This is a genomic window from Bacillus nakamurai, from assembly GCF_001584325.1.
Lineage (GTDB): Bacteria > Bacillota > Bacilli > Bacillales > Bacillaceae > Bacillus > Bacillus nakamurai.
Genome location: NZ_LSAZ01000002.1, coordinates 57466 through 114833, shown reverse-complemented (window position 1 = coordinate 114833; position 57368 = coordinate 57466). Strand labels below are relative to the sequence as shown.

Genomic DNA, 57368 nt, shown 5'->3' with positions numbered 1-57368 from the left:
GATCGAAAATTTATTCATAGACGGCCCCCACCTTTTCTATAAAAATATCATGAAGTGACGGCTCTTCCAGTTCAAACTTCCGAATAAATCCCTTCCCTTGCAAAGCTGAGAAAATATCCTGAGAAACCGGTTCGTTTTCAATCTGCAGCCTGATCCCGTCATTTGTTTCCTTCCATTTGACTACACCTTCATGCGTTTTTAAAAAGCTGAGATCGTCATCTGAGTGAATCGTGATATTTTTTTTGCCGAAGGATCGCTTAATTTCTTTGAGGTTCCCTTGAACGACCGGTTTCCCCTTCTGCAAAATGCACAGATTTTCACAAAGCTCCTCCACATGCTCCATCCGGTGGCTTGAGAAAACGATAGAAACGCCGCTGTTTTTCAAAGAAATAACCGCTTCTTTCAAAAGCTCCACATTTATCGGATCAAGTCCGCTGAAAGGTTCATCGAGAATTAACAGTTCAGGTTTATGAAGCACGGCAGAAATGAATTGTATTTTTTGCTGATTGCCTTTTGACAGCTCTTCGACTTTCTTATTCTCGTATTCTGTGATGCCGAACCGCTCAAGCCATGTGACAAGTTCCTTTTCGGCTTCTTTTTTCCCCATTCCTTTTAATCTCGCAAGATAGACAAGCTGGTCCTTCACCTTTATTTTCGGATACAGCCCGCGTTCTTCAGGCAGGTAGCCGATTTTTTCGCTGATCGAGTAGTCAACGGGACGGCCTTTCCAGCTGATCGAGCCGTCAGTGATGCTTAACAGACCTAAAATCATCCGAAAAGTCGTCGTTTTCCCTGCACCGTTCGCGCCGAGCAGACCGAACATTTCCCTTTCAGGTATATCTAAATGCAAATCGTCAACAGCAGTAAAGCTGCCGAATTTTTTCGTAACATGATCAATTGTAAGCACTGATCCAACTCCTTTCCTGATCCATTATATCCTATTACTGGATAAAAATTAATGAAGGACTTTGAATTCTTTTTCAGAATATTATCATACAAAGGAGGTGACGAGATGGGACAATATGTATTGACCGCATTCCATCCGTCCGGGGAAACGCTGCTCAATGAACGGATTGAGGCTGAAAATGAGCAAAGGGCGAAGGCCGCCGGAGAAGCATTATTGAAGGAAAAAAAGCTGGAGAACAACACGCACCGATTAGTAAACGAAGCCGGAAAGCTGATTTTATTCCACAGATGACAGAAGCTTTCCGGCTTCTGTTTTTATCGGTTAAATTGCGGAGTGCGTTTTTCTAAAAACGCGCGGATGCCTTCTTTATGGTCATCCGTTTTTCTCATATTTTCCTGGGCCATTCGTTCAAGAGATAGAACGTCTTTTAATCGGTTCATATGAAGACTATTGTAAATAGCTTTCGTTTCAATCATCGCAGATAAAGGCGCGTTTAATAAACGGTCGATATAAGGCTTCGCACCCGTTTTCGGATCACCGCTGAAAAGCCCGTCCGCCAGCTTCTTCCGCACCGCCTCCTCAGCCGGCAATTTTTCACCGCTCCAAATCAGCTTTTTCGCTTCCATCTCTCCGACGCGCCTCATTAATAAATAATGGCCGCCTCCATCAGGAACAAGTCCGATCCCGATAAAATTCATGGCAAGGCGGGCATTTTCTTCAGCGAGCACAACATCAGCACACAGGGCAAAACTCAGCCCAAGCCCCGCTGCGGCGCCGTGGATGGCGGCTATCACTATTTTCTTCATATCATAAAGCGTCAGCGTAATCGATTCGATCATTTTCATCAGCCGTTCATATTGCCCGGCATCATGAGCTGACGTCATCATTTGGATATCGCCGCCGGCAGAAAAGCCTCTGCCTTCCCCTCTCAATAAAACGATAAGCGCGTCACTGTCAGCGGCCATGACACATGCGTTTTCCAATTCCCTCAGCATTTGTTCATTCAGCGCGTTGTAGCTGTCAGGCCGGTTCAGTATAATTTCTGCAATCTTTCCCTTTTCTTCATATTGAACATACTCCATTACAAATCCCCCTTGTATCCGTTTACAATTTTGTTCAATTAATATATTCCTCCTGCAAGAGCCAATCCCCTTTATTTTTCAAGGTCAATAGATACTGAAAAATGCATATCATTTGAAACTGGTCATACATTTTTATATAGTGAAATTGACCATACATGAAAAAGGGGGGAACGCAACTAATGAAATACATGATTCTCAGCTTCGTCCTGGGCATATTTATGGTGCTGTTCCCCTCTTCAGATGTGGTCTTACCTTCCCAAACTGTGACAGAGGCGGACAGCCACGTCCAAATCTCGGTGTACCCGCAGGAAACGGAGTCGGCAAAAACGCCTGCTTATGCGAAAACTTCACAGCAAGACCTGTCAAAGGGGTACAGCATGTTATCCCGCATGATCCGCCTGTTATCTGTCAAACCTCTTGATCAATTCATTGAATCCGCATTGGAAAGGACATGCGCCATTCCGATACAATACCAGTCCAATTACCTCCGGCATCAATTCGATGATCAGTGCCAGTCTGAATTTACAGTCTAAAAAACAGTACATTTCGGAGGGATTTTTTATGAATATTAAAGAAAACGATTTGCCCGGCATCGGTAAAAAATTTGAAATCGAAACGAGAAATCAGGAAAAAATGACGATTATCATACATGATGACGGCAGACGGGAAATTTACCGATTTGATGACCAGGACCCTGATGAACTTCTTGCAAGCATTTCCCTTGATGATGCCGAGGCGAGGCAGATTGCCGCGATTATCGGCGGGATGGTGTACAAACCGCAGACGCTCGAATCGATCGAAATGGCGTTCAGCGATCTGATTATCGAATGGTTTAAAGTTGAAAAAGGAGCTAAATCTGTCGGGCGGACGCTCGGTGAACTGGATGTGCGCCAGAACTATGATGTGACGGTAATCGCCATCATTAAACATAACCAGAAAAAGTTTTTGAACCCCGGCGCAGATTCCGTCCTTGAAGCGAACGACACACTCGTCCTCTCAGGCGAAAGAAAGCACCTGAAGAAACTGATTCAAGACTTCCTTTCAAGAGACGGAGTGTGATCGGTATATGGACCATCTTGTATTTGAAGTCGGAACGGCGCTTGTACTTGTCGCCATTGCAAGTGTCATTGCGAATAAAATCAAATTTTCGATCATTCCCTTTCTGATCATTTTAGGAATGCTTGTCGGGCCGCACGCGCCCCAGGCGGGAATCATTGACTTGACGTTTATAGAAAGCGGAGAGGTGATTGAGTTTTTCGGACGGATGGGCGTCCTGTTTCTCCTCTTTTACCTCGGGCTTGAATTCTCAGTCGGAAAATTAGTTAAATCCGGACGGTCGATAGCGGTCGGCGGAACGATTTATATTTTAATTAATTTCAGTTTAGGACTGATTTACGGCTTTATTACCGGTTTTTCCTTTTTGGAAGTGCTTGTGCTGGCCGGCGTCATCACGATTTCATCGAGCGCCATTGTCGCAAAGGTGCTGGTTGATTTAAAACGCACGGCGAATCCGGAAACAGAATTGATTCTCGGCATTATTATGTTTGAGGATATCTTTCTGGCGGTGTATTTGTCCGTCGTTTCCGGCCTTGTGCTGGGAGACGCAACTTCCTTCGGAAGCGCGCTCTTGTCGATTGTGATCGCCCTCGGCTATATGCTGCTGTTCTTTATCGCCGCGAGAAAGCTGCCGCCTATTCTGAATAAGCTGCTTGATATCCGTTCAAATGAAGTGTTTGTCATCGTGATTTTTGCCGCTCTCTTTTTCATTGCCGGTTTTTCCGAGACGATTCATGTCGCTGAAGCGATCGGCGCGCTCTTGCTTGGGCTTGTGTTTTCGGAAACGGTCCATTCTGACAGGATTGAACATCTCGTTGTTCCGTTCCGGGACTTTTTCGGAGCCATGTTCTTCTTCAGTTTCGGGCTCAGCATTGACCCGTTTTCACTCGGGGATGCGGTATGGCTTGCTTTAGGCGCTGTCCTTCTCACCATTGCCGGGAACTTTATCGCCGGCATGATTGCCGGCCGCCGGGCGGGGCTTTCCCATAAGGCATCATCCAATATCGGGCTGACCATCGTGTCACGCGGTGAATTCTCAATCATTGTCGCAAATCTCGGGATCGCCGGCGGACTGTCCGCCTCGCTAAAGCCGTTTGCTGCTTTGTACGTCTTGATTCTTGCGATTCTCGGCCCTTTGCTCACGAAGGAATCGAAGCGGATATATCTTCAATTGAACAAAGTTTTCAAGTGGAAAACAATTTTAAAAAACAGCCGGGATCATAAATAAAAAAACTGACCTCTTGTCACAAGGGGTCAGTTTTTTTGAGCGGGAAGAAATTGCTGAAAAGCCGTCTTTTTCTTAACGGAGAAATGCTCTTTTCCCATAATGGTATTGATCATTCTTTGGTTTCTATAAACAGAAAGCTTTAAATTCGTAGCGCCCGTGCCGTGAGAATGATCAAGATTCGTTAATGTGAAAAAATGATGTGTCCGGCCGTCCTTAAAGACAAGGCGGGAGTCATCCGTCACTTTAAACCGCTTCTCATCCTCCCATTCAATTTTAGAAGAGAAAGCTGAAAACCATTCCGGGATATGCGGTTTAAAGCCGGTGGCCAAAATGACTTTTTCTGAATCAACGTTGAAGGATTCATTCATCTGCCATTGGTGAAAGCTCAGTACACATCGCCCGTCACGTTTTTCAATCTCTTTGAGCTCCGCCATCGGCTGGATGTACACGTCAGGCGAGCCGCCGCTGATCGACCTGTGGTACAAGGCGTCATAAATGGAGGCAAGCGTGTCAGAATCAATGCCGTGGCGCAGCCCGTTCAGCTCAGGGAGTGTGTTCAGCCGTTCTTTGAAAGGAAGCCGATTGAAATATTCCACATAATCCGGCGTAAACATTTCCTGTCCGAGCTTGGCGGTTTCTAACTCACGAAATCCGGCGGAGCGTGTCACCCACTGCAGCCGGCAGCCGCGGTAATTTTCATCATTCAATAAATCAGAAAAGATCTCCGCCGCACTTTGGCCCGAGCCGACGACTGTAATTGATTCAGCGCCGCTGAGCTCGTCTTTCCGAAACAAATATTCCGGGCTTACCAGCGTGTCCCGCCGCACATCGCCATCAAGCTCCACCGGAACAAGCGGCTCAGAGCCCGTGCCCATTACGATATGTTTCGCATTATATACCGTGACGGTTCCGTTTTCAGTATTTTTTACGCTGACTTGATAATGTCCGTCCGCGTCCTTTACGCCTACGACCTCTGAGCCGAAACGGCACGACTCGATTTCTGAAGCCGCCCAGCTTAAATAGTCATTAAATTCGCGTCTCGGAATATCGAATTCATTGAAAGTATAAAAACGGTACAGCCGATCATGTTCATGCAAATAATTCAGGAACGTATAACGGCTTCTCGGATCGGCCAGTGTAACGAGATCCGCTAAAAACGCCACCTGCAAATCCGTTCCTTCTATTAAAAGACCCGGATGCCACGCAAATTCCTTCTTTTTATCAAAGAAAAGGGCGTCTATTTCAGGAATGTCCTCCAGTAACGCTGCCAGTCCTAAATTAAACGGCCCGATTCCTACTCCTATGACATCATACATATTTTACACCTCTTACAATTAACACTCTGAACTGCTTTTCCCTTTCTCACGAGCTGCTAAACATAAAAAAGCGGCACGCTGATTGCGTGCCGTCTTCCTGTTTATAAAGCAGATTTCACAAACATTTCATCTAAATATTTTATTTTCTCTTCTGTGTAATGCTCGAATCGGTCATTGTATGATTTCGGATCTTTCGGGTTTGCGAAATGCGTGATTTTCCCCGTTTCAGGATGAATGAATTTGCTTGCCGCGCCGCAGCCGATACCGATAATCGTCTGTACTTCTTCCATAATCATAATGTTATAGATACTTTCCTGTCCCGGTATGGAATAACCGACATTTTCAAGGTTTCCGAGAATGTTTTTCTGACGGTACAAGTAATACGGAGCGTAGCCGTGCTCTTTTGTCCAGCGGACGGCGTCTTCCATCATGCGGGACACCTCTTCTCTGTCGGCGACCTTATATTTATGCTTGTTTCTCGTCATTTCTGAAGCCCGTTTGAAAGAAAGCGTATGAACGGTCAGGGATTCAGGCATGAGCTTTTCCGTTTCATCAAGGCTGTTTCTGAACTCGGCTGTGCCTTCTCCCGGCAAGCCGATAATTAAATCCATGTTAATGTTATTCATGCCGTGTTTGCGGGAAAGATGATATTTTTCGATTGTTTCTTCAACTGTGTGATGCCTGCCGATCGCCTTCAGCGTTTCATTTTCGTACGACTGCGGGTTGATGCTGATTCTGTCGATTTTATACTTATTTAAAACGGCCAGCTTTTCTTCCGTTATCGTATCAGGACGCCCTGCCTCGACCGTGATTTCCCTGATGTTTTCAACATTCGGGAAGGAACGGACCATTTCTTCGTATAAAAGATCCATTTCTTCGGCCGTAATGCTCGTCGGCGTTCCGCCTCCGAAATAAATTGTCGTTACCTTGATGTCGTGCCGTTTCAGCCATTCTCCGATCTTCTGCATTTCATAATGAAGCCCCCATAAGAAGGAGCCGACTCTTCCGGCCTGCCCTTGGATGGCATAGGCGGGGAAGGTGCAGTAAGCACATTTCGTCGGGCAAAACGGAATTCCGATATAAATGCTGACTTCATCTTTGACCTTGTACAAATCGGGAACAGCGGCGAGCTGGCGGTCGACGATTTCCTGCATTAAATTGATTTTTTCATCATGAATTAAGTAATCCTTTTTCAGGTCAGCGTGCGCTTGCTCCTTCGTCTGCCCGCTTTGGAGTTTTTTATGAAGGAGCTTCGTCGGTCTGATTCCGGTTAAGATTCCCCATTTTTGCGTGATGCCTGTATGGGCCTGGAGAAGATTTAAATACACGTACGATAACGTGTTTTTTAATTGTTTAAAAACCTCTTTTTCATTCCATCCGGCGAGAACCTGTTTCGTGTGGTGTTCCGTGACGGCCGTGCCTTTTATTTCTCCTGATACCGAAACGCTGTCCGCACCTTTGGAAATGCTGAGAGAGATGACGAGATCGCAAGGTTCATCAGTCTCGCCGTACACAAGAACACACTCTTCAAAAAATAAATTCGCGATGTTTTGCAGCGGACGATGCAGCCTGTCATCCGTAATGCCGTCTATTTTGATTTGCAATGTGATCACCTTATTTTTCAGATTCAAAACTTTCTTTAGTGTACAGAAAGAACAGGCTAAAATCAATCCGCGCGAAAAAGCCGCAGACCGGCGATTGCGTGTCTGCGGCTCTTCATTATAAGCGTTTCATGTGGAACTTATCGAGAAATCCTTTCCGCTGCTGCATACGGAAATATTCCTTGATCATATAGGCAACGCCTTGTTCGTCATTTGACCTTGTGACCCAGTCCGCTTTTCTTTTCACTTCATGGGAAGCATTCCCCATCGCAACCCCGAGTCCGGCAAGCTCAATCATCGGCAGATCATCATCCTGATGGCCGATGGCGACAACCTCTTCCATTGAGAATCCCAGCTCAGCGGCGACAATTGCGAGACCGCTTTCCTTTGATACACCTTTAGGCACGATGTTCAGCTTTTCCTCGTTGATGCGGATTACATCAACGGACGGGAAGGCTTTCACAATCGTCTCCGTTATATCAGTTTGCAGGCCGCTTTCGGCATAGACTTCAATGACGGGCGCCGAGACGGGTTCGTCAAGCAGCAAATCACTTAATGATTCGACAAACTGCACCGGATAAAAAATCGGATCAGACGGGTGAATCATCGTTTTCCCTAGTAAGTTTGAATTCACTTTTTTCTTATTTCCGATGGAATATTTCTCATGAAGGAGCCGGATGTTGCATTGGTAGCTTTCCAGCACCTGCACAATATTAAACGTGTGGTCTTCTGAGATTTTCTTCTCCAAAAACGGTTCATCTATTTTTTCGGCGATGTACGCCCCGCTGTGGGAAATCAGCATTGCGTCAAGCTTTAACGTTTTCGCTATTTTTTGAGCGGATCGAAAATGGCGGTTTGTGACCAGCGTGACGTAAATCCCTTTTTTCTTAACGTATTCGATGGCATCCTTTGTCGTCTGGTGCAGCTTTCCGTTGGACCGAAGAAGCGCCCCATCTATATTTAACGCCAGCATTTGTTTTGACACAGAGAAGTCCCCCTCCTTGATGACTGTACTTGTCATTAGGATATGACCCTGTCTCTCTGTTTAGAACAACCTTTTCTCCGCAGCAAAAAAGCCTGCCTCAGCAGACTTTGAATGTTCGTCTTTTTTGGGATACGATCGTTTGCTGCCTTTCTCCCCAATGTGTATTTCTATTTTCGAAATATATCAGGAACCCCTTTTTTGACCGTTGATGCGCTCGTTTCACTTACTCTCTGTTGCTACCCCTAAAAAAAACAGACAGTATCGGCGACCGTATCCTTTGTTATTCTGTAAGTGTAGGCGCTTTCAGGATTATTATCTCAATTTTATTGTTAAAAGACAAGGGTTTTTTTAACTAAAAAAATCAGAGGGTGTCTCTATGCTGAAGGTAATATAAAATTGAAACAGAACGTACATTCGTATATAATGAAGAAAAAAAGCGGTGACAGCCATGTCTCAATTAAAAGACATTTATAACGAAGATTTCGTTCAGAAACTGATAAACACAATCAAAACGGCGGCTCCGGCTTTTGACCGGGACAAATGCCGGGCGCTCATTTTTCAGGAGGACTGGCCGGAGCTTGCGTTAAAACAGCGGATGCGCCGGATTACGGACTCTTTATATGAAACGCTGCCGAAGGATTACACCCAGGCGCTGGATATTTTATATCAGGCCGCTCCCCATTTTACGGGGCTTTCCGGCATTGTTTTTCCCGATTATGTTGAACAGTACGGAACGGGACACTGGGAAAAATCAATGAAGGCGTTAGAAATGTTCACCCGGTACTCTACTTCCGAATTTGCCGTGAGACCCTTCATCAGATTAAATCAGGAGCGGATGTTCAGCCAGCTTCTTGTATGGGCACAGCATCCGGACGAACACGTCAGAAGGCTTGCCAGTGAAGGCTCCAGGCCCCGTCTACCATGGGGAATCTCAATTCCTTCCCTTCTGTCCGACCCCGCTCCGATTCTTCCTATTCTTGAACGTTTAATGCAGGATGAATCGTTATATGTGAGAAAGAGCGTCGCGAATAACCTTAATGATATATCGAAAACACATCCCGTCCTGCTGTCACGGATTGCGGCCGAGCGCTTCGGAAGCCATCCGGATACGGACTGGATTCTTAAACACGCTCATCGGACGCTGTTAAAAAAAGGAGACAAGCAGGCACTCGCAGTTTTTGGATTTGAGGACACGCCCGCCATCACACTGGAACGTTTTACATTGCACACCGAAACGGTTTCCATCGGCGGCAGCCTGCTATTCTCCTTTCATATCCGCTCATCCGGCAGGCATAAGGTCAGGATTGACTACGCGATTGATTATGTAAAATCGAGAGGAAACCGCAGCCGCAAGGTGTTTAAAATATCGGAGGCCGTCATGAATAACGGAGACGTAAAAGCCTTCAGCAAACACCACGCCTTTAAAGATTTAACCACCCGTAAGCATTATAAAGGGATTCATACGCTGTCGATTATCATCAACGGGACGGTAAAAGCGTCGCTTGATTTTTCCGCTCAATAAAAACCCCCTCCTTTTTAAAAGGAGGGGTTCGCACATTAATTTTCCGGATTGCCGTAAAGCTCTTCAAGAGGTTTCATGATAATTTTGTTTAACTCGCCGATCAGCATGCTCATGCGCTGTTCTGCTTCCATCAGCTGAGAAATTGTTTCATGCTGCTGCACGAGAGCAACCGTTTTTTGCGCTTGCTCTACCTCTTCCTGCGTAATTTCTTCACCTGACATTTGCTTTTGCTGAAGATTCAGCTGCACGTTGCGGAAGTTATCAAACATGCGCTTTGCAGAGTCATCAGTATTTACTTGATCGTAAAGCCCCTTCAGACGGCTGTATTCTTCGCTGTTCCGCAGTGCTTTTTCAAGATCATATGCTGCGTCATAAAAATTGACTGCCATATTAAACCGCTCCTTTCTTTCCTTTCAGACATACCACTCCACTATAACAGACTGCGAAGCGACTTTCATTATCGGCGTATGTTTTCGTTAAAAAAGGACGACAAACAAAGCCTGTATCGCTCCGATAATCCCTCCGAGCAGACCGCCTAAATACGTAATCATCTTAAATTCCTTTTTGGAAATGGACAGCACCATTTCCTCAAGGCGCTCAACCGGAAACTGGTCAACCTGCTCTTTTACGACTTCCTCAAGGCGCAGCCGTTTCAGTCCATCTTCCAAATGAGCCGCTATGCCGCCCAGCGCTGCCTCCAGCAGCTTCGGCGCATACGTTCCTGTGATATCCTGCTCATAACGGGTAATGAGAGTGCCGATCGGACGCTCAAAAAACGGTGCGGCTGAGAATGCGGTTAATGCCCGGTTTTTCAGGCTGAACAGCAGATCTTTCGCATTCCATTTTTCATCCGCCTCATAAAGTGTATAAGATTTGAGCTTGCTCCATTCTTGCGAAAGAAGATCTGACAGAAGCTTTTTCGTTTCATCATTCTGCAAAAACTTTAACAGCTCCGGCAGCACGCGGTCTGCAAGGCTTGAGTTGCCGAGAAACATCTGCACCATACTGCCGAACATTCCCCGGGCTTTCAAAAAGTCATCGATCATATTGCCGAGTCTTTCTTTCCCTTCTTCACTTTCAAAATAATCGCTGCTCCGCTTTAAAATATAATCGGCGACCATCGGCACTTTTTCTTCCAGTTTCTCTTGCACATCACCCGGAAGCCATTCTTTAATGGCGCGGTGCTCATATTTACGGTAAAGTTCAGAAAGCTTCTCGTCAGTAAACCGGTCGATCCACGCATCGGCCGCCTCTTGCGGATGGTTTATCCCGATCGCGGCCAATGCTTCGTGCACCGTCATGCCGGAAGCGGCCATTTTATGTGTGAATTGTTCAGCGAACTGCAGCGCTTGTTTTTTGACGGTGTCTGACATGAGCCGCTTTTTTATGCCCTCCGGGGTTAAAAGGTGGTTCGTCACCATCAGCCCCATCTGCTTCGCCAGTTCATCCCTTCTTTTCGGAATCAGCCCCGGGGTAAAGGGAACCCGTTTTCCGAACAGGTAATATGGCCGGTACGGACGAAATAACATTTGAATTGCAAAATGATTCGTCACCGCGCCGATCGCGGCTCCGATGACGATCATAAATATAAACGTTCCTGCTATACCCATTCCTCTTCATCTGCCTCCATCTTCATCTCAGGTTCTTTTTCTTGATGATATATCTATTCGTATTATAGAGGTTGGCGTGAACACGGGCAAATGAAGAATCTGAAATGATCTTGTTTGTCAGGAATAAGGCAAGGTGATGTATCGTACTCTTTACAGTAGAACATCTTTTAGGCGGCGCTTGGCATGTTTAATGTATGGAAGGGCCGTTTTCGTCAGCGGCTTTTTGAATAAAGGGGGAGTAACAACATGACAACACTTGGTTTTATGTCCGTATCCCGCCAGCACGAAGCAGATTATGCCTGCGAACTGGCAGAAAGAGCGCCTGATTATAATGTGCGCTTTGTCCGTTTTACACCGTTTGATATATCTCCTGACACTTTACGCGTAAAAGCGCTTGTTTATCATCCGAAAAGCGGGAAATGGAATGAATCGGAAATCGATATTCCTGAATATATTTATGACCGCTGCTTTTACGGCAAAGCCGCAGGCGCCCAAAAAGCGAAACCGATTGTCGAATGGCTTAAAAAATATCCGAAAACAGAATTTATCGGCCGGGGGCTGCCTGATAAATGGACGGTAACAGATGCATTGCAGCAGCACCATTTGATCAGCCCATATATTCCGGAAACGATTCAAGTAAGCCGCTATGAACAGATTCATTCATACTTAACGAAGGAAAAGGCGTGTATTCTCAAGCCCGCTTTCGGGTCGGGCGGCAGGGGCAGCATTCTGCTTGAATCAGGAAAAAAATCAATCTCAGCAACTTACCACATCGGAAAGAACAAACAAACAAAAACCTTTTCCAACCTAGTATCCTTTAAATCATGGTGCAAAAAAGTATTACAGCACCGCTATTTGCTTCAGGCGTATTTAAATATCCAAGATAAAGACCGCTATCCGTGTGATATCCGCATTTTCATGCGTAAAAGTGAGTCAGGCGCTTGGGAAACCGTGGGAAAAGCGGTCAGAAGAGGTTATCAGAACGGGCTTTTATCCAATTTGTCAGGAGGATCCGAGCCGCTTAAATTCGATGCATGGTTTGAGGATATTCCGAAGAAGCAGCAGGCAGTTTTATTAGATGATGTTTTTTCTATTACCCAATCCGTCCCCTATTTTCTCGATGAACGGTTCGGACCGCTGTTTGAGCTTGGGCTTGATATTTGTTATGCCAAAGACGGGCGCATTTGGCTGTTAGATGTCAATTCAAAACCGGGCCGGAAAGCGATTTTAAGCGTATCTCCCGAGCTGAAAGAGGAGCTTTATACCAGTCCGCTGAAACGCATACGCGATCTTCACTCACTGGAGAGCCGGAAAGGGGTACTTCCGCGTGAATCGTAAAGGGATCATGGTCGGCATAGATAAAAAAAGCAAAAATACGCTGTATCTCCCCTCCTCGATGAAACGGGAAGGGCTTTTGTCTGCCGCTTTCGGAACCAAGGTGGTCAAGTGCCGTGTTTCCTTTACACAATCCCTAGAAAAAAGCGCGCTTCTTTCTGAAGATTTGTTTGAAGAGCTGATGATCCCGCACAAAAGCAGGGCCGATCTGCTTATTCACGAACAGACGGTGCATATCGGCCCGCTGATCGGCATATATACAGCCGGATTCACCTCATCGCCTTTGCGGCCGTTAAAAGACCGCTCTCTCTTTTTTTCAAAGCTGCTTTCACTGCATGAGAAGGCGAGCGGTTATTGTTTCGTTTTCGGCGCCCATCAGGTGAACTGGGAGGAGGGCACCATTCAGGCGCTTCTTTATAAAGAAAACGGCTGGGTACGCGCAGCCGTTCCTCTTCCGAATGTGGTGTACGATCGATTGCCGAGCAGAAAAACTGAGGAAGTGCCGCTTTTACAGCAAACAAAACAGCGGCTGATGAATGACTATCAGATTCCGTGGTTTAATCCACAGTTTTTTAACAAGTGGGATATTCATAAGCTTCTGGAAAAAAACAGCCTTACCGCTTCACTCTTGCCGCAATCCATCCTGCACCCGAATGCTGAAACGATAAACACGTTATGCGGCCTGTATGAAACCGTCTACATTAAACCAGCCGACGGCGCACTCGGAGCGGGCATTTATCAGCTTACAAAGACAGATTCCGGCTTTACCGTAAAACATACGAATGACGAAAAGGCATTTTCCTCAACTCACTATTCTGATGCGGCATCTTTCATAAAAGCTTTTGAAGAAAACCACGATCCCGCCGCTTTTTTGATCCAGCAAGGCATCAATCTCATCAGGGTGAGGGGACGGCCCGTGGACTTCAGGGTTCATACGAATAAAAATGCCGACGGGAAATGGACAGTGACAGCCATCGCGGCAAAGATCTCAGGAAAAAACAGCATCACGACCCACCTTGCCAATGGAGGAGAAGTGAAAACGTTAGGCGAATTATACAGCGATCCAAAGGAAAGGGTCGGCATCATCCGAAAGCTGTCGAAAGCCGCCTTAACTGTCAGCCGTGTTTTAAATGAACATATTGAAGGATTTATCGGAGAAATCGGCTTTGACCTCGGGGTCGATCATAACGGAAAGATCTGGATGTTTGAAGCGAATTCCCGCCCGGGCCGCAGCATTTTTTCACATCCGAAGCTGAAATCCGTCGATTATCTGACAAAACGAAGAAATTTTGAATATGCCTCTTATTTATCAGAACGGTCCATTACCGCCCCGGATAAACTCTGGCGGTGATGGACGGCTTTTTTTACATTCCTATAGGACAGGCTTGAACGTATGAGCTACAATGAACAGGATAGGCATTTCCGATAAAGGAGCGTGAACCTCATGATTTCGCACTTCAGCTGGAAACCGTTATTCAAAAAAGAGAAACTGCCGGGATGGCGGATTTCGTTTTACTGGCAGGGCACGCATTACGAAGGCATTTATCATAAGTCCGGAGAAATTGAATGGGGAGATACACATCCGGGCAAAGAAGAACCGGCTCTCGTCAAAGAGCTGCACGAACTGATGCTTTATCACATATATGACTGATCCTTTATAGCTTAGCCGGCTCAACGGCTGAGCTTTTTTTCTTCCGCTATTTACCACCCTTTTTTCCGCATGAGATGCCGCGCGAATCAGCATAATACGTAGTACAAAGCAGCAACAGCATTGGGTGAAGCCGAGCAGGCAATGGTTTTTAATCAAAAACCATAAACTGGTGCAACTCCAGAAAACCCAACCATACTATTGATATAAAGGAGATCATACAAATGGCAAACCAAAACAACTCTTCAAACCAATTATTAGTACCTGGAGCTGCTCAAGCAATCGACCAAATGAAATACGAAATTGCTTCTGAATTCGGTGTAAACCTTGGCGGAGAAACAACTTCTCGTGCGAACGGTTCTGTCGGAGGAGAAATTACAAAACGTTTAGTATCTTTCGCACAGCAAAACATGGGCGGCCAAGGCGTACAATAACTCAATAAATGGCTCACAGAAGGTGCGGACATCGCGCCTTCTTTTTATCACCCTTTTTTCCTCATGCACATACCCTAGGAAAAAAGGAGGGAAAACATGTGTCATTCATTGCCTCAGTCAATTGGGAGCTGGTTCAGTTCGTAAGTGTCTCCATGGTCAATGAATATGCTGCCCACCATTTTGCTTCCATCCGCAGGTATTCTTTTCCGCGCTGCTTTGAATGATATAATGAGCGGCGAGGAGGTTTTTTAGATGAAAATCGCTTTATTCGGCGCGACGGGAAGAGTCGGACAGGCTTTTATCGAAGAAGCGCGAAAACATAAACACATTGAGATATTCGCTTTCGTCAGATCGGAAAACGCAAAGCTTCCTATTTCTGAAGATCATATCATCAAAGGAAATGCGAGAAAACCGAATGATGTCAATCAGATCATCTCCCAAGCAGACACAGTCGTCAGCTGCCTCAGCACGGACGGAGACGACACGCTGTCAGCAGCTATGCGGAATATCATCGAGAGCATGAAACAAAATCAGGTTCAGCGCCTGCTTACTGTCGGCACCGCCGGCATTCTCCAATCTCGGCTGGAGCCTGATAAATACCGTTTTGAATCAATAGAATCTAAACGAAAAACAACCAGAGCCGCTAAGGAGCATGCCAGTGTATACACAATGCTTCTGGCATCTGATCTTGACTGGACAATCATTTGCCCCGCCTACCTCCCTGACGGAGACGCAGCCGGGACCTACCGCTTCGAACAAGATGTCCTTCCGGAAGGCGGCGCGAAAATAACAGTCGGAGATACGGCGCACTTTCTTTATCGTGAGCTTGCATCGCCGCAATTTTTCAGAAAGCGGGTTGGGCTTGCCTATTAAGCCCGACAAAAAGGGCGAACCTGAGATTCGCCCCTCCTCTTACACTGCTGACTGCGCCGTGCCTTTTTGCAGTTCATACATTTGATAGTACTGCCCCTTCTGCTCCATCAGTTCATCGTGGCTTCCTTTTTCAATGATGCGCCCCTTTTCCAAAACAAGAATCTGGTCAGCATTTCTGATCGTTGAGAGCCTGTGGGCAATGACAAATGTCGTGCGCCCTTGTTTGACTACGTGCAACGCCTTTTGAATGACGGCTTCTGTTTCCGTATCAATATGCGCCGTCGCTTCATCCAATATTAAAATGGCCGGATTAAAAGCGAGCGCCCTTGCAAAAGAAATCAGCTGGCGCTGGCCTGAGGACAGCGTACCGCCTTTTTCCATAACGGGCTCGCGGATGCCCTGCGGCAGGGACTGAAGAAGGCCGCCGGCGCCGACTTGGCGGAGAGCTTCCTCCGCTTGTTCCAGAGAAATGCTGTCATCATTGAGGCTGACATTGGAGCCGATCGTCCCCGAAAAAAGATACGGGTCTTGGAGCACGATGCCCATGTGCGACCTGAGCTCCTGTCTCGACATGCTGTAAATGCTTTTGCCGTCCAGCAGCACATCCCCTTTTTGCGCATCGTAAAAACGGAACAAAATATTCAGGATAGAGCTTTTGCCTGAGCCCGTATGGCCGACGAGTGCAATCGTTTCTCCCTTTTCGGCCGTAAAGCTGATGTTTTTCAGCACTGTTTCTCCCTGCTGATAAGCAAATGAGACATCCCGGAATTCCACAGCCCCCTCCGCCTTTCTTTTTGCCGGGACTCCTTGTGTCTCCGTTCCCTTCTCTTGTAAAAGCTCAAATACCCTGCCGGCTGAGACCCGCGCTAATTCGAGCTTTGAAAATTGGTTAACGATGCCTGTGACCGGCTGAAACAAACGGTTCAGATAATCAACAAACGCATACAGAACCCCGATGGATATTAAGCCTGAGGCATTCAGGCTCGCGCTTCCGAAGTACCAGATCAACCCGACAAACGCAATGTTGCGCAGCACATTCACAAGGCTGTGAGACATGAGTGAATTTAGTGACAGCATTTTATTTTTAAAGCGGAAATGGGCTTCATTCAGCTCTTCAAATTCCTTCATCGTTTCCTTTTCACGGCGGAATGCCTGGATAATCGGCATCCCCTGTATCGACTCATTCATTTTCGCATTGATCTCACTATTAATGGAACGGATTTTCTGATTAAATACGGATGCGTATTTACGGTAAATGACGGACCATACCATTAAAATCGGAACGATCAAAAGACATAACGCCGCAAGCCTGACATCAAGCATAAACAGCGCCGTAAAAATGCCCAGCATATAAACGCCGCTCGTCACAAATGTTGACAGCACCGTCACATATAAATCCCTGACCGCCTCGGTGTCATTCGTAATGCGCGCGACGACTTTTCCGGCGGGCAAATTATCGAAGTAGCTGATCGGCATCTTTTGAATATGAGAAAACACATCCTGCCTCATGCGCTGTATAATCCGGTTTGCTCCCATTTGGAGAAGGTAATGCTGGCCGTAATGAAAGCACACAGAAAAAATAAGCAATCCAGCATAAATGCCGATCAATGTCATGAGCCCTTTGATTTCCGGGCGGTAAAATTGAAAAATATCCTGTTTGGATAACGTGACGGCGGGATATGTCCTGCTTTCCTTTCCGTTTGACATCGTCAGCTTCCCGTCAGACACCGACCGGTTTCCGTCAAAGCTGACGGGCCGGCCTACAAAATAATAAGCCGTGCCGACTTGATAAATATGCGCCTCGCCGTTTTTTTCGGCGCCGTGCTTCATCCGGTCCTCTCTGACATAATAGGACCCCTGAAACCTGACCGCGCCCGGGTCTTCCGAAGAGCCTTTATACCATGTTTTTTCAACGCCGAGAATGTGGTCATCGATCATTTTTTTCCCGATAAACGGCCCGGTCAGTTCAGCACTGACTGCGATAATCAGCAAAACCACAGCCCAAATCAGCAGCTTTTTATAATAAAGTGCATAGTTCCACAATCTTTTTCCGGTGTTCATGCGCTGTTCCCCCCTTCATCAAGAGAGGACAGCTGCTGCCTCTCGAATTGTTCCCGATACCAGCCGTTTTGCGACAGTAATTCCTGATGTGTGCCTTTTTCAGCTATCTGTCCTTCGTCCATAACGAGGATGAGATCGGCATGCTCCACTGCCGATAGACGGTGTGTGGTGATAATGGTCGTTTTGTGCCTCCGTTTTTTTCTGATATTGTCAATGATGGCGGCTTCCGTTTTTGCATCAACAGCGGAAAGAGAATCATCTAATATGAGAATGTCCGGGTCGGTCAAAAGCGCTCTCGCAATGGAGATGCGCTGCTTTTGCCCGCCTGACAGCGCGACGCCCTTTTCGCCAACAAGCGTCTCCAGTCCATGAGAAAGCGTGCTGATATCCTTTTCGAAATGCGCTTCCTTTAAGGCGCTGCGGATATCTTCATCGTTTGCGTCTTGGCGGCCGTACAGAAGGTTTTCTTTTACCGTTTTTGAAAATAAAATGTGATCCTGCGGCACATAACCGATCCATCCGCGGAGCCGGCTGAGTGGTATTTTTTGAATCAGAACGCCCGAGAAAGTGAGCTTCCCCTCTCCCGGCGGATATTCACGCAGGAGCTGCTTAATAATTGTCGTTTTTCCGCTACCCGTTTTTCCGACGATGCCGAGCGTCTGCCCTTTTTCTACAGAAAAAGAAACGCCGGATACAGCGGGACGCGCCCCGCTTGGATACGTAAAGGTGACATCATCAAAAATAAGGCGTCCCGGCTCTTTTATGTCAGCAGGCTTGAGAGGCTCCCTGACATCAGGCTCATAAGAAAGCGTCTCATTGACACGGTCTAATGAGGCATTCCCGCGCTGCATCACATTAATTAATTCCCCGACTGCAAACATCGGCCAAATCATCATCCCAAGGTACACGTTAAACGATACCAGTTCTCCAAGTGTCAGCCTGTTTTGAAAAATAAGATAGGCGCCGTAGCCGAGTCCGATGAGATAGCTGAGCCCGACGAGAAGTTTTACAGTCGGCTCAAACAGCGAATCAATAAATGCCACTTTCATATTTTTTTCATACACGTCCGCCGTCATATCGCTGAATCGGCTGACATCATTTTTTTCCTGTACGAAGGCGCGGATGACCCGAACGCCAGAAACCGACTCAAGCACCCTGTCATTTAATGAACCGAAGGCATTTTGAGCTTCCGTAAACCGCTCATGAATCTTTTTTCCGTACAAACTGATGGCAGCCGCCATAATCGGCAGCGGGATGATGGCGGCAAATGTAAGCTTCCAGCTGATGAGGAATCCCATCGTCAAAAAAATCGTCAGCATATACATCGTGGAATCGACCAGGGTCAAAATGCCGAAACCCGTTGTCAGACTCACAGCCTGCAAATCATTCGTCCCCCGTGCCATTAAATCTCCCGTTCTATATTTCTCATAAAACGGCGGCGACATGTGCAGGAGCCTGCCCATCAGTTTCGAACGGAGAATTTTTTCCATCACATTCGCACCGCCGAAAAGCTGATACATCCAAAAATAAGACATCAGATAAACAACAGCCGTCAAACCGAGAAAAACACCAATGTAAAACAGCATCCCATTTTTCGTAAACACGCCCGCCTTCATATCATCTATCGCGTTGCCGAGAAGTTTAGGCGGGAACATTTCAATCACGTTAACACACAATAATAATACAATCGCAACGGTATATCGCAGCCAGTAGGCTTTAAAAAACCAAGCCAGCTTTTTTAATACAGTGAACAAATACGTTCAGCTCCTTTCTGCCGTCAGCCGCCTTCCATTTTTTCCATATTGTTTTCTTTGCTTGTGATTGCTTTTGCTGTTTTCTTCATATCCATCACACCTGTCTTTCGTTTATTTTTTTGTATAAAAAAAGACACGAAGCGTCAGCTCCATGCCTCTTATTATCATTCATAAGGTACAGACCCGCCGATTATTCGCGACTGCACCGTTTTTAAGCAAAGGTTATAAAACGGGAGTTGTATGGTGGTCACGCCGGTATATAGCTTTGGTTGAGTTGACACATTGTAATACTGACATGATCCATACCTCCTTTTCCCTATATTCTCCTTTCATCATATAAACAAATCCTTTTTTTGTCAATGCAGGTTTTACAACTCTAAAGTCCGGGTAATGTCATGTAAAACCTTCTTTCTGAAAGGATGAGGCCAATGTTTCACGCCGATCGACTGATTGCAGCTTTTGACGGAAGTGACGATAGTAAGAAAGCGCTCCAAAAAGCCATTGACCTTTCAAAAACGTTACACGCGACATTAACGGTCGTCCATTCTCACAATGCGAAAGATACTCAGAAGATTGTTGATTCCCCCATGCCGGGAACAGGCGCAACGTATATCGGAGGCGGGATTGCAAGCGTTCCTGATCCGCTGAATACGGAAGGAACCGTTCGTGACCCGATGATTTATGAAGACCGTACGGAAGAAGTCATTGCGGAAGCAAGAATGCTTATGAATGACAATCAGATAGACGGAGATATTGATATCTTAGAAGGAGATCCCGCTGACGCAATTATTGAGCACGCCGACCGTATAGCAGCCGATTTGATTGTCATGGGAAGCAGAGACCAAAACAGGTTAAAAAAACTTTTATTTGGGAGCGTCAGTGAAAAGCTGTCGTCGAAATCAGATATTCCGGTTCTCATTGTAAAGTGATGATCTGATCGTCGGCTTTGATAAAGAACGCTATGTGCCTGTCATGCTTTTGTCTATCGGAAAAGCGGCGGATGAAGCCATTGCCTCTTACCGTCTGCCGATTGAAACGATTGCTGAATAGAAATAACAACAATAACTGAAAGCTTGCAGGAATCACACCTGCAAGCTTTTTTATATATCCCGGCTTCCTTTCTTTTTCGGCATGACAAAAAAACTGGCCATGATCAAAAAATCAATACATAACACGACGGACCAGCCCTTTAATAATTGGCTGAGCGCGCCCGTGCGTGAAGGGGCCTGAATGAGAAAAACCGTTCCGGCTAAGAGAATGCCGCCGATCGCAAACGACAGAACATGTTTCCCCCACCCTTTTGCATAATGCTTGGCGTAGTCCAAACCGTAACGCTTTACAGGCTTTGATCCATCCTTTAACACATAATAACGAAACCGCTCATCCGCCCATTGAATCATACTTTTTCCGAAAACGACTGACACCGCGATGTAAATGGCGGCAATTGCATGCGCCATCGTTGCGGTTGCTCCTTGATATAAATCAATTCCGGCTGCGAAAAACAGCACTGCATCCAAAAGAGGAATAAGAGCGAAAAAGAACATTCCGAGCTTTTGACGCCTGAATAAATACCGCGCCGCCAATCCGCTGATGACAGCCGCCCAGAAAGCGGCCTCACAAATCACAATCATCCAAGCAACAGCGTTCAAAATATTGTCCCCCTCGTCATCATACAATCGTTTTACTAAAAAGCATTGTAACACCCTTTTTTATTTAATACAATTGTATTATAAAATTGCGTGATGGTTTTTTTCTTGATACACTAGAACCATGCCTAAAAAAATTGACCATGAGCAAAGAAGAAAACAGATAGCCGAAGCAACATGGCGGATGATATTAGAGCGGGGAATGGAAGGAGCGACAGTCAGAAACATTGCCCAGGAAGCGGGCCTTTCATTAGGCGCGCTGAGGCACTATTTTTCTACCCAAGACGAGCTTTTGGGATATGCGATGACACTCGTAAAGGAAAAAGCAACCGCCAGAATACAGGAAGTCGCCATGAAAGATCTGCCGCCGAAAGAAAAGGCGGTACAGCTGATGCTTGAAATCATTCCGACAGATGAGGAAACATTAGCCGAAATGGAAGTCTGGTTCGCTTTCACAGCTTATGCCAGACATAAGGGAGAGGAGTTTAATGCCCAGCACGACGGCATACACAGCTATATTTATAAGCTCATTGACTGGCTGGACGAAAGTAAGCTTTTGAAAACACATCTTGATAAAGAAACAGAAGCAGAGAAATTATACGCTATCGTGGACGGATTGGCGCTGCATGCCATGCTTGATCCGGAGCGACTGGTGAAGGACAAGGTTTCCCGCGTGCTCGTTCATCATGTAGATTCTCTTTGCATCGACCAGCAGTAAAAGAAGGCCGGATTGTGTTCCGGCCTTTTTGTCCATTTACGATTGAATGCGGATTTCCTGCTGAATGCTGGCCTGAAAAGCCTCCTGAAGCTTTTTGGCCACAGGTCCCGGCGCTCCGCTGCCGACCGGTTTCCCGTCAAGGGTCACAATCGGAATTAATTCAGCAGTCGTAGACGAGATAAAAATCTCATCCGCCTGTCTGAGCTCTTCTTCAGTCAGAGGGGTTTCTTTTAACTGAATCCCGTTTTGATTGATCAGCTCCAGAATTTTTACCCGGGTGATGCCGTTTAAAATCAGCTCATTGGCCGGATGTGTGCGGACGACGCCGTTTATCACAGCGTATACATTGGAGGAGGTTCCTTCCGTGACTGCCCCGTCTCTTATGAGCACCGCTTCATAAGCACCCGCTTCATAGGCTTTCTGCTTGATCATGACATTATACAGTAAATTCAGACTCTTAATATCGCATCTCAGCCACCGCTTATCTTCTGCCGTTATGGCCGCCGCTCCCTGTTTCTGCTCATTTTCCGGTTTTTTCACGGAAAAGGTGTACGCCGTAGTCTGCGGCTCTAAGCCCTTATCATACTGATGCTTTCTCGGCGCCTTCCCTCTTGTCGTCTGAATGTAAACGCCGCCGTCGGTGAGTTTGTTTTCCTGTACAAGCTTTTGCAGATCCCACTCTGCGTCTTCCGCGGTATACGGCAGGGTGATGCCGATTTCAGCTGCGCTTCTGAAAAGACGCTCGATATGCTCATGCAGTCCGAATAAGACTCCGTTATACACTCTGATGACTTCGTACACACCGTCACCGAATTGGTATCCGCGGTCCTCAATATCAACTGCCGCTTCCTCACGATCAATTAACAGGCCGTTTACTAATATCTTCATACAACCCCTCCTAAACGTTATCAATCCTGATGTGCATTCTCAGCTGTTATTGTCAACTATTCTACCATACTGAACAAGCCGATAGCGGAGTTTATTTTTTTCTTAAAATCTTATATTTCGACAATTTTTCTATGTTCTTTCCAGTTTTATTCCTGTATACTTGATTCGACATACATATGCTGTTAACTTATGGCACTTATTTAAGCCTCCGCTGTTTCAGCAATATGCAGAAATTTATGCTACTGGAGAGATTGTTATGCGCAAGACAAAAGAAGGTGCTTCCCCTTCTCTGTTTTCACTGGCTTTTAAACTTACAAGTTTAGCAGTTTTGTGCGGACTGCTTCTGTTAATCGTCATATTAGGCTATTCAACTTCCGCCTCAAAGGGTAAACAGATCACAGTCACGGCTAACGGCCAGCTTCGTAATGAAAAACAAAGCCTGCGGCTGAAAGATGATTCTCCCGACGTGTTAATTAAACACTTACAGGGAGAGCGGGACACAGGCAAAAAAACGGTGTATTTAACATTCGATGACGGACCTTCTCCTTATACTGACAGATTATTGGATGTTTTGAAGGCACATGGCGCAAAAGCCACTTTTTTTATGCTTGCCCCCCGGATGAACGAATATAAACATTCCGTTCAACGAGCGAAGCAGGAAGGAATTGCGCTCGGTCTTCACGGCGTCACGCACGACAATAAACTGTTTTACCAGACGCCGACATCGCCTCTGAAAGAAATGCAGCAGGGCCGCGCCACGCTTCAGGCGATCACAGGGGTGAAAACCGATCTCGTCCGCACGCCTTACGGGAGTAAGCCGTCATTGACAGACGCCCAGATAAAAAATCTCGAAAAAGGCGGATTCGTATACTGGGATTGGACGATAGACAGCGAGGATTGGAAGTATAAAAACGCACAATATGTGCCAGAGGTTCTGAACCAGCTTGCTTATTTAGAAAGCAGCCACACGAGCAGGCCTCTTGTGATTTTAATGCATGATCTGCCGGCGACGGTTCACGCGCTGCCGAGCCTGATCCAACAACTGAAAGCGAAGGGCTATTCCTTCGATGTGCTGACGGATCAAATGATTCCCGTCCATGAATAAGAAAAGCCGGATCGTCCAGATGATCCGGCTTTTTTCCGTCTATGTGGCGGAGGTGATCTGTTTTGCAAACTCACCGATTTTCTGATGGATCACCAGATCAAATAAATGGTCGCAATATGTCGGCTCGAGGTTAATGATCACCTGTTTCAATCCCGGTATCCGGCTCGCATCCTCAGGCACGAATCTGGCCGGCGCCACCTCAAGCGAAGTGCCGATAACGAGCAGGAGATCCGCTTGATCAAGCTTTTCATAGAGGGTGTCAAAATGCTGGACGAGATCGCCGAACAGAACGACATCCGTTTTTAACACCGTGCCGCATACCTTTCCGTCTGCTTTTTTCGCCGTACATTCCGGCACGTCCTCCTTCAGCAAATGAGAAATCCCGTAGCGTGATCCGCAATCAGGACAGACAGCCGTTTGAATCGAACCGTGAAGCTCATATACACTGGTGCTTCCCGCTTTTTTATGAAGTCCGTCAATATTCTGCGTAAAAATGTCTACCTGCTTCCCCTGCTTTTCAAGGCCGGCCAAATAGATGTGACCGGCATTCGGTTCATAGCTTCCGCTCATTTTCATTTGAAACAGCTGTTTGAATTTAGGCCAAAATTCGCGGGGACGGCGTTCAAAATATTCCCGGCTCATCGCCTCCATTCTGGACGTGTCTTCCGTCCATATACCGTCCGCCGATCGAAAATCAGGTATGCCTGATTCCGTACTCATGCCGGCTCCCGTCAGCACCGCGATACGCTCCGCCTGATTGATCAATGTCAAAAACGCTTCCACTCTGCCACCGCCTTTTCTTTTTATCATATCATGAAAAAAACCCCGCCCTAAATGCAGATTGCCTTTTAGGGCGGGGCCTTGCTATGCCCGTTCCTTTTCTCCGGAATGCTGATTCACCTGAAACGGATCATTCTGGTTTTTCTGCTTTACAAATACGGTTTGGCCCGGATATGCGAATTCCACGCCTTCCTCAGCAAAAATATCAATAATCCTGCTGTTAATGTCCTGCCGCACGTCTAAGCTTTCCGCCCAAACGATGGTCTTCGTGTAAAAGTTGAAAAACAGATTGTAATAACTGTCGGCAAACATATCAAAATTGACCATAATCGTATCGTCATGCACGCCTTCGTGTTCAAGCAGCATCTTTCTGAGCCTGATGATGCACCGCTCTAAATTTTCAATGGGCGTCGCATAAGAAACACGGATGGAGAACGTAACTTGGCGCTTTGTCATTCTTGTCCAGTTTGTGATGGCCTCCATCGACAGCGTTGAATTGGGAACGGTGACGAGCGCTCCTTGCGCCGTGCGGAATCTCGTGCTTCGGAAGGTGATATCTTCAACGCCTCCGGTCACAGTAGGAGTCTCCACCCAATCGCCGATCGTAAACGGCTTTTCTGTAATAATAATGATGCCGCCGAAGAAATTGGTGATTGTATCTTTAGCGGCGAGCGCAAAGGCCAATCCGCCAAGTCCGAGTCCGGCCACGAATCCGTTTACATCATAATTAAATTCCTGTGCAATCACACTGACGCTGAGCGCTAAAATCACAAAGCGAAGCACCTTAGATAAAAACGGCGCCAAAATGTCGTCCATATCAAGCTCAAAGCGCTGATTGACTTTATGAAACAAAAATGAAGAAGCTGATGTCAAATTGCACAGCCCCCAGGCCAGCAGCGCCACGATAAGGGAACGGTACATTTTTTTCACAATGTCCATCTGGCCGTCTAAAAACGGCGAATACTCAATCGCCAAAAACAGTCCCAACGCCGCAAAAAACCATCTGGCGGGCTTGTCAAACGCCACGGCAATTTGTGTAAAAATGTCAGTTTTCGGCTTGTTTGCCAATTTGTAAATCAGTTGAAAAAAATATTTGACAAACAGCTTTCTGAGAATGAGAAAAGCAAGTAAAATTCCTAAGCTGATGCCGATTTGCGAGATATGTTCAAGAGTAAAAAAGGTCTGGAAATGTTTAGACATGGCTCATGCTCCTTTTGTCTGATCGAATCTATATTATACTAAAATATTCGTCGAATATCTTTCTTTAATGTCTGATGCACCGCAAAAACCCCGGCTGGAAAATACAGCCGGGGTTTTCGCATAATCGTTCAAATATCAGCCAGATACAACAGGGGCAGGCACCTATTTCTTCTTCGCTTGTGTCTGATTCAGGAGAGTCGCTTTTTGCATTTCAGCATCGGTTTCGGCCTTAATTCTTTCCTCCACTTTCAATCTCCCTTTTCCCATGATCTCGCCTCCTTTGTGCCATTATAAATGCTCTCAATGCATTGTAAACCGAAGAAAGCACTATCTTTATTCCAAAAAAATACTTTTTGCATATTCACCAGTTTGCATCGCTGTGCATATATGAAATTTGATACAATAACAGAAATGCCCTTGAGGGGAGCTGACAAGCTTGTATACCATCGCCCACCGCGGCGCATCCGGATACGCGCCCGAAAATACATTTGCCGCGTTTGATATTGCGGCCGACATGAATACTGATTTAATTGAGCTTGACGTCCAGCTCACAAAAGACGGTCATATTGTCGTCATCCACGATGACAAAGTGGATCGGACGACGGACGGCTCCGGCTTTGTAAAAGATTTTACGCTGAAGGAGCTGCAGACACTTGACGCCGGAAGCTGGTTCGGTCCTGAGTTTAAAGGTGAACGGATACCCTTGCTTGAAGAAGTCCTGAAGCGCTATCATCCTGAAATCGGACTTTTGATTGAACTGAAAGGCCACGCTTCCCAAATCGGTCTTGAAAAAGCAGTCGGCCAGCTGTTAGGCCGTTTTTCCTTTTCAATTCACCATATCGTTCAATCTTTCAGCATCAAGTCGATTCAGACCTTTCACGAGATGTACCCGTCTGTGCCGACCGCAATCATTACCCGGCCCAGCTTCGGCATGTTTTCCCAAAATCAGCTGAACGCCTACAAATCAGTCGCAAACTATGTCAATATTAAATATACCCGGCTTAATCGGTACTTGATTTCTTCCGCCCGCAAAAATGGCCTGAAAGTGTTTGCCTGGACGGTAAGAGATCCAAAAACGGCCGCCAAGCTCCAAGACATGGTTGACGGCATTGTAACAGATTACCCGGACTTCATTTCTAAGGGTGGCTGATATGAAACAATACATTGCAATCTTTATCGGAGGCGCATTAGGGGCTCTGCTTCGCTTTGAAATGAGCGTGCATATCCATAGCGGCGCCTTTCCGGCGGCTACTTTGATTGAAAACGCGGCGGGAAGCCTTTTGCTTGGACTTATTACTGGTTATTTTATCATTCGGGCAAAGCACCCTCTCTTATCTGCATTTTTAGGCACAGGTTTTTGCGGAGGCTTTACGACGATGTCAACATTCTCAAAAGAGACCGTCTTTTTAATGCAATCGTCTCCCCGGGACGCTTTTCTTTATTTTGCCGTCACAATCGTTTCAGGCCTTGCGTTTGCGTTCGCCGGCATCGCCGCCGGACGGCAATTGGCATTTCGCTTATCGGGAAGGGGGCATAAAACGTCATGACGGTTTTCTGTATGTGCCTTGCCGGAGGAATAGGTGCTGTCTTTCGCTTTTTTCTGGGAAGAGCGGTTACAGCAAAATCCGGCGGCTTTCCGATTCCAATAGGAATGGCGGCAGTCAATCTGCTGGGCGCCTTCGGTCTCGGGCTGTTTACCGGAATCGGATTGAACAACCCTTCAGCAGGCATCATCATTGCGACAGGCTTTTTCGGTGCGTTTACCACCTTTTCCACTTTCAGCGCTGAGGCCGTGCAGCTGCTGCTGAACAATCGCGTAAAGGCAAGTCTGTTGTACATCGCCGTGTCGGCAGCCGGAAGCCTTTTGGCGTTTTGGGCAGGCTGGATGATCATGTCTGTATAAAAAAAACCTTGAGCTTTATTTTTCGCTCAAGGTTGCGTTTTGAAGTATTACCGTCTCAGGCACAGGCAGCGGGTGGTTTTTTGTCTCCAGCGCGCCCAAGCGGCCTGATTTTTCTTTCAGTTCAATTTGTTTGATAAACCGGCCGTCCATCTCCAAAACCCGGGCAGTGAACCGGCCGATGTATATCGACTCCCCCGCCGTGATATCAATGTTTTCTTTCAGCACGAGCCCGCCGATAGTATCGACTTCATCCTGAATGGAGGCGCCAAGCAAGTGATTCACCTGATCAATCCGAACCTTTCCGTCTAACACGTAATGTTGTTCGGACAGCTTTTGAATCAGCGGCTGTTCATCTTCATCAAATTCATCTCTGATGTCACCGACGATTTCTTCAAGAATGTCTTCGGTCGTCACGAGACCTGACGTTCCCCCGTATTCATCAGACAGAATCGCCAAATGAATCCGTTCTCTCTGCATTTTGATCAGCAGGTCGTGAACGGGAATCGTCTCAATCACTTCAATGACCGGTCTTACATACGGCGTTATCGATAAACCCGCTTTTTCTTCCTCTGTCATAAACAGCAGATCCGAAAACAGATGCTTCGTGTTCACCATACCGATGACGCTGTCTTTGTCCCCATCGGTTACAGGCCAGCGCGTATATTTGTCCTTCAGCATCATATCCAGCATTTCCGGTATAGACATATCCGTTGAAACAGCGGCCATTTCCTTTCTCGGAATCATGATCTCCTTCGCGAGCCGGTTATCAAACTCAAAAATTTTATTCACAAATGTATATTCAGACGGATTTATCTCTCCGTTTTTTAAACTTTCTGACAGCAGTATTCTCAGCTCTTCCTCTGAATGGGAGCCTTCATGCTCAGATGCCGGCTTTAATCCGAACAGTCCGGTCAGAAGCCTGGCGGAGCCGTTCAGCACCCAAATAATCGGGAACATCAGCAAGTAAAATAAGCGAAGCGGCCCGGCAATCCATAACGTCAGTTTTTCCGCTTTTTGAATGGCAACCGTTTTAGGCGCAAGCTCACCTATCACGACGTGCAAAAACGTAATCAGTGCATACGCCGCAGCAAAAGAAATGACATGTTCAGCCGAATCCGGCAGCCCCATTCCCGCAAACAAGGGATGAAGCATCCGCTCAAAAGCAGGTTCTCCCAGCACGCCGAGTCCGATGGATGTCAGCGTAATACCAAGCTGTGACGCCGATAAGTATTCATCAAGATCCGTAATGATGCGCTTTGCGAGTACCGCCCGTCTGTTCCCTTCTGAAATGAGCCGGTCGATTCTGGATCTCCTTACTCTGACGATCGCAAACTCACTCGCGACGAAAAATGCCGTTAAAGCAATGAGTACAGCAATTAAGATCAAACTGTCAATGTCGTCCATTTCACCTTATCCAAAGGATAAGGACGTCACCTCCTGATTGCATCATTTTTTCTTAAGTTTGAGGTACGAAATGGGTGATTGACTATACAGAGGGCCCCATCCCGCCACCTCCTAAGTCAAAGCATGATTATCATTTGTATATTTTACTGTATCACAACTCATTCCAGAATTATTTCTTCATGTTTCGTTTTTTTAATCATATAAAAAACAGCCTTCAGAAAGAAGACTGCCGTTATCTGTTTCGGAAATGATTTTCTAAACAAAGCGCCGTATTGATTCCCCCGAACCCCATGCTTAAACTTAACGCACATTGTACCGTATGTGCGCGCGGTTTGTCTTTCACCCAATGAAATGTATCGTCAATCGGCTCCGTTAAGTTCCGTGTAGGATGGAGCATAGATTCCCGCATTTGCAAAAGGGAGGAAATGACTTCCACCGTACCGGCAGCGCTCAGGCCGTGCCCGGTGATCGATTTTGTCGCGTTGATCCGCGCGTGTGACAGACCGCTCTCAGAAAGCGCCTGGCATTCAGTCTTGTCTCCGATCGGCGAACCGGTGCCGTGCGGATTGATGTAATCAATCTCTTTCGCTGAAAGCCCCGCCCGATCCAATGCCTGGCGGATGACAGTCATTTCCCCTTCAATAGAAGGGTTTGGATTGCGGTTGCCGTCAGAGGCCATGCCCCATCCTCTCAGGCCGGCCCATGAGCGCGCGCCCCGCTTGTCCGCGGACTCAGCCCGTTCAAGCACAATCGCCCCGCATGCTTCTCCGTAAATAAAACCGTCCGTATGCCTGTCAAACGGGCGGCAGGCGGCCTCAGGGCATTCGGCATATTTGTCAGTACCCATGGCCCCTAATGAGCGCAGCGCCTGACATTCCATGTATGAAAGATCTGTTAACGCCCCGATGACAATGCAGCGGTCAAACAGGCCGCCGTTGATCGCCTGGGCAGCCTGAATGACGGCCGCCTGACCGCTCGCAGATGCCCCGCCTACCGTAAAGGCGGGCCCTTTTATCCCGAATTGCTCCGTGCAGAGCCCGGACAAATCACTATCCATAAAAGAGAGCCCGTACGTCGGATTCACAAATTGCGGCGACTCGCTGTTTTTTTCAAAGGCTTGCACCAGTTCGCGCTGCTGAACATTGGAGCCGCCGATGATTAATCCGGTGCGGCTCGGATCGGCTCCGTCTAATACAGCATCCCGCCATGCCTCATCTAAAGCGATAAGTGCGGCCTTTCCGGACAATGAAGCCCTTCGGTACAGACGCTTGGAGAGCGTGTCGGGAGGCGTTAAATCTTTCAGCTCTGCGCCGATAAATGAAGTGCCTTTCTGCCGTCCCGGACGCTTCATCACATCAAACGCGTGACGTCCCTCCATAAGGGCCTCGAGAAATGCGTCCTTTCCTTGCCCGACTGCCGTTAATACGCCGATTCCGGTGATTTTTATTTCAGATGTCCCATCATTTCTCATAGACATTAAACCGTTCTCCCATCTTTATATATTGGAAGCTATGAAACGAAATCCTGATACAAAGCAGCAAAAATCTCCCGCGAATTTTTGATTTGTTCTAAAGACACGCTGAAAGATAACCGGAAGTAGCCGCTCCTTCCGAATCCGCTGCCGGGCACGATCAATAATTTATATTTCTGTGCGGCATGCATGCAAAACTCGACTTCATCCTCAATCGGTGATTTAGGAAAAACGAAGAAGCCTCCTTTCGGCATCTCAAAATCGAAACCGGCTTCTGCCAGGATGTCAACGATAAGGTCTCTCCGCTCCCGATAAGGGGCCGCGTCTATCGTCAGATCATCCATTTCAGCCACGGTGCGCTGCATCATGACAGGCGCATTCACAAATCCGAGCGTCCGATTGCAATAAACGAAAGCATCCGTCAGAAGATCACGTTCAGGCATTTGGCCGTCCAAACCGATATACCCAAGCCTTTCCCCCGCAATCCCGAGATCTTTACTGAAGGAACTGACTAAAATGACGCGGTGGTACGCTTGGAACGGATTCGCCTGCTCTTCCCCGTAGATCAGCTGGCTGTACGGTTCATCAAAGAGGATATAGATGCTTTGGCCGTGTTTTTCCTCCGCTTCTTTTAATAAGGCGCCCAATTCATTTATATTGTTTTGGCTTAAAACCGTCCCCGTCGGGTTGTGCGGCGTATTTAAAATCAACCCCTTTGTCTGGGGAGTGATCGCTTTCCTTACCGCTTCAATATCAATCTCAAATGTGTCAGTAAGCGGACATATAACGGGTTTTCCGCGGTAATTTTCAATATACACTTTATATTCCGCAAAATAAGGCGCTAACAGAATCACTTCTTCGCCCGGATTCAACATGCTCTTCAGCGCGACATTCAGCCCCCCGCCGGCTCCGACCGTCATTACGACATGCTTGAAAGAAATGTCTGCCTCAAACCGCTTTGATAAAAAGCGCGCTACCTTTTCTCTCGCTTCCGGAAGCCCTTGGTTTTGTATGTATCCGTGCCGTCCCGCTGAAGCCGCTTCACACAGCGCCTTTTTAAATGCTTCAGGCGGCTCGGTAACGGGATTTCCGATTGAAAAATCAAATACCTTATCGGCGCCGTATTCCTTCTTCAGCCGCGCGCCTTCATCAAACAGCTTGCGAATCCATGATCCTTTCTGTAAATTCTCTGTAACTTCTTTTGATAAACCTGCCACTTTAAATCTGTCCCTTCTGCCCGTTTGCTCGTCTTCCTTCGCCAAACTGCTCTCTATTTACAATGATTATGGAAGATTTGCATGATTCAGTCAACGCTTTTTCCTAAAACCTTCACTGCCAATTAAAGCAGCAGCACTGGAAAACAATAAACTTGTGCAACTCCTCTTCATATATTAAACTATTCTCATAACTATAACGTGATGGTTGGGGAGGGATTTAGATGGGGCTGAGACTTATCGCATCAGTGAATTAGCGGCTCTTGCCGGAGTAACGAAGCGGACGGTGGATTACTACACAAATCTTGGTCTGTTAACGCCGGCCAGGTCTTGTTCGAACTATCGTTACTACGATACACTTGCACTTAAACGGCTAATGTTTATTGTCGCTTGTAAAAAGCAGCGATTGGCCCTGTCTGATATAAAAGATCGACTGGAGAACCAGTTTCCCTCTTCAGCTTTGATTGATGATATTGGAAATTTGGCAACGGAAATTGATGATATGAATCAAAATATCTCCGGGATCTTGCATCGGTTTGAAAAGCTTGAGCCTGAGGAGCGAGCCCAGCTGAAAAAACGGCTTACTCCCGAAAAGCTTGCAGTGCTTCAATCATTTATGCTGCTGTTAAGTTAAACCATTATCTTATTAACAGGAGGTGTTACCTTCATTTTCCCAAAAGGAGTGAAGGTTCTAATTGGACATTGTGAATTTGATTTTAGTCGCGGTTTTAATCGCGCTGACGGCATTTTTCGTAGCATCTGAGTTTGCGATAATCAGAATCAGAGGCTCACGGGTTGACCAGCTTATAGCAGAAGGAAATAAAGCCGCAATCGGTGTAAAAAAAGTGACCACGCATTTGGATGAGTACTTATCGGCGTGCCAGCTCGGCATTACATTGACTTCGATTGGTCTTGGTGTCTTAGGCGAATCAACGATTGAACGCATGCTTCATCCGCTTTTCACAAAATTAAACGCACCAAGCTCACTATCGCATGTTATTTCATTCATTCTGGCCTACGCCATCATTACATTTTTACACGTGGTCGTAGGGGAATTGGCGCCGAAAACAGTCGCCATCCAAAAAGCGGAGGCTGTTTCGATGCTGTTTTCGAAGCCGCTCATTTGGTTTTACCGCATCATGTTCCCGTTTATTTGGCTTTTGAACAATTCCGCCCGTCTTTTGACAAAGATGTTCGGTTTGGAGACGGTTTCTGAAAATGAGCTTGCCCATTCGGAAGAAGAGCTGCGCATCATTTTATCAGAAAGCTATAAAAGCGGTGAAATCAACCAGTCTGAATTTAAATATGTGAATAAAATCTTTGAATTTGACGACAGACTCGCAAAAGAAATTATGATTCCGAGAACGGAAATCGTCAGTCTGCCGCATGATATCAAAATCTCTGAAATGATGGAGATCATTCAGATTGAAAAATATACACGCTACCCTGTTGAAGAGGGCGACAAAGACAATATTATCGGCGTCATCAATATTAAAGAAGTGCTGACCGCCTGCATCAGCGGCGAAGTGTCAGTTGACTCGCCGATTACCGCTTTTGTAAATCCGATCATTCATGTGATTGAATCTGCGCCTATTCACGACCTGCTTGTAAAAATGCAAAAAGAACGGGTTCATATGGCGATTCTGTCAGACGAATACGGCGGTACCGCGGGTCTTGTGACCGTTGAAGATATTATTGAAGAAATCGTCGGGGAAATCCGGGACGAATTTGATATTGATGAAATCAACGAGATCCGCAAACTCGGGGACGGCCATTATATGCTCGACGGAAAAGTCCTGATTGACCAAGTAAACGACTTGCTCGGCATTCATTTAGAAAATGACGAGGTCGACACAATCGGCGGCTGGTTCCTTACCCAGAAATACGACGTGCAGCAGCATGATTCCATTATTGAAGAAGGCTGCGAATTTATAATTAATGAAATTGAAGGCCACCACGTTGCTTATATCGAAGTAAAAAAGCTGGCGTTTGACGAACTGTTAGAAACCGCCGAGCAAAAAGAGGCGTAATCCTCACAAAAAAAGCTTGCCGTTCGCATAGACGGCAAGCTTTTTTAATTCTGTTACATCTGTTCAAGTTTTTTCTCGAGCTCTTTTATTCTGCTGTTCAGCTCTTCTGTCATCGCTGCCAGCCTTTCCTTCGGCGCATGATCGGCGAAGTCCTCTTGGAAAAGCGGCTCCCCGATGATGAGCTTCATCTTCCCTTTTTTAAACAGCTCTTTTCCGGTGGAAGGCCCTTTGTAAGCTGCCGGAACGAGCGGCGCTTTCCCCATTTGCGCAATGGTTACGGCCCCTCTTTTCAGCGGAACGTCTTCTGATGTTCTCGTTCCGCTCGGGAAAATGCCGACAATCTTTCCTTCTTTTAAGAGCTTAATCGGCGTCTTAATGCTGCTCGGTCCGGGATTCTCCCGGTCAACCGGAAAAGCATTAATTTTCTTTAAAAACGTTCCGATCCACTTTTTCTGAAACAGCTCTTTTTTTGCCATATAATGAATCTGATGAGGCAATATTCCGACACCGAGGGTAATCACATCCACCCAGCCTGAGTGTGTACACGCAATAACGAAACCTGTATCAGACGGAAGATTTTCTTTATTGTACACTTTAATTCCTCCGCGCAGGGAGAGAATGCCCTTGAGGACATTTGCACAAAAATTATACATAACGCACTTCCTTTGTTGTAATGATCAAATGTATTCTCCCTCTATTATAACAATATTTTTTATTACCTGGTACTAATAATTATATTTTTCCTTAATCATTCTCTATCTTTTATGACGAATTTTGGGTACTATATAGAAATGGTGTTTGATTAGGTGAAAATGAAATTAAGCCGTTTGCATGGAACGTGCAACTTTAAACCTTTCTTATGCGTGTATAACATAGAGGGGAGAAAAGGCAGTGACGATCGATGAAATTTACCAAATGTATATGAATGATGTTTACCGGTTCCTGCTCTCCATGACAAAAGACAAGCATCTCGCTGAAGATTTGCTGCAGGAAACCTTTATGAGGGCATACATACACATTCACTCCTATGACCACAGCAAAGTAAAGCCATGGCTTTTTCAAGTGGCGAGAAATGCGTTTATAGATTATGTCAGAAAACATAAAAAGGAAGTGACCATTTCCGATGACTTAATTGGGAGCCTTTTTCAGACGGCTGTTCAAAGCCCGGCTCATCAAATTGAAATCAAGGAAGTGCTGACAGGGTATATGTCCGAACTCCCCGACAATTATCGGGAGGCCTTAACACTGTATTATTTAAAAGAACTGAATTACAAAGAAGCATCCCATATTATGAATATTTCAGAGGCTAATTTTAAAAGTGTTTTATTTCGTGCCAGACAGCGGCTGAAAGCACTTTATAATAGAGGTGTTAATGATGAATGAAGAATTTAAAAAGCGATTTTACCAATATAAAAATGGGGAAATGAGCGACCAAGAGATGGCCGCCTTTGAAGAGGAGCTGGAAAAGCTTGAAGTCTATCAGGAATTGATTGAAAGCGAAATGCAGGACGACCGGCAATGGGATGTCAGCATCAGCCCGGAAAAACAGCGGGCCATTTTATCATACGGAAAGCGCAAATCGTATTTGCGGATTTCTGTACTCGCCGTCATTTCTACATTGATGATTTTGCCGCTTTGCACGCTGGGAAGCTACCTCTATTACGGGCTGGGAGGAAAAGAAAGCACCGGAAATCAATTAATGGAAACCGCCGCAGTGACAGTGGCGATCACAATGCCCAACGTCCTCGTTGATACGTCAGGCTTAAAAAGCCAAGTGAAGCTGTTTGGAATGAATACAGAATTTCCGCTCCAAAAACAGATCGGCACAAAAACAAAATCCGTAGGCGGAGAACGGGTGGAGATGTTTTTGGATACGGTCAAACCGCCTGCTGTTAACTATTATGATTTAGATGTCACCCAGGCAAACCATTACTTCGCACATCCCTCAGGATTAAAGGAGCGGACGGTTGACAAAGCCGGTCAAACGTTAAAGAAATTGCCTGAAGGAAGCGTCGCCGAAGTTTATCTTTCTTACGATCGCGCCTATCCTTCAACTGAAATCTATTCGAGATTTAAAAGCTATGATGTGAAGTTTTTATGGAATGCGGTGGAAACGGAAAAAAATCTGAAAGACAGTCCTTATGCCGAGCCGTTAGGATTTCCCGGGAAAGATTCAAAAATGCTTTCCTCCTTTGAAACGCAAGGACAGACTGACCGCGAACAATTTATCAACGCACTTGAATATATGTCCCGTCATAAAAAATGGGTGCATGTCATTTCGAAACGCAAAGATATGAACCTGGACAACAGAATCAATTATGTAGACCGGCACGGAATGAACGTATACGGCTCTGTTATCACGGGACCGACAAAAGAAATCGAACGTCTGCTGAAAAATAAAGCAGTAAAAGCAGCAAACATCGGTGAGGTGGAATTATGGAATTGGTAAGAATCTTTAAAGAACATAATGTTTTCGGCTGGATATCAGTCGGGACCGCGATCTTGTCCCTGCTGCTGCTGAATGTGGCAATTATCAGCAATGTGACCTTTTATTCTTATCAGATGCTGCCGTTTGCGATGGCGGCCGTGCCGTTTGGCATCGTTGAGCTGTTTATTAAAAAAGGCCGGACAGGTCCGGGCCTGCTCGGTGTCATCCTCAATCTTTTCGTTATTGTCTGTGTGTATACAATCGTTGCGGTTGATACGAATTTGCAGTTTGGTTTTTAAATGACAGCGCCCAAGACTTTCTCGTCTTGGGCGTTTTTGCTGTTTTTCTAAAATGAAAGAACTCCGATTAAATTTAACAATACGATAATGATCGCCAGCGGAACGAGATACCGCAGCAGGAAATACCACAGCTGAAAAAAAGCATAGCTGATGGCAGAGCCGCTTTTCATCTCGGCAAAAAGCTCCTGCTTCGGTATTTTCAGCGGAATAAAGATTGAAATCAATAAAGCGCCCAGCGGAATCAGCACATTACTGACGGTGAAATCCGCCAGATCAAAAAAGGTTTTGCCAAACACATGCACATCGGCAAGAACACCGTACGATAAGCAAGACGGAATGCCGACTAAAAAAATGAGCAGACCGCTTGTCCAAGACAGTTTCTTTCTTTTCGTTTCATCGCCTTTCCCGACTGTCGCCACGATTATTTCCACCATAGAGAAAGCCGAGGTCAGTGCGGCAAAGAAAAAGACCGCGAGAAAACCGATGAAAAACAGCGTGCCGAAGGGCAGCTGATCAAATACAGCCGGAAGCACAGTAAACAGCAGCGTAGGCCCTTCATCCGGCTTTAATCCAAACGAAAACACCGCCGGAAAAATCGCCAGTCCCGCAAAAAGCGTGACGAGTACATTCATGACAACAATCGAACCGGCAGAACCGGGCAGATTTTGTGTTTTCGGCAGATAAGAGCTGTACGTCACCATAACCGATACCCCGAGTGTTAATGTGAAAAATGCCTGTCCCAATGCATATAAGATGGATTTCGGCGTGAGGTCTTCAAAATGGGGAACCAATAAAAATTTAACCCCCTCGACGGCATGATCAAGAGTGAGCGAACGCAGCACAAGCAAAATAAACAGCACGAATAAAATCGGCATTAATACCGCACTGACGCGCTCTATCCCTTTTTGTACGCCTTTTGCGACGACGGCTACCGTTATGATCATAAACAACAGCTGCGCCATGAGCGTCTGAATTGGATTTTCAATGACTGCGCCAAACATCGAACCGTACTGTTCCTGAGTGAGCCCTGACAAAGAACCTGAAACGGCTTTCAGCACATAAAGCAAAATCCATCCGCCGACGACACTGTAAAAAGATAAGACTAAAAAACAGGCTGCCACGCCTACATAACCCGTGAGATGCCACAGTGATTTCGGCGCCGCTTTTTTATAGGCATCAATTGCATTTGTCTGGTTCCGTCTTCCGAATATAAATTCACCGAGCAGAAGCGGATAACCGAGAAGAACGGTAAAGAGGACAAATACGAGAAAAAAAGCGCCTCCCCCATTCGTTCCCGCTACATAAGGGAACTTCCAAATGGCTCCAAGACCGATGGCCGAACCCGCAGCAGCCATAATAAATCCTATTTTTGAGGCCCATTGAACCTTTTTTTGGTCAGACACGACTTTCCACTTCCCTTCCGCCCTATATTATCCCTTATTCGCTTCCATAACTTAAGCCTATTTTGATATGTTTTATTGTTCTGAAAAATAAAAAAAGAAGCGGCAAGGGCCGCTTCCTGTTACAGCTTCTCATTTAATTTGGAATGCTTTCTGGAGTATAAGAAATAAATCAGCAGGCCAATGATCAGCCAAATAAAGAAACGGAAAATCGTGGTCCAGCCAAGATTCAGGATCAAAAACAGGCAGAATAGAATCGCCAATGCCGGAATAAACGGAACCCCCGGGCATTTAAAGGCTCTCGGCAGATCCGGTTGTTTCTTTCTCAGCACAATTACTCCTACGGAAATCAGGACAAACGCAGCGAGCGTTCCGATGTTCACCAGCTTTGCAAGCTCGTCAAGCGGAACGAGTGAGCCGAGTAAGGCGGACAGGATGCCGAAAACCCATGTGACCACGTGAGGCGTTTTATGCTTAGGGTGAACTTTTGAAAGCGCCCCCGGCACTAACCCGTCACGGGACATCGCAAACATCACCCTGGTATGGCCGTACAGCATGACGAGCATCACTGTGGTCATTCCTAAAACTGCGCCGATATCAATAATGCCCGCCACCCAGTTTTGGCCGGCCATCTGCAGAACAAGAGATACAGGGTGATCGACGCCTTCAAATCGGGCAAACGGCACAACGCCTGTCATGATTGCCGATACCGTCACGTACAAAACAGTGCAGACCAATAATGAAAAAATAATTCCTTTAGGCAAGTCCTTTGCCGGGTTTTTCGTTTCCTCAGCGGCAGATGACACGGCATCAAAACCGATAAAGGAGAAAAAGACGAGGGCTGCTGCGCTGAATACTCCCCCAAAACCCATCGGCATAAATGGCTGCCAGTTATGCGGTTTGACATATACTGCCGCAACAGCGATAAATAACAGAACAACCAGAATTTTCAGAACAACCATGATATTATTGACCCGTTTTGATTCCTTAATGCCTAAGTAGAGTAGGAATGTAATGGCAAGCACGATGACAAAGGCGGGAAGATTAAAAAACGTTACCGTACCCTTAATAGACCCCGGCGCTGCTGTTAACGCGGCCGGCAGATGGATGCCGAAGCCCGCTAAAAATGATTGAAAATATCCGGAACAGCCGACTGAAACCGCACTGACGGCAAGCATATATTCCAAGATTAAATCCCAGCCGATAATAAAGGCGAGAAGTTCGCCTAATGTGGCATACGTAAATGTGTAAACAGAACCCGAAACTGGTACGCTTGAAGCAAATTCAGCATACGACAGAGCCGCAAATAAACAAGCGAGCGCCGCCACGACAAACGAAACAGTCAGCCCGGGCCCCGCCGTCACGGCTCCTGTTCCCGTTAAAACAAATATTCCCGTCCCGATGATCGCACCTATTCCGAGCAGCGTCAAATCAAAGGCGCCCAATTCCCTTTTCAGCGACTTCTCCCCGCTCGTTGCGGCAAGCAGATCCTGAATGCTTTTCTTTCTAAAAACGCTCCCCTTCATCTTCTTCACTCCCATTATATAAATCTTTTATATTAGAATATTCAGATAACAATGGCGATAATGACTAAATTCTTATTTTTCGCTATACATATCGCTGCCCATCATTCCTTTCTCCTACATCATATTATAACTAAAAATAAAAAAATGAACACAACTTTTTGAAAATTCTATATTTTATACAATACCGCCATATAATGATCATTGTTAACAAAGGATTGACAGGCTTTTATTATCATTTTTCCGAAGGAGGGAGATTACTATTTAACTGATAATTATCAATTTACCAATTTATACTTATCTAAACTTCCAAACAATAAAACATCCCGCACTCTGAGAGAATGCGGGATGTTTCTTACGAATGATTACGTTGAAATAAATCGTCCTCCGTTGACATGGATGGTCTGTCCTGTCATATAAGAGGATTCGTCTGAGGCCAAGAGCACATAAGCTCCTGCGTGTTCTGCGGGCTGGCCCGGTCTTTCCATCGGCGTGTCCAGACCGTGTTTTTTTACCTTTTCTTTTGTAAAAGTGGCCGGAATCAGCGCGGTCCAGATCGGGCCCGGCGCCACCGCGTTCACTCTGATTCCCTGATCAGCTAAAGACATCGCCATAGAACGCGTAAAGGAAACGATTCCGCCTTTCGTACAAGAATAATCTATCAATGATGTATCCCCTTGATAAGCGGTAATAGAGGTTGTGTTAATAATGGCGCTCCCTTTTTGCAAATGCGGCAGTACAGCTTTTGTCATATGGAACATTGAAAACATGTTTGTCCGGAACGTCTTTTCCAGCTGCTCTGTCGTGATATCGAGTATTCCGTTTTGCGGATGCTGTTCAGCCGCGTTATTCACAAGAATATCAATTTTCCCATAATGATCTATGACTTGCCGGACTGCCTTTTGGCAATGCGACTCATCGCCGACGTCTCCCGGAATTAACAGGCACTCAGCCTGCTCTTCTTCTGCCCGCTTCTTCGTTCTCTCGGCATCGGAATGCTCGTCGAGATACAGGATGGCTAGGTTCGCCCCCTCTTTCGCATAAGCGATCGCGGCGGCTGCGCCGATGCCGCTGTCTCCTCCCGTGATGAGGGCGACTTTGCCTTTTAATTTTCCGGAACCTTTATAATCCGGGTCCTCCAATAACGGCTTCGGGTCCATTTTCGACTCAACACCCGGCTGGCGATCCTGTCCCTGCGGTTTTTGTCCTTCTTTTTGTCTGTCCATCGGATTCATTTTCTCACTCTCCTGCAAATGGTGTTAATGAACGATACCACGCCGTGTGAGGAGTTAAACGGACAAATATGCCCCCGATTACAGCTGCTGAGCCGCTTGGGGAAATGAACCGATGTATGTTGCAGACGGCCTGAAAATCATGTTGTTTGAGGCCTGTTCAAGCACGTGGGCGCACCAGCCTGCCATGCGGCTTGCTGAAAATGTCGGGGTAAACAAAGCGTCGTCAAAACGAATCGCCTTCATCACCGCAGCGGCGTAAAATTCCACATTGGTGTACAGTTTGCGGCCCGGCTTATACTTTTCCAATAAGCGGACGGCTTCCTGTTCCACATGCAGCGCCAAATCGAGAGACCTGTCATCCCCAGCCACCTCTTCAGCCTTTATACGCAGCGCTTCCGCACGCGGATCCTTCGTTTTATATACTCTGTGGCCAAAGCCCATCAGACGTTCCCCCCGCTCCAGCTTGGCTGTCAAATACGCTTCGGCATTCTCTTTTTCTCCGATGTCCTCAAGCATTTTCGTTACACCGGAAGGCGCTCCTCCATGCAGCGGCCCTTTCATCGTGCCGAGCGCGGAAGTTACCGCGGATACCAAATCGGATTCAGTGGATACGGTGACTCTGGCTGAAAAAGTAGACGCATTCATGCCATGCTCCATCGCCAAAATCATATACGTCTCAAGCGCCTTTTTCTGCGCTTCCGTCGGCCGTCTGCCAGTCAGCATATATAAATAATTTTCTGCATGTCCGTATTGAGCATTCGGCGCTGCCGCTTCTTCTCCTTTAATCCGTCTGTATCTGTAAGCAATGATTGTCGGTGTGACCGCAATCAGCCGGATGGCTTCTTCCGGCCTGGGCGGGTACGCAAAAGAATCTGTGCCTAATGATGAAATGGCCGTCCTCAGCACCGCCATATCGTCCATATGGTGTGGCAGTGTTTCCAGTAAATCGATGATATGCTTCGGCAGCGTGCGTTCCGCCGTCAGATTTTCCTGAAAGTCCAGTAATTCGCGCGCATCCGGAAGCGTTCCGTATAAAATGAGATACGCCGCTGCCTCAAAGCTGGATTGCAGCGCAATCACTTTCGCTTCATATCCGCGATATATTAAATGCCCCTTTTCTCCGTCAATGTGGCTGATTGCCGTTTCTGCACAAGTAATCCCTTTTAATCCATGATGTATCAATGTGATTCCCCCTCGTCCTCTTTCTGTTATTATAGTAAATATAATATTTAAAAAATAATGAATATTTTTAAGGGAATTAATTAAAACTTTTAATCAGAGGAGAGCATTTATGGATTTCAAATGGCTTCACACCTTTGTGACCGCAGCAAAATATGAGAATTTCAGAAAAACGGCGGAAACGCTTTTTTTATCTCAGCCGACCGTCACCGTCCACATTAAGTTATTGGAGAAAGAAATCAGCTGCAAGCTGTTCCAGCGAAGCGGCAGAAAAATACAATTGACAGAGGAAGGCAAGGCATATGTGCCGTTTGCCATGAGGCTGCTTGAGGATTATGAAAACAGCATGGCAGAGCTGCACAGAGTGCGCCAAGGCTACTCGCAAACCTTAACGCTCGCTGTGTCGCCGCTTATTGCCGACACCATTCTCCCGTCTGTGATGAAGCGTTACACGGCTGCCAATGAAGAAACCGAAATGACCGTAACGATTTATGAATCGGAGGAAATCGCATCCCAAATCAAAACAGGCTCAGCGGATATCGGTCTGAGCTGTTTGAAGGTGCAATCGGCCTCCCTCACATGCCGTTCTCTGTATCATGACCCCGTTGTGCTTGTCTCGCCCCCTGATCAAAAACTTCACACCGGGAAGGCGGCCGATGTCAAAGATCTGCTCGGACACTACCTGCTGCTCACCCATAACCATCCCGATTACTGGGATGATTTGCTCCGCCAGGTCAGAATACAGTTTCCCTTCGTCAGGACAATGAAGGTGACGCAGACGCACATTACAAAGCGATTTATCAAAGAAGGGCTCGGCGTCTCGTTTCTGCCGCTGTCAACGGTAAAAGCTGAACTTGCGGCCGGCAGCATGATTGAAATCCCGTGTGACTTTGCCCAGATGCCGAGAGCCGGAGCATATGCCATCGCCCTGCATGAAAATGAGAAAAAGAAAACCTTTTTAGACTTTTTATCGCATTTTCACTTTTAAGAGAAACAAAATAGAGGCGTGTGCCGTCTAATAAAAAAACCCGTTCTGATGAACGGGTTTTCATGGCTGTTAGAATCTTTTCGCGCCCAGGTAGCGAGGCTTCCAATAGCTGTTATTGAGATCGCCTGTCGCGACGCCGTCAGAACCGGCGTGGATGAACTTGTTGTTTCCAATGTAAACACCCATGTGAGAAGGGCCTGCCTGATATGTTGTAAAGAAGACGAAGTCACCTGGTGACGGGCTTGACACGCTTTTCATTGAGCTCCAGTATCCCGCAGTGCTTGTTCTTCCGACGCTCGTCTGTTTGTTGAGCAAGTACCAGATAAATCCGCTGCAGTCAAAGCCGGACGGCGTTGTTCCGCCCCATACATACGGCGTTCCCATCAGTGATTGCGCATCAGAAATCAGCTTGTTTACACTCAGCTTCGTTTGAGCGGTATTACCGTTTGATGAAGAAGACGGTTTAGATGGTTTAGACGGTGAAACCGTTGACGAGCCGGAGTTTGAACTTGACCCTTTTACTTTAAGAACCTGGCCGATGCGGATAAGATCTGTTTTTAAACCGTTTAAGCTTTTTAATTGATTAACAGTCATGCTGTATTTATTCGAAATTTTCCAAAGGCTGTCGCCTCTCACTACTTTATATGTAGATGATGATGAACTGCTGCTTGAACTTGAACCGGATGAAGAAGATTTACCGTTAATTGATAACGTTTGTCCTATGTAAATAATATCCGATTTTAGTTTATTTTCTGATTTAATGGAATTAATTGTTGTTCCGTATTGATTTGAAAGTCCCCACAATGTATCGCCTTTTTTTACTTTAATGCTTTGTGCAGATGCCGCTCCCGCAAACAAAGTAGTTCCCAATACCACCGCTGTTGTTGCTGTAACAAGTTGCTTTTTCATGTTTTCCTCCCTAAATTCATCTATCTATTTTATAATCTCTTTTTTTAAGTTTTTATCTGTTTTCTATTATAAGGTTCAATTTCCACTAGAAATAGACTTGACTTCCCGTGACAAATTTCTTACTAATTCGTTTTTAAAAAAAGTTTTTAAGGGTATTAAATATTTCAATTTGATTTCAAACATGACGAAAAACAAGTTGTTTTGTCATGTTTTTTTCCTGCCGTCCTCATTTTTTGGGAAAATGAAGAAGTTTTATTAACAGATTCATCCTTGTTAAAAAACCCAGCCGTTTTTCAGAAAAGATGAATGGTTTCCGCTGTTACATGAAAAAATAACAGCACACCGGGGTTTACATTTCTAACAAATGTTTCACCTGAAATTTACAGCATTGACAGCCGCCCTTTACAAACATCCCCTACCATAAAACATGCAGAACATGATTAAAGGAGGACAAGTGAGAATGAGTCTATTTAAACAGGTTAGATCAAAGCTTTTGCCGGCAGCAGCCGTGTCCGTATTGACAGCCGGTCTGATTGCGGGAGCGGGGTTTCAGCATTCAGAGCAGGCAGCTGCTAAAAAACAAGAAGACAAAAACGAAATCAGAAACGTCATCTTCATGATCGGCGACGGGATGGGCGCCCCGTATATGAACGCCTACCGTTCGGTCATCAACAAAGGCAAACCGGCGGACGGCATGAAGCTGACGGCATTCGATCCAAATCTGACCGGCATGATGATGACTTATCCCGACGATCCTGATTCCAACATCACCGATTCTGCGGCAGCCGGCACGGCAATGGCCACAGGCGTTAAAACCTACAACGCCGCCATCGGCATGAATAAAAAAGGACAGCGTGTCAAATCAGTCCTTGAGGAAGCGAAACAGCGGGGCAAATCCACAGGGCTTGTGGCTACGTCAGAAATTGCCCACGCTACGCCAGCGGCATTCGGAGCCCATAACAAATCAAGAAAAAACATGAATGAAATCGCCAGCAGTTATATTGATGATCAAATCAACGGAAAACCGAAAGTGGATGTTTTGCTCGGCGGCGGAAAAACAAATTTCATCCGTAAAGACCGCAATGTGACGAAGGACTTCAAAAAAGCGGGTTTCAGCTATGTCACGACAAAACAAGAGCTGAAAAAGGACAAAAATAAACAGGTTCTCGGACTGTTTGCCGACGGCGGCCTTGCCAAAGCGTTAGACCGCACGAGCGAGACGCCTTCATTAGAAGACATGACAACTTCAGCCATCGACAGGCTGAACACAAACAAAAAAGGATTTTTCTTAATGGTGGAAGGCAGCCAGATTGATTGGGCCGGACATGACAACGATGTTGTCGGAGCGATGAGCGAAATGAAGGATTTTGAAAAAGCGTATAAAGCCGCTATCGCGTTTGCCAAAAAAGACAAGCATACTCTTGTCATTGCAACGGCAGACCACACGACAGGCGGATTTACCGTCGGAGCGAACGGCGAGAAAAATTGGCATGTTGAACCGATTTTGGCTGCGAAAAAGACACCTGCATTTATGGCTGATCAAATCAAAGCCGGAAAATCAGCATCTTCCGTGCTCACTCAGTATACCAAGCTGAAATGGTCAAAGGATGAGATCAAACAGGTCGAAACGGCGGCGAAGCAGGACCCTGATAAAGGCGCCTACAAAGCGATCATTAAGCTCTTTAATACGAAAACCAACAGCGGCTGGACAAGCGGCGACCATACCGGTGAAGAAGTGCCCGTATACGCATACGGTCCCGGAAAAGAAGCATTTACCGGCCTTCTGAACAACACGGATCAGGCGAAAAACATATTTAAAATTTTAAAAAACGGCAAATAAAAAAAGGATGCGGGTTTCCCTGCATCCTTTTTTCTTTTACATATATCTGCGATGTACTCCTTTTCCGTCATAAGAGAACATGACTTCCTTATCCTCAAGAACGGACTCAATGTGCACGCTCCTTCCCCACAGCTGATACAGATACGGCAGCACCTTCTCCAAATACTTCAGATCCAGCTCTATTCCTTCGTACCAATGCTTAATATAGAGCTCATTATTTTTCAAGTAGTCGCCGTCATTAACGGTCAAGTACGGAAATCCTCCGTTCACCCGCATGTTCACGAGCTGGTCCCGCACAGCCTTCCACTCTTTGTCGATAATCTTATAATCCCGGCCCTGTTTTTGGAATAAATAAAGGTCCTCTCGCAGCACGAGGTCTTTGGTCAAATAATTACGGATGAACGATATATCAGATTCGATTTCCCTGACTTCAAACATTTTCTCGCGTCCGGATTCGGGCTTTACCCCTATTTTTTTCATTTCCTCTGTCGGTTTGTCATACCGCTCCTCAATATCTTCGAAGATTTTAAGGCCTAAATAATACGGATTGATTCCCGTTTTTGACGGCTGAACGACGCCGGCATTCAGCTTCGCAAATTCAATTGCTTCATCTGACGTCAATTCAAGCTCACGGATAATCCGCTGATGCCAATACGATGCCCAGCCCTCGTTCATGATTTTTGTTTCCAGCTGCGGCCAAAAATACAGCATTTCTTCTCTCATCATTGTTAAAATATCACGCTGCCACGGTTCAAGCTCCCGCGAATGCTCTTCAATAAAAAGCAGAATGTCCTTTTCCGGCCGGGGAGGAAACGCCTTTTTCCCTTTTTTCTTTTTTACTTGCTTCGGCTTATCGATATTCCATAAATCATCATACGGCGAGGAAACGGTGTCCTCCTCGTCCTCCTCATCATCGTCGACGCTCCATAACAGCTTCGGCCTGACCAAGGACGGATCGATATGCTCCTGAATGGCCAGGATGGCGTCTAAAAAGGATTCCACCTCTTTTATCCCATGAATTCTTTCATAATGTTTAATCCGTTCAGCCGTCGCCGCCATGCTTTCGACCATGTCCTGCTTCGTATTTTGAAAGCGGCAGTTATTTTTGAAAAAATCACAATGAGCCAGAACGTGGGCGACAATTAATTTATTTTGGATCAGCGAATTGCTGTCCAGCAAAAAAGCGTAGCAAGGGTCCGAATTAATGACAAGTTCATAAATTTTACTCAAACCGAGATCATAGTGAAGCTTCATCTTGTGAAATTGCTTGCCGAAGCTCCAATGGCTGAATCTCGTCGGCATGCCGTACGCGCCGAATGTATAAATAATCTCAGCCGGACAAATTTCATATCTCATCGGGTAGAAATCAAGGCCGAATCCCTTTGCAATCTCGGTTATTTCCTCAATTGCCCGCTGCAAACCCTTCTTCTCCTCCGCGTTCAACCGAATCCCCCCTACTTGGACTTATTTATAATGTATGACCCCGCCTGTCAAAAGATGAAATAATAGACCGGTTTCCATCTGAAAATCTTTTGGCACATCCGCCCTGTTTGCTTTATGTGTGAGTGGGTAAAACACACACCATACCCCTTAAAGAAAAGGAGAGATTCTATTGAATACAGCAGAGATGCTTACTTCGTATCTCAGTAAATTGCCGAATTTAATCATTGCGCTTCTCGTCCTGCTGATCGGCTGGGGCATTGCCAACATCATTGAAAAAGCCGTGTTCAAAGGGCTGCAAAAAACAAAAATCGATGACAAGCTGTTTGCGGAAAAAAAGCCCTCCCGCTATTCATCGGAAAAAGTGGTCAGCAAGGTCATTTATTTTATCGCATTGATTATCGTTTTTATTCTGTTCTTTAACATTCTGCATCTGACAACCGTTGCTTCTCCGTTTGTCAGCATGCTCTCAGCCATAACGGCGGCCGTACCGAGCGTTTTAAAAGCCGGATTGATTCTCTTATTGGGATGGGCGGCTGCTTCGCTTTTCAGCTGCCTCGTCAAAAAGGCTGGCATGAAGCTTTCCGAAAACGGCTGGCTCAGAAAATGGAACATGGTTTCAGAAGAAAAAGATGTCAGCCAATCGGTTATGGCTGTCTCCCGAATCATTTTCTATCTCGTATTGCTCGTCTTTTTGCCGGGCGTCTTGTCCGCTCTGCAAATCAGCGGGGTATCAGGACCGTTTACAAATATGATTCAAAACGTACTGTCCTTCTTACCTAAATTATTTGCCGCGTCCCTGATTGTTTTAATCGGCTGGCTGGTTGCCCGGCTTGTCCGTGATATTATCACAAATTTCCTGGCAATCATCGGAACCGAAAGACTTGCCGCGCGAATGGGACTCGCCATTGAGTCGCCGCCGCCATTGTGAATTCCGCGTTTATTCTCATCCTGGGCGGTTTCGCTCTAACGTTCGGACTTTCATTCGGCCTTGGAGGAAAAGAGTTCGCCTCCCGTTATTTAGCGAAATTGGATCGCAAAATAGAAAAGCATCAATCAGATCATCATCAAAAACCGCCAATGTCTTAACCAAAAAACGTGTGCTCACGGGGCACACGTTTTTTTATGGGGGTCTGAATTCCTTTTTTTTCATTTTAGATTCATATATGATAAAATGTAACAGAAGCAAAATCTCTTATTTCGAGGTCATTCTATGAAATTAACTAATTACACCGATTATTCTTTAAGAGTTTTGATTTTTTTGGCTTCCAGACATTCCGAAGAGCTTTCTAACATAAAACAAATTGCTGAAACGTATTCAATTTCTAAAAATCATCTTATGAAAGTGATTTATCGTCTCGGCCAGCTCGGTTACGTGGAAACCATCCGCGGCCGGGGAGGCGGAATTCGATTAGGAATGGCGCCGGAAGACATAAACATTGGAGAGGTCGTCAGAAAAACAGAAGACGACTTTAACATCGTAGAATGCTTTGACTCTCAAAAAAATCTCTGTATCATATCTCCTGCCTGCAACTTGAAGCATTTGCTGAATGAAGCCCTTTCATCCTATCTTGCCGTTTTAGATAAATATACATTAAGAGACCTGGTTATAAATAAAGAGGAGATTATGAGACTGTTAAGAAACTGAAGGAATGCCAGCATTCCTTCTTTTTTTATGCTTTCGTAAGAAAAAAGACCTAATTCTCTCAAATCGATAAACGATCAGCAGACATGAGCCGATATTAAGGTTATCATTACTGTTGTCTTCACCCTGCGGATGCAGATATTGGGTGACGGGACAGAAAAATCATCGCAGGAAAAGGGAGATTTACTATGAAAAAAAAATTAGCAGTCGGTCTGACTGCATCTGCGATTGTCGGGTCTGCATTAACAGTAACACCGGCAGAAGCACAAACCATTAAAGTAAAAAGCGGGGATTCTTTATGGAAGCTTGCCCAAAACTACAACACAAGCGTGGATGCGATTACATCAGCCAATCATCTGAAATCCACCGTTCTTTCCATTGGACAGACACTCACCATTCCAAACGGCAAATCCGATTCGGGCAGCTCTTCTTCATCTTCCAAAAAAACCAGTACGACTAAGAGCGTTTATACGGTAAAAAGCGGAGATTCGCTGTGGCTGATTGCGACAGATTTTAAAATGTCCGTGCAGGAGCTGAAAAAACTGAACGGGCTGACAAGCGATTTAATACGCGCCGGCCAAAAATTACAGGTGTCAGGAAAGGTTTCCTCAAGTACAGGGCAGACGAAAAACACTTCAGGCAGCAGTTCAAATAATAACAGCTCAAAAAACTCATCGTCTTCAGGGACGTACAAAGTAAAGCTCGGAGATTCACTTTGGAAAATCGCAAACAGCGTCAATATGACCATTGCAGAATTAAAGGTATTAAACAATTTAAAAACAGACACCATCTATGTGAACCAGGTCCTAAAAACGAAAGGAACGGCTTCATCAGGAAATAAGCCGTCAAACAACAATTCGAATAATAACCAAACGCAAACGTCAACCTATACGGTGAAAAGCGGGGACTCGCTCTGGAAGATCGCAAACGCATACAATATGACAGTTCAGCAAATCAGAACCAACAATCAATTAACATCGGACGTGCTTCAGGTCGGACAAGTGCTTAAGCTGACAAAAACGTCCTCTTCCGGTTCTTCGTCAACACCGTCAACACCGAGCAATTCCGGAAATACAGGGAAAACGACTACATACACGGTCAAAAGCGGGGATTCTTTATGGGTGATCGCCCAAAAATTCAATGTGACCGCACAGCAGCTCCGTGAGAAAAACAATTTAAAAACAGATGTGCTTCAAATCGGGCAAAAGCTGACGATTACAGGCCAGTCAACATCTTCAACACCAAACAATTCAGGAGACACCGGCTCAACAAGCGCCAAAATCAACACGATGATCAGTGCCGCGAAAGCACAATTGGGCGTGCCGTATGTATGGGGCGGGACGACACCGAGAGGCTTTGACTGCAGCGGGTTCATTTATTACGTTCTGAATAAAGTCACTTCCGTATCCAGACTGTCAGCCGCAGGCTACTGGAATACGATGTCATCTGTCAGCCAGCCGGCCGTCGGAGACTTTGTCTTCTTTTCAACTTATAAAGCGGGACCTTCTCATGTCGGAATTTATCTTGGAAACGGTCAGTTTATTAATGCCAATGATTCGGGAGTCGTTATTTCCAGCATGGATAATTCATATTGGAAACAGCGCTACCTTGGCGCCAAACGTTTCTTCTGATGTTTATAGTGCTGTACGGCCAATTAAAGGCTGTACAGCTTTTTTTACAGCCGAAATATGTTGATGCTGATGACGTGTTTTGTCACAGGGTGAAAATACACTTCGGCGCGGGAGGAAAACGTTTCAGCCTTCGTTTTTACCGTTACCCGAAATACGTCTTTTGTCTGTTCCCGATTCATCTTTGTACGCCCCATATAGGAATAATCCGAAAGCTCGGCGTCTTTATATTCACGTTTAAGCTGATTCCAGGCGAGATGCTCCCATTTCTCTACTGATTCATTGAGGTGCTCCGTATGTCCTTTTTCAGCGATTGAGACGATTAAAATGCCGCAAAACAGCAGGGCAAGCGCAAATGGAAGGGATTTCATCTGTAGGTTCTCCTGAGTCGTTATTTGTTTTCTTAGCGTTTCCAAAAACGGCCCAAGCATGCACATTTTATTTTATGTCTCCCTCATATTGCTATGCCGCTGTTCATGCGGCCGCCAACTTTTCCCCCGAAGCTTCCAGGGCTGATCGGCATAAACTAATCACGAACTTCTCACCGGAAAGGAGAAGCGAAAGATGGATCATGCCGATTATGATAAAGCCCTGTATTACACACATCGATCCCAATGGGATAACTTATTAATTCTGATGGTGCGCACAAAAGATGATTTATTATCAAAACGAATCGAGCACTTTCTGCATGCGTATCATTTTGAATTCGATAACGCGGTGCTTGAAAAAGAACTGTATTCACTCCTCGGCTATATTGATCATGCGGCAGAAATGGCGTATGAAGATCAACTGGCCCTTCTGACATAAAAAAAATCCCGGCTTTTTAAACGCCGGGATTTATTGCTTTAGCGAACACTTGTAATTCTTCCATCATTTCTTTAATACTGACCGCCATATCCTCTGTAACGGTTTGATGTTCAAGATCAATATGTACAGGATCTAAAATGAGCTGTTTCGGAATCACATTTGCATACACGCCCCGCATAACCGTGCGCATATTTGTCAATGCATTCATTCCGCCTTTTCCGCCGCCCGCTGCTGCAAGTATCGCAACCGGTTTATATTTCAACTGTTCACTGCTTAAGAAATCAATGGCGTTTTTTAAAGCGCCGCTCATGCCGCTGTGATATTCAGGGGATAATAAAACCAATGCAGACGACTCTTTTACGCGCTGTCTCAGCTCTTTAACCGATTGGAGTTCAGCCTGTTTTTCTTCGCCGTTATAAAGCGGCAGTCCGCTTTCGCTCAGGTCGATTAAATCCGTATGGAAACGGTCTCTGATATACGAAGCCGCGATTCTTGTCCTGCCGTGTTTTCTCGGAGTGCCGCTTATCACTAAAATACTCATTTTTCCATCTCTCCATATAAGTTATTTTTCACAGCAAACAAAGCCGCCTGCGTCCGGTCTGAAAGCTCCAGTTTCGAAAGTAAGTTGGACACATGGGTTTTGACTGTTTTTTCAGAAATAAACAGGAATGAAGCGATTTCTTTATTGCTTTTTCCGCCCGCTATTTCCTTCAGAACGTCTTTTTCCCGGCGCGTCAGCTGATAATATTTTTCTTTATCCTGATCATCCTGCCTCATATGTGTCAGCACATGGGGCATAATATCCGCCGAGAGCTGATAACGGCCGGAATACACTTGGCGCAGCGTTCTCACTAAATCATCGGGCTGTGCGTCTTTCAGCTGATACGCCTTCGCGCCGGCTTTAAGAGCCGGAATGACATGCTGCTGGTCAGAATAGCTTGTGAGCACCACAATACTGATGTCCGGAAACCGTTCTGAAGCGATTTTTGCCGCTTCAATGCCGTCCATATCCGGCATTGATAAATCCATTAAAATAATGTCCGGCTTTGTTTCTTGAGCAGCTTGAAGAGCTTCGGCTCCGGTAGACGCCTCGCCGACAACCTCAATATCTTCTTGAGTGGCAAAGAAAAAACGAAGTCCTTTGCGGACAACGTGATGATCATCGGCTATGACAATTTTCATCGTTTCGTCCTCCTTTTGCCGTCAAGCGGAAGTTTGACGGAGATAATGGTGCCCGAACCAAGCTCAGACAGCAGCGTAAAACGGGCGCCGCATGCTTCAGCGCGCGCCTTCATCCCGCCAATGCCGAGCGACGGCAGCCCGGCATGCGCCTCAACGCTGAAACCTGCGCCTTGATCAGCAATTTTAAGCTCTGCGTATTCCGGTTCCTCCGCCACAGAAATAGAAACCCGTCCCGTTCCCGCGTGTTTTTTACAATTATTCAGAGCCTCTTGGGCAATTCTCCACAGCGCATGCTCCTGTTCATCAGTAATCGGCGAGACATCGGCCCTTTCACAGACTGCTTGTAAGCCGATTAGAGCGGCATAGCTTTTGATTGACTCACAAAGCCCTTTCGTAAGACTTTCGGGCCGCAGCTGCCAGATGAGCGCCCTCATTTCCGCTAATGCGTCTTGAGAAAGCTCTTGGATGAAACTGATCATCTGCCGCAGCCGTTCATCATCCGTCAAGGTTTTGGCCGCTTTTGCCGTTAAGCTGACGGAAAACAGCATCTGGTTGACGGAATCATGCAGCTCTTGCGCAAGCCGGCTCCGTTCCACCAAAAGCGCATTCTGCTGTTCATATTCAGCGAGTTTCATCCGCTGAATCGCCGTCCCGATTTGAAAAGCGACAGCCTCAAGAAGATGAAGCTCCTCCTCATTAAAAAACGTCTTCCCGCCGGCAGCGACATTTAATAAACCGAATCTCCGGTCGCCGTCTTCAAGCGGGACGGTCGCATGATGGGTAATGCCCTCCGTATCGTATGAATTCGCTTGTTCCGCCAATTCAATCCGCTTACAATTCATAATGTTTGCCGCATTTGTCAATCCGCCATTGCTGAATTTGGTGAGACAATAGCAGTCTCCGCTGCACATCAGCACGTTTTCCCGCTGACTGAGGGCAGGCGGCAAATAAGCGGATGCTGCCAGTGTATAGGATTCATCCGGCTCAATCAGAAAAATCCAGCCCGATTGCAGGCCGGTCAGGCTGAGCAGTTCACGCAGCACTTCATCAAGTGTTTCTTTCAGATCATGACCTTGGTTTAAAGTTTCCGCAATCGCTTTTAATGTTTTTAATTTCTCCACCGATGTTTTGCTCAAACTCTCTCACTCCGGCCAATAAGAATTATCTATATTATAACAGTAATTCTCAAAATATTCCTTCGTTTACAGGATGAATTTTTCTCAGCCTTTTGGATGAGGCGCATCAAAAAATCCGCCGGCTGAGATACCGGCGGATTGGGCTTTACTTTGTTTTTTCTGCGATGCTTTCTACCGTTTTCATGACGGCTTCAGATAACGATGCAAGACGCTGTTCGCTGTCTTGTAAAGACGTTCCTTTCACGGCGAAATAAAATTTAACTTTCGGCTCTGTTCCTGATGGACGAAGGCAGAACCAGGAGCCGTCTTCAAGGAAATATTTCAGGACGTTTGATTTCGGCAGATCAATGTCCTCTTCTTTATGTTCAGCAAATACAGTTCGTTTTCCGATGGAATAATCCTCGGCTTGCGTGATCTGTTTTCCTGCCATTTGCTCCGGCGGGTCATTTCTGAAAGATGTTAAGATAGCGGCGATCTGTTCGGCGCCCTGCTTTCCTTTTAACGTCAGAGACTTCAGGCCTTCACGGTAATATCCGTACTCCTTAAAGATTGCCTGCAGCGCATCATAAAGCGACATGCCCTGCTTTTTATAGAAGGCGCACACTTCAACTGCCAGCAGCGCGGCCTGAATCGCATCTTTGTCACGCGCAAAATCGCCGATTAAGTAGCCGTAGCTTTCTTCATACCCGAATTGGAACGTGTATTGGCCGGACTTTTCATATTCTTTGATTTTTTCGCCGATAAATTTAAAGCCGGTTAACGTATCAATCGTATCCAATCCGAAAGAAGATGCGACTGCGCGGCCGAGTTCGCTGGTAACAATCGTTTTAAGAACAACGCCGTTATCAGGAAGAGTTCCATTCTTTTTCTTCTCGGAAAGAAGGTAATGCAATAAAAGCGCCCCTGTCTGGTTTCCTGTCATCACCGTGTACTTGCCTTCATTGTTTTTTACGGCAATACCGAGGCGGTCGGCATCCGGATCTGTTGCGACCAGAATGTCAGCGTTCTGCTCTTCACCAAGCTTGATTGCATATTCAAATGCCGCGTGCTCCTCCGGGTTAGGCGATGTGACGGTTGAGAAATTCGGATCAGGAAGCTCTTGTTCTTTTACGACGGCGACACGTTTGTAGCCGAGCGCTTCAAGCCCGCGGCGAACCGGTTTATTCGCCGTACCGTGCAGCGGGGTGAAAACAACGCTTATGTCCACTTCATCGGCAAGCTCAGGATGAACGGAAATAGAAGTCAGTTTTTCCGTATACGCCTTATCAATCTCTTCACCGATCATGGTAATCAGGCCTTTTTCCTTCAGCGCCTGTTCGTCCTCAACGCGGATCGTCAGTTCGTTTTCGATGGCATTCACCTCTGCAATGACGATGTCCGCTTCGCTCGGCGGCAGCTGCCCGCCGTCGTCACCGTAAACTTTATAGCCGTTATATTCAGGCGGATTATGGCTGGCCGTCACGACAATACCCGCAAAGGCGTTCAGCTTTCTGACTGCAAAAGACAGCTCAGGCGTCGGGCGGAGCTCATCAAAAACGTACGTCTGAATGCCTTGGGAGGCCAGTGTTTTTGCCGCTTCCATCGCAAACTCAGGCGATTTATGGCGGGAATCATAAGCAATTGCGACGCCTCTTTTTTTCGCTTCCTCTCCCTGCTTCACGATATACGCGGCAAGTCCGGCGGAAGCTTTGCGGACCGTATAGATATTCATCCGGTTCGTTCCCGGGCCGATTTCTCCGCGCATGCCTCCCGTCCCGAACTCAAGGTTTTTGTAGAAAAAGTCTTCCAGCATCTGCTCGTTTCCTTCTGCATCCGCTAATAATTTTTTCAATTCAGAATCTAAATGTTCGGTCTGTTTCCAGCGTTCGTAGCTCTTACTCCAACTCATGTTCGTCCTCCTATAATTTCAGCTTATGACCATATTTTAATATGAAGCGGATGTCCGTGTCACTTGAAAACATTGTATCGCTGTTCTATGTAAAAGAAGGGCTTATGCCTTTTCGGCACAGCCCTCCGGTGATTATTGTTCGAGCGGCACAACTGCATCGTGCAGGAGCGTGTTTAAATGCTCTGTATGTTTCTGTTTCGTTTCTTCATCCCATTGGAAACGGTCGCTCATGTAATCAATCACAGCCGTTTTGTATGCTTCTACCCATTTAATATCAAAGTAAAGTCTGCCCGTTCTGCGGACGAAGAAATCAGCAGGCGTTGCAGCCATCTCTTCTTCAATGCTGTATGCAGCCTCTGCCAAAATGTGAACCGGGATTTGGCGTTTTACCGCTTCGTCAGTCAGGCCTTCAATCCGGCTGAATACATTTTCTACGTTAGAGCCGTATCTGATGGCTAACTGTTTCGCGTTTTGTTGTGATAAACCGATCTTCACGCCTTCTTTTGTCTTCGCTTCCACAAATGATTCGAAGTTTTTGGAGCCGCCGACATGTCCTCCGGAAATCGGCATTGTCTTCGTTTTACAAGCACCGAAGTCCTGGCCGCCCTCTTCTTTCAAACGCTCACTGACAAGGTCGACAATGTGCTCAGCCATTTTTCTGTATCCTGTCAGTTTTCCTCCGGCAATCGTAATCAAACCTGATTGCGATGTCCAGATCTCGTCCTTACGCGAAATCTCAGACGGATCTTTTCCTTCCTCGTGAATCAGCGGTCTAAGTCCAGCCCAGCTTGATTCTATATCATCCGCTGTAATATTCAGTTCAGGGAACATGTAATTGATTGAGTTTACGACATAGTCGCGGTCCTGCACTGTCATGCGCGGATGCTCAAGTTCTTGTTTGTAAACCGTATCTGTCGTACCCACGTATGTTTTTCCTTCACGCGGAATGGCAAATACCATCCGGCCGTCAGGCGTATCGAAGTATACCGCCTGTTTAAGCGGAAATACAGATTGGTCGAATACAAGATGGACGCCTTTTGTATGCTGGAGATGCTTTCCGTTTTTGCTGTGGTCTTTTTCTCTCAGCTGGTCGACCCACGGACCTGTCGCATTGACGATTTTTTTAGCGTAAATTTTATATTCTTTGCCGGTCAGCATATCTTCAATTAAAACGCCGACTACTTTCCCTTTTTCGTACAGAAGCTCTTTCACTTTAGAATAGTTGACCGGCTCTGCTCCGAATTTAACGGCTTCTTTCATGACTTCAATTGTCAGTCTTGCATCGTCTGTCCGGTACTCAACGTAGTAACCGCCGCCTTTTAAGCCGTCTTTTTTAACGAGCGGCTCTTTTTGGAGCGTTTCTTTTGCAGACAGCATGCTTCTGCGTTCTGATTTTTTTACGCCTGCTAAAAAGTCATATACTCTTAAGCCGATCGAAGTCGAGAATGAACCGAAAGTGCCGCCTTTATGGAACGGAAGCAGCATCCATTCCGGCGTAGTGACGTGCGGGCCGTTTTCATACACGATTGCCCGTTCCTTACCGACTTCTGCGACCATTTTCACTTCAAATTGTTTCAAATAACGCAATCCGCCGTGGACAAGCTTTGTGGATCGGCTTGATGTGCCGGCCGCAAAGTCCTGCATTTCGCTCAGTGCGACTTTCATTCCTCTTGAAGCGGCGTCAAGCGCAGTACCTGCACCTGTAATCCCTCCGCCTATAATAAACAGATCGTATGTTTTTTTTGTCATGTCTTGCAGCATGTTATCCCGCTCAAGACTTGAAAATTGATGATTCGTCATTACGTTTCCTCCTTGTTGTCACGGTATAGAAAAAGAGACCACAACACCCAAAGTGTATGTCATCACTTTGGTGCTGTGGTCTCTCCTCATCTCAGGACCGTTCCTATTAACTTGTTTTCAGTATACCACACTTACGTCTTATTTAAAAGCCATTGCTGCTTTTACAGCTTTTTTCCAGCCATTATACAATTCTTCGCGTTTGTCTTTTTCCATTTTCGGCTCAAATCGCTTATCCAAATTCCATTGGTCGGCGATTTCAGAGCTGTCCTT

At 46.1% G+C, this 57368-nt stretch carries 59 protein-coding genes and 2 pseudogenes (2 of these 61 only partly in view); 29 read left to right on the top strand and 32 right to left on the bottom strand.

Going from position 1 to position 57368, the window contains the following annotated elements; all coding sequences use genetic code 11:
• Both AXI59_RS01170 and AXI59_RS01165 read right to left on the bottom strand, forming a co-directional pair.
• Positions 1-18 carry the 5' end (the start) of an ABC transporter permease gene (locus AXI59_RS01170; protein WP_061527150.1) on the bottom strand. Its footprint begins 1242 nt before the window's first position, so only the first 18 of its 1260 coding nucleotides appear in the window; its start codon is at positions 16-18; its stop codon lies beyond the left edge, outside the window.
• The gene (locus tag AXI59_RS01165; RefSeq protein WP_061521434.1) at positions 11-907 is read right to left on the bottom strand and encodes an ABC transporter ATP-binding protein; all 897 of its coding nucleotides are present in this window, start codon (positions 905-907) and stop codon (positions 11-13) included. The genes AXI59_RS01170 and AXI59_RS01165 overlap by 8 nt, the downstream gene beginning before the upstream one ends.
• A gap of 105 nt (positions 908-1012) precedes the next feature.
• Between AXI59_RS01165 and AXI59_RS01160 the strand changes: the two genes are divergently transcribed.
• Positions 1013-1198, top strand: coding sequence for a YhzD family protein (locus tag AXI59_RS01160; protein WP_061521433.1), 186 nt, complete (start codon positions 1013-1015; stop codon positions 1196-1198).
• A 23-nt stretch (positions 1199-1221) separates the two neighbouring features.
• Here AXI59_RS01160 and AXI59_RS01155 read toward each other — a convergent pair whose 3' ends face one another.
• Positions 1222-1989, bottom strand: coding sequence for an enoyl-CoA hydratase (locus AXI59_RS01155; protein WP_061521432.1), 768 nt, complete (start codon positions 1987-1989; stop codon positions 1222-1224).
• A 179-nt stretch (positions 1990-2168) separates the two neighbouring features.
• Here AXI59_RS01155 and AXI59_RS01150 point away from each other — a divergent pair, with 179 nt between their 5' ends.
• From AXI59_RS01150 to AXI59_RS01140, 3 genes are read left to right on the top strand one after another with little or no spacing between them, the layout of a single operon-like run.
• A complete protein-coding gene (locus tag AXI59_RS01150; protein ID WP_061527149.1) occupies positions 2169-2522 on the top strand; it encodes a hypothetical protein in 354 nt (117 codons plus the stop codon).
• A 28-nt stretch (positions 2523-2550) separates the two neighbouring features.
• Positions 2551-3048 carry a cation:proton antiporter regulatory subunit gene (locus tag AXI59_RS01145; RefSeq protein ID WP_061527148.1) on the top strand — a complete coding sequence of 166 codons (498 nt, stop codon included), beginning with the start codon at positions 2551-2553 and terminating at the stop codon, positions 3046-3048.
• Positions 3049-3055: 7 nt separating this feature from the next.
• Entirely contained in the window at positions 3056-4273 is a 1218-nt protein-coding gene (locus AXI59_RS01140) for a cation:proton antiporter (protein ID WP_061527147.1), read from the top strand.
• 26 nt (positions 4274-4299) lie between these two features.
• Here the strand turns inward: AXI59_RS01140 and AXI59_RS01135 are convergent, their stop codons facing one another.
• The 3 genes from AXI59_RS01135 to AXI59_RS01125 all read right to left on the bottom strand — a co-directional run bounded on the left by AXI59_RS01135 (position 4300) and on the right by AXI59_RS01125 (position 8175).
• Positions 4300-5589, bottom strand: a complete 1290-nt coding sequence (locus AXI59_RS01135; RefSeq protein ID WP_061527146.1) for a lysine N(6)-hydroxylase/L-ornithine N(5)-oxygenase family protein — start codon at positions 5587-5589, stop codon at positions 4300-4302.
• A gap of 101 nt (positions 5590-5690) precedes the next feature.
• Positions 5691-7193 (bottom strand): coproporphyrinogen III oxidase, encoded by a 1503-nt coding sequence (locus tag AXI59_RS01130; RefSeq protein WP_061521430.1) that lies wholly within the window; start codon positions 7191-7193, stop codon positions 5691-5693.
• Between the two features lie 115 nt (positions 7194-7308).
• A complete protein-coding gene (locus AXI59_RS01125) occupies positions 7309-8175 on the bottom strand; it encodes a Cof-type HAD-IIB family hydrolase (RefSeq protein ID WP_061527145.1) in 867 nt (288 codons plus the stop codon).
• 448 nt (positions 8176-8623) lie between these two features.
• Between AXI59_RS01125 and AXI59_RS01120 the strand changes: the two genes are divergently transcribed.
• Positions 8624-9697, top strand: a complete 1074-nt coding sequence (locus AXI59_RS01120) for a DNA alkylation repair protein (RefSeq protein ID WP_061527144.1) — start codon at positions 8624-8626, stop codon at positions 9695-9697.
• Between the two features lie 35 nt (positions 9698-9732).
• Here AXI59_RS01120 and AXI59_RS01115 read toward each other — a convergent pair whose 3' ends face one another.
• On the bottom strand, positions 9733-10086 hold the full coding sequence (locus AXI59_RS01115; protein ID WP_061521428.1) for a YlbF/YmcA family competence regulator: 354 nt from the start codon (positions 10084-10086) through the stop codon (positions 9733-9735).
• A gap of 87 nt (positions 10087-10173) precedes the next feature.
• A complete protein-coding gene (locus AXI59_RS01110; protein WP_061521427.1) occupies positions 10174-11307 on the bottom strand; it encodes a DUF445 domain-containing protein in 1134 nt (377 codons plus the stop codon).
• 246 nt (positions 11308-11553) lie between these two features.
• Between AXI59_RS01110 and AXI59_RS01105 the strand changes: the two genes are divergently transcribed.
• The 6 genes from AXI59_RS01105 to AXI59_RS01085 all read left to right on the top strand — a co-directional run bounded on the left by AXI59_RS01105 (position 11554) and on the right by AXI59_RS01085 (position 15597).
• Complete coding sequence (locus tag AXI59_RS01105; protein WP_061527143.1) at positions 11554-12645, top strand: YheC/YheD family endospore coat-associated protein; 1092 nt, start codon at positions 11554-11556, stop codon at positions 12643-12645.
• On the top strand, positions 12635-13993 hold the full coding sequence (locus AXI59_RS01100; RefSeq protein ID WP_061527142.1) for a YheC/YheD family endospore coat-associated protein: 1359 nt from the start codon (positions 12635-12637) through the stop codon (positions 13991-13993). The genes AXI59_RS01105 and AXI59_RS01100 overlap by 11 nt, the downstream gene beginning before the upstream one ends.
• An 84-nt stretch (positions 13994-14077) precedes the next feature.
• Positions 14078-14293, top strand: a complete 216-nt coding sequence (locus AXI59_RS01095; RefSeq protein WP_156476198.1) for a YheE family protein — start codon at positions 14078-14080, stop codon at positions 14291-14293.
• Between the two features lie 221 nt (positions 14294-14514).
• A complete protein-coding gene (locus AXI59_RS01090; protein WP_061521423.1) occupies positions 14515-14724 on the top strand; it encodes an alpha/beta-type small acid-soluble spore protein in 210 nt (69 codons plus the stop codon).
• A 98-nt stretch (positions 14725-14822) separates the two neighbouring features.
• Complete coding sequence (locus tag AXI59_RS20215; RefSeq protein ID WP_240491472.1) at positions 14823-14948, top strand: hypothetical protein; 126 nt, start codon at positions 14823-14825, stop codon at positions 14946-14948.
• Between the two features lie 28 nt (positions 14949-14976).
• Positions 14977-15597, top strand: a complete 621-nt coding sequence (locus tag AXI59_RS01085; protein ID WP_061521422.1) for an NAD(P)-dependent oxidoreductase — start codon at positions 14977-14979, stop codon at positions 15595-15597.
• A 39-nt stretch (positions 15598-15636) separates the two neighbouring features.
• Here the strand turns inward: AXI59_RS01085 and bmrD are convergent, their stop codons facing one another.
• Both bmrD and bmrC read right to left on the bottom strand, forming a co-directional pair.
• Positions 15637-17658: a multidrug resistance ABC transporter ATP-binding protein/permease BmrD gene (bmrD, locus tag AXI59_RS01080; protein WP_061527140.1), complete on the bottom strand. Its 2022-nt coding sequence runs from the start codon at positions 17656-17658 to the stop codon at positions 15637-15639.
• Complete coding sequence (gene bmrC / locus AXI59_RS01075) at positions 17655-19412, bottom strand: multidrug ABC transporter ATP-binding protein BmrC (RefSeq protein WP_061527139.1); 1758 nt, start codon at positions 19410-19412, stop codon at positions 17655-17657. The genes bmrD and bmrC overlap by 4 nt, the downstream gene beginning before the upstream one ends.
• Positions 19413-19840: 428 nt before the next feature.
• Between bmrC and AXI59_RS01070 the strand changes: the two genes are divergently transcribed.
• A complete protein-coding gene (locus AXI59_RS01070) occupies positions 19841-20341 on the top strand; it encodes a universal stress protein (RefSeq protein ID WP_061527138.1) in 501 nt (166 codons plus the stop codon).
• 13 nt (positions 20342-20354) lie between these two features.
• Positions 20355-20462: pseudogene (locus AXI59_RS18965) on the top strand (nitroreductase family protein); the annotation flags it as partial.
• A 50-nt stretch (positions 20463-20512) separates the two neighbouring features.
• Here the strand turns inward: AXI59_RS18965 and AXI59_RS01065 are convergent.
• Positions 20513-21061 carry a hypothetical protein gene (locus tag AXI59_RS01065; RefSeq protein ID WP_061527137.1) on the bottom strand — a complete coding sequence of 183 codons (549 nt, stop codon included), beginning with the start codon at positions 21059-21061 and terminating at the stop codon, positions 20513-20515.
• A 121-nt stretch (positions 21062-21182) separates the two neighbouring features.
• Between AXI59_RS01065 and AXI59_RS01060 the strand changes: the two genes are divergently transcribed.
• Positions 21183-21776, top strand: coding sequence for a TetR/AcrR family transcriptional regulator (locus tag AXI59_RS01060; RefSeq protein WP_061521417.1), 594 nt, complete (start codon positions 21183-21185; stop codon positions 21774-21776).
• Positions 21777-21812: 36 nt separating this feature from the next.
• Here the strand turns inward: AXI59_RS01060 and dat are convergent, their stop codons facing one another.
• A complete protein-coding gene (gene dat, locus AXI59_RS01055) occupies positions 21813-22664 on the bottom strand; it encodes a D-amino-acid transaminase (RefSeq protein WP_061521416.1) in 852 nt (283 codons plus the stop codon).
• A 256-nt stretch (positions 22665-22920) separates the two neighbouring features.
• Here dat and AXI59_RS01050 point away from each other — a divergent pair, with 256 nt between their 5' ends.
• The gene (locus tag AXI59_RS01050; protein WP_061521415.1) at positions 22921-23769 is read left to right on the top strand and encodes a polysaccharide deacetylase family protein; all 849 of its coding nucleotides are present in this window, start codon (positions 22921-22923) and stop codon (positions 23767-23769) included.
• A 39-nt stretch (positions 23770-23808) separates the two neighbouring features.
• Here AXI59_RS01050 and AXI59_RS01045 read toward each other — a convergent pair whose 3' ends face one another.
• From AXI59_RS01045 to AXI59_RS19610, 3 genes are all read right to left on the bottom strand, one after another.
• A complete protein-coding gene (locus AXI59_RS01045) occupies positions 23809-24579 on the bottom strand; it encodes an NAD-dependent protein deacylase (protein WP_420806825.1) in 771 nt (256 codons plus the stop codon).
• A gap of 54 nt (positions 24580-24633) precedes the next feature.
• Positions 24634-25749 carry a mechanosensitive ion channel family protein gene (locus AXI59_RS01040; protein ID WP_061521413.1) on the bottom strand — a complete coding sequence of 372 codons (1116 nt, stop codon included), beginning with the start codon at positions 25747-25749 and terminating at the stop codon, positions 24634-24636.
• Between the two features lie 162 nt (positions 25750-25911).
• Positions 25912-26016 carry a YhdX family protein gene (locus AXI59_RS19610; RefSeq protein WP_156476197.1) on the bottom strand — a complete coding sequence of 35 codons (105 nt, stop codon included), beginning with the start codon at positions 26014-26016 and terminating at the stop codon, positions 25912-25914.
• Positions 26017-26185: 169 nt separating this feature from the next.
• On the opposite strand from AXI59_RS19610, the gene AXI59_RS01035 reads away from it, so the two are divergent.
• Genes AXI59_RS01035 through crcB form a run of 3 tightly spaced genes read left to right on the top strand, consistent with a single transcriptional unit; the run spans position 26186 to position 27652 of the window.
• Positions 26186-26899, top strand: a complete 714-nt coding sequence (locus tag AXI59_RS01035) for a glycerophosphodiester phosphodiesterase (protein WP_061521412.1) — start codon at positions 26186-26188, stop codon at positions 26897-26899.
• A gap of 1 nt (position 26900) precedes the next feature.
• The gene (locus AXI59_RS01030; RefSeq protein ID WP_061527135.1) at positions 26901-27296 is read left to right on the top strand and encodes a fluoride efflux transporter FluC; all 396 of its coding nucleotides are present in this window, start codon (positions 26901-26903) and stop codon (positions 27294-27296) included.
• Positions 27293-27652, top strand: coding sequence for a fluoride efflux transporter CrcB (gene crcB, locus AXI59_RS01025; RefSeq protein ID WP_061521410.1), 360 nt, complete (start codon positions 27293-27295; stop codon positions 27650-27652). Before AXI59_RS01030 ends, crcB begins: the two co-directional genes overlap by 4 nt.
• Positions 27653-27667: 15 nt before the next feature.
• On the opposite strand, the gene AXI59_RS01020 is transcribed toward crcB, so the two are convergent.
• The 3 genes from AXI59_RS01020 to AXI59_RS01010 all read right to left on the bottom strand — a co-directional run bounded on the left by AXI59_RS01020 (position 27668) and on the right by AXI59_RS01010 (position 31789).
• Positions 27668-29056, bottom strand: a complete 1389-nt coding sequence (locus AXI59_RS01020; protein WP_061527134.1) for a hemolysin family protein — start codon at positions 29054-29056, stop codon at positions 27668-27670.
• A gap of 232 nt (positions 29057-29288) precedes the next feature.
• On the bottom strand, positions 29289-30533 hold the full coding sequence (locus AXI59_RS01015; RefSeq protein WP_061527133.1) for a beta-ketoacyl synthase N-terminal-like domain-containing protein: 1245 nt from the start codon (positions 30531-30533) through the stop codon (positions 29289-29291).
• 32 nt (positions 30534-30565) lie between these two features.
• Complete coding sequence (locus AXI59_RS01010; RefSeq protein WP_061527132.1) at positions 30566-31789, bottom strand: pyridoxal phosphate-dependent aminotransferase; 1224 nt, start codon at positions 31787-31789, stop codon at positions 30566-30568.
• Positions 31790-31949: 160 nt separating this feature from the next.
• Here AXI59_RS01010 and AXI59_RS01005 point away from each other — a divergent pair, with 160 nt between their 5' ends.
• Positions 31950-32375, top strand: a complete 426-nt coding sequence (locus AXI59_RS01005; protein ID WP_061527131.1) for a MerR family transcriptional regulator — start codon at positions 31950-31952, stop codon at positions 32373-32375.
• A gap of 61 nt (positions 32376-32436) precedes the next feature.
• Positions 32437-33771, top strand: coding sequence for a hemolysin family protein (locus AXI59_RS01000; protein WP_061521405.1), 1335 nt, complete (start codon positions 32437-32439; stop codon positions 33769-33771).
• A gap of 53 nt (positions 33772-33824) precedes the next feature.
• Here the strand turns inward: AXI59_RS01000 and AXI59_RS00995 are convergent, their stop codons facing one another.
• Positions 33825-34424, bottom strand: coding sequence for a lysophospholipid acyltransferase family protein (locus AXI59_RS00995; RefSeq protein WP_061521404.1), 600 nt, complete (start codon positions 34422-34424; stop codon positions 33825-33827).
• Positions 34425-34662: 238 nt separating this feature from the next.
• On the opposite strand from AXI59_RS00995, the gene sigM reads away from it, so the two are divergent.
• Genes sigM through AXI59_RS00980 form a run of 3 tightly spaced genes read left to right on the top strand, consistent with a single transcriptional unit; the run spans position 34663 to position 36498 of the window.
• Positions 34663-35154, top strand: a complete 492-nt coding sequence (gene sigM / locus AXI59_RS00990) for an RNA polymerase sigma factor SigM (RefSeq protein WP_003155312.1) — start codon at positions 34663-34665, stop codon at positions 35152-35154.
• The gene (locus AXI59_RS00985; RefSeq protein WP_156476196.1) at positions 35144-36220 is read left to right on the top strand and encodes an anti-sigma factor; all 1077 of its coding nucleotides are present in this window, start codon (positions 35144-35146) and stop codon (positions 36218-36220) included. The genes sigM and AXI59_RS00985 overlap by 11 nt, the downstream gene beginning before the upstream one ends.
• Positions 36208-36498, top strand: coding sequence for a hypothetical protein (locus tag AXI59_RS00980; protein ID WP_061521402.1), 291 nt, complete (start codon positions 36208-36210; stop codon positions 36496-36498). The genes AXI59_RS00985 and AXI59_RS00980 overlap by 13 nt, the downstream gene beginning before the upstream one ends.
• Positions 36499-36545: 47 nt before the next feature.
• Here AXI59_RS00980 and AXI59_RS00975 read toward each other — a convergent pair whose 3' ends face one another.
• From AXI59_RS00975 to AXI59_RS00960, 4 genes are all read right to left on the bottom strand, one after another.
• Complete coding sequence (locus AXI59_RS00975) at positions 36546-37901, bottom strand: sodium-dependent transporter (protein ID WP_061521401.1); 1356 nt, start codon at positions 37899-37901, stop codon at positions 36546-36548.
• A gap of 119 nt (positions 37902-38020) precedes the next feature.
• Complete coding sequence (locus AXI59_RS00970; RefSeq protein ID WP_061527129.1) at positions 38021-39424, bottom strand: branched-chain amino acid transporter BcaP; 1404 nt, start codon at positions 39422-39424, stop codon at positions 38021-38023.
• Between the two features lie 362 nt (positions 39425-39786).
• On the bottom strand, positions 39787-40656 hold the full coding sequence (locus tag AXI59_RS00965) for an SDR family oxidoreductase (RefSeq protein WP_061527128.1): 870 nt from the start codon (positions 40654-40656) through the stop codon (positions 39787-39789).
• A gap of 78 nt (positions 40657-40734) precedes the next feature.
• Entirely contained in the window at positions 40735-41838 is a 1104-nt protein-coding gene (locus AXI59_RS00960; protein WP_061527127.1) for a citrate synthase/methylcitrate synthase, read from the bottom strand.
• Positions 41839-41947: 109 nt separating this feature from the next.
• Between AXI59_RS00960 and AXI59_RS00955 the strand changes: the two genes are divergently transcribed.
• Positions 41948-42823 (top strand): LysR family transcriptional regulator, encoded by an 876-nt coding sequence (locus tag AXI59_RS00955; protein ID WP_061527126.1) that lies wholly within the window; start codon positions 41948-41950, stop codon positions 42821-42823.
• A 69-nt stretch (positions 42824-42892) separates the two neighbouring features.
• Here AXI59_RS00955 and AXI59_RS00950 read toward each other — a convergent pair whose 3' ends face one another.
• The gene (locus AXI59_RS00950; protein ID WP_061521397.1) at positions 42893-43732 is read right to left on the bottom strand and encodes a C40 family peptidase; all 840 of its coding nucleotides are present in this window, start codon (positions 43730-43732) and stop codon (positions 42893-42895) included.
• Between the two features lie 460 nt (positions 43733-44192).
• Here AXI59_RS00950 and AXI59_RS00945 point away from each other — a divergent pair, with 460 nt between their 5' ends.
• Entirely contained in the window at positions 44193-45572 is a 1380-nt protein-coding gene (locus AXI59_RS00945; RefSeq protein WP_061521395.1) for an alkaline phosphatase, read from the top strand.
• A 36-nt stretch (positions 45573-45608) separates the two neighbouring features.
• Here AXI59_RS00945 and AXI59_RS00940 read toward each other — a convergent pair whose 3' ends face one another.
• Positions 45609-47015: a SpoVR family protein gene (locus AXI59_RS00940; RefSeq protein WP_061521394.1), complete on the bottom strand. Its 1407-nt coding sequence runs from the start codon at positions 47013-47015 to the stop codon at positions 45609-45611.
• Between the two features lie 169 nt (positions 47016-47184).
• Here AXI59_RS00940 and AXI59_RS00935 point away from each other — a divergent pair.
• From AXI59_RS00935 to lytF, 3 genes and pseudogenes are all read left to right on the top strand, one after another.
• A pseudogene (locus AXI59_RS00935) lies at positions 47185-47922 on the top strand (mechanosensitive ion channel); the annotation flags it as partial.
• A 303-nt stretch (positions 47923-48225) separates the two neighbouring features.
• Positions 48226-48660 (top strand): nitric oxide-sensing transcriptional repressor NsrR, encoded by a 435-nt coding sequence (gene nsrR, locus AXI59_RS00930; RefSeq protein ID WP_061527125.1) that lies wholly within the window; start codon positions 48226-48228, stop codon positions 48658-48660.
• Between the two features lie 185 nt (positions 48661-48845).
• A complete protein-coding gene (gene lytF / locus AXI59_RS00925) occupies positions 48846-50288 on the top strand; it encodes a peptidoglycan endopeptidase LytF (RefSeq protein WP_061527124.1) in 1443 nt (480 codons plus the stop codon).
• Between the two features lie 44 nt (positions 50289-50332).
• Here the strand turns inward: lytF and AXI59_RS00920 are convergent, their stop codons facing one another.
• Positions 50333-50656 (bottom strand): DUF3889 domain-containing protein, encoded by a 324-nt coding sequence (locus AXI59_RS00920; RefSeq protein ID WP_061527123.1) that lies wholly within the window; start codon positions 50654-50656, stop codon positions 50333-50335.
• A 193-nt stretch (positions 50657-50849) separates the two neighbouring features.
• On the opposite strand from AXI59_RS00920, the gene AXI59_RS00915 reads away from it, so the two are divergent.
• Entirely contained in the window at positions 50850-51092 is a 243-nt protein-coding gene (locus AXI59_RS00915) for a YhdB family protein (protein WP_061521390.1), read from the top strand.
• Between the two features lie 16 nt (positions 51093-51108).
• On the opposite strand, the gene AXI59_RS00910 is transcribed toward AXI59_RS00915, so the two are convergent.
• The 6 genes from AXI59_RS00910 to glpK form a co-directional block, all read right to left on the bottom strand.
• Positions 51109-51633: an NADPH-dependent FMN reductase gene (locus tag AXI59_RS00910; protein ID WP_061527122.1), complete on the bottom strand. Its 525-nt coding sequence runs from the start codon at positions 51631-51633 to the stop codon at positions 51109-51111.
• A complete protein-coding gene (locus tag AXI59_RS00905) occupies positions 51630-52274 on the bottom strand; it encodes a response regulator (RefSeq protein ID WP_061521388.1) in 645 nt (214 codons plus the stop codon). Before AXI59_RS00905 ends, AXI59_RS00910 begins: the two co-directional genes overlap by 4 nt.
• Positions 52271-53410 (bottom strand): GAF domain-containing sensor histidine kinase, encoded by a 1140-nt coding sequence (locus tag AXI59_RS00900; protein WP_061527121.1) that lies wholly within the window; start codon positions 53408-53410, stop codon positions 52271-52273. The genes AXI59_RS00905 and AXI59_RS00900 overlap by 4 nt, the downstream gene beginning before the upstream one ends.
• A gap of 145 nt (positions 53411-53555) precedes the next feature.
• Complete coding sequence (locus tag AXI59_RS00895) at positions 53556-55298, bottom strand: phospho-sugar mutase (RefSeq protein ID WP_061527120.1); 1743 nt, start codon at positions 55296-55298, stop codon at positions 53556-53558.
• A gap of 132 nt (positions 55299-55430) precedes the next feature.
• Positions 55431-57098, bottom strand: coding sequence for a glycerol-3-phosphate dehydrogenase (gene glpD, locus AXI59_RS00890; RefSeq protein ID WP_061527119.1), 1668 nt, complete (start codon positions 57096-57098; stop codon positions 55431-55433).
• Positions 57099-57236: 138 nt separating this feature from the next.
• Positions 57237-57368, bottom strand: the 3' end of a protein-coding gene (glpK, locus tag AXI59_RS00885) for a glycerol kinase GlpK (RefSeq protein ID WP_061527118.1). The gene runs 1359 nt beyond the window's last position; only the last 132 of its 1491 coding nucleotides appear in the window; its start codon lies off the right edge, out of view — the gene reads right to left on this strand; the stop codon is at positions 57237-57239.

What these genes read in the sequence shown, in the direction of transcription:
- AXI59_RS00905 (WP_061521388.1), bottom strand. Translation starts at nt 52,274, where the DNA reads ATGAAAATTGTCATAGCCGATGATCATCACGTTGTCCGCAAAGGACTT.
- nsrR (WP_061527125.1), top strand. Translation starts at nt 48,226, where the DNA reads ATGAAATTAACTAATTACACCGATTATTCTTTAAGAGTTTTGATTTTT.
- bmrD (WP_061527140.1), bottom strand. Translation starts at nt 17,658, where the DNA reads ATGAACACCGGAAAAAGATTGTGGAACTATGCACTTTATTATAAAAAG.
- AXI59_RS01110 (WP_061521427.1), bottom strand. Translation starts at nt 11,307, where the DNA reads ATGGGTATAGCAGGAACGTTTATATTTATGATCGTCATCGGAGCCGCG.
- AXI59_RS00955 (WP_061527126.1), top strand. Translation starts at nt 41,948, where the DNA reads ATGGATTTCAAATGGCTTCACACCTTTGTGACCGCAGCAAAATATGAG.
- AXI59_RS01150 (WP_061527149.1), top strand. Translation starts at nt 2,169, where the DNA reads ATGAAATACATGATTCTCAGCTTCGTCCTGGGCATATTTATGGTGCTG.
- AXI59_RS00950 (WP_061521397.1), bottom strand. Translation starts at nt 43,732, where the DNA reads ATGAAAAAGCAACTTGTTACAGCAACAACAGCGGTGGTATTGGGAACT.
- AXI59_RS01160 (WP_061521433.1), top strand. Translation starts at nt 1,013, where the DNA reads ATGGGACAATATGTATTGACCGCATTCCATCCGTCCGGGGAAACGCTG.
- AXI59_RS01105 (WP_061527143.1), top strand. Translation starts at nt 11,554, where the DNA reads ATGACAACACTTGGTTTTATGTCCGTATCCCGCCAGCACGAAGCAGAT.
- AXI59_RS01155 (WP_061521432.1), bottom strand. Translation starts at nt 1,989, where the DNA reads ATGGAGTATGTTCAATATGAAGAAAAGGGAAAGATTGCAGAAATTATA.
- AXI59_RS01085 (WP_061521422.1), top strand. Translation starts at nt 14,977, where the DNA reads ATGAAAATCGCTTTATTCGGCGCGACGGGAAGAGTCGGACAGGCTTTT.
- AXI59_RS01045 (WP_420806825.1), bottom strand. Translation starts at nt 24,579, where the DNA reads ATGATAAAAAGAAAAGGCGGTGGCAGAGTGGAAGCGTTTTTGACATTG.
- AXI59_RS00965 (WP_061527128.1), bottom strand. Translation starts at nt 40,656, where the DNA reads ATGAATCCGATGGACAGACAAAAAGAAGGACAAAAACCGCAGGGACAG.
- AXI59_RS01140 (WP_061527147.1), top strand. Translation starts at nt 3,056, where the DNA reads ATGGACCATCTTGTATTTGAAGTCGGAACGGCGCTTGTACTTGTCGCC.
- AXI59_RS01115 (WP_061521428.1), bottom strand. Translation starts at nt 10,086, where the DNA reads ATGGCAGTCAATTTTTATGACGCAGCATATGATCTTGAAAAAGCACTG.
- AXI59_RS01090 (WP_061521423.1), top strand. Translation starts at nt 14,515, where the DNA reads ATGGCAAACCAAAACAACTCTTCAAACCAATTATTAGTACCTGGAGCT.
- lytF (WP_061527124.1), top strand. Translation starts at nt 48,846, where the DNA reads ATGAAAAAAAAATTAGCAGTCGGTCTGACTGCATCTGCGATTGTCGGG.
- AXI59_RS01020 (WP_061527134.1), bottom strand. Translation starts at nt 29,056, where the DNA reads ATGGACGACATTGACAGTTTGATCTTAATTGCTGTACTCATTGCTTTA.
- glpD (WP_061527119.1), bottom strand. Translation starts at nt 57,098, where the DNA reads ATGACGAATCATCAATTTTCAAGTCTTGAGCGGGATAACATGCTGCAA.
- AXI59_RS01120 (WP_061527144.1), top strand. Translation starts at nt 8,624, where the DNA reads ATGTCTCAATTAAAAGACATTTATAACGAAGATTTCGTTCAGAAACTG.
- AXI59_RS00945 (WP_061521395.1), top strand. Translation starts at nt 44,193, where the DNA reads ATGAGTCTATTTAAACAGGTTAGATCAAAGCTTTTGCCGGCAGCAGCC.
- AXI59_RS00985 (WP_156476196.1), top strand. Translation starts at nt 35,144, where the DNA reads ATGATGAATGAAGAATTTAAAAAGCGATTTTACCAATATAAAAATGGG.
- AXI59_RS01135 (WP_061527146.1), bottom strand. Translation starts at nt 5,589, where the DNA reads ATGTATGATGTCATAGGAGTAGGAATCGGGCCGTTTAATTTAGGACTG.
- AXI59_RS00970 (WP_061527129.1), bottom strand. Translation starts at nt 39,424, where the DNA reads ATGAAGGGGAGCGTTTTTAGAAAGAAAAGCATTCAGGATCTGCTTGCC.
- AXI59_RS01145 (WP_061527148.1), top strand. Translation starts at nt 2,551, where the DNA reads ATGAATATTAAAGAAAACGATTTGCCCGGCATCGGTAAAAAATTTGAA.
- AXI59_RS19610 (WP_156476197.1), bottom strand. Translation starts at nt 26,016, where the DNA reads ATGGGAAAAGGGAGATTGAAAGTGGAGGAAAGAATTAAGGCCGAAACC.
- AXI59_RS00995 (WP_061521404.1), bottom strand. Translation starts at nt 34,424, where the DNA reads ATGTATAATTTTTGTGCAAATGTCCTCAAGGGCATTCTCTCCCTGCGC.
- AXI59_RS01070 (WP_061527138.1), top strand. Translation starts at nt 19,841, where the DNA reads ATGTTTCACGCCGATCGACTGATTGCAGCTTTTGACGGAAGTGACGAT.
- AXI59_RS00910 (WP_061527122.1), bottom strand. Translation starts at nt 51,633, where the DNA reads ATGAGTATTTTAGTGATAAGCGGCACTCCGAGAAAACACGGCAGGACA.
- AXI59_RS00920 (WP_061527123.1), bottom strand. Translation starts at nt 50,656, where the DNA reads ATGAAATCCCTTCCATTTGCGCTTGCCCTGCTGTTTTGCGGCATTTTA.
- AXI59_RS01015 (WP_061527133.1), bottom strand. Translation starts at nt 30,533, where the DNA reads ATGTCTATGAGAAATGATGGGACATCTGAAATAAAAATCACCGGAATC.
- AXI59_RS01040 (WP_061521413.1), bottom strand. Translation starts at nt 25,749, where the DNA reads ATGTCTAAACATTTCCAGACCTTTTTTACTCTTGAACATATCTCGCAA.
- AXI59_RS00980 (WP_061521402.1), top strand. Translation starts at nt 36,208, where the DNA reads ATGGAATTGGTAAGAATCTTTAAAGAACATAATGTTTTCGGCTGGATA.
- AXI59_RS01050 (WP_061521415.1), top strand. Translation starts at nt 22,921, where the DNA reads ATGCGCAAGACAAAAGAAGGTGCTTCCCCTTCTCTGTTTTCACTGGCT.
- crcB (WP_061521410.1), top strand. Translation starts at nt 27,293, where the DNA reads ATGACGGTTTTCTGTATGTGCCTTGCCGGAGGAATAGGTGCTGTCTTT.
- dat (WP_061521416.1), bottom strand. Translation starts at nt 22,664, where the DNA reads ATGAAGATATTAGTAAACGGCCTGTTAATTGATCGTGAGGAAGCGGCA.
- AXI59_RS01060 (WP_061521417.1), top strand. Translation starts at nt 21,183, where the DNA reads ATGCCTAAAAAAATTGACCATGAGCAAAGAAGAAAACAGATAGCCGAA.
- AXI59_RS01030 (WP_061527135.1), top strand. Translation starts at nt 26,901, where the DNA reads ATGAAACAATACATTGCAATCTTTATCGGAGGCGCATTAGGGGCTCTG.
- AXI59_RS00895 (WP_061527120.1), bottom strand. Translation starts at nt 55,298, where the DNA reads ATGAGTTGGAGTAAGAGCTACGAACGCTGGAAACAGACCGAACATTTA.
- AXI59_RS00915 (WP_061521390.1), top strand. Translation starts at nt 50,850, where the DNA reads ATGGATCATGCCGATTATGATAAAGCCCTGTATTACACACATCGATCC.